Here is a 48,522-nt window from a genome sequence, read left to right as displayed (position 1 = left end):
GCGCTCATGCGAAAGCTGATTGAACTCGCCAACGCCCTCATCAAAGCAAACCGAAATTGGGTGATTAAAGAGGCTTGATCAAGACGGATACTTTGGTTGCTCGCCAGGTGGAACGGCATTTCACGTCCGTCCTTCGGGAGCTGACGATAGCCGGCATCATGCCCGCCGTGGATGCCTCATGCCTCGGCGCACGCATCTATCGCCGGTCCGATATGGCGTCGTTTCTCGCCTCGCAGGGGACGCCGCCATTTATGCTGTTTAATAAAGGAAAGGATGCACCTATGGACGCTCTTTTTGGCAATAAAAGCGTGATATCTGACAATAATGGCGTTTTTTGTGAATCCGATGATGTCATTTTGTGAATCCGATGCGTCACCCATCTGGTTCGGCAGAACGCGGCGTCAACGAAATCAGTTACTTAAGGTCCAAAATTGTGCTTTTTATGGGTGAATCTACATGTGGATGGCATGTTTCCCAAACACGCCGCCTGCAAGACCGCCGTTTACGGGAGGATGCGGGTATATTTGGTGCCCGCCAGCGTGGCGCCCGCAATAAGCCCGGATTGGCCAAAGATAAGCGCGACCACAGGATCAATTTCGGTGGTATCCTTGCCAATGCTTGCGCCTTGGTCTGGGGTGGCATAGCGAATATCAGCCCCTGCGGCCCAACCGGACGCGCGGCGGAAATCACCAAGCGCGCTTTCGGTGAGGAAAAACAACGCGTGGGCATATTGCTGCGCGCCGATCTGAAAGCCGATGGTGGCACGGGTGGTGGAATAGTAATCCACCGTCACATCATTGATGCGCAACGCCCCTTGGCCATAAGCGGCACCGATGCCAAAGCCCGCCTCGGTGATCAGGGGCATGAACAGCACCCCTTGGCTTTTCGCGGCCAATTCGCGGGTGCCGGGATAGCGGCCAAACAGGAAATCGCGGGTGGCATCGACGCGGGCATCAAGTCGGGGCGCGCCGCCGCCGCCGATGCCGTTTGCACAGCCCCCCAGCGCCAAGGTCGATGCCGCAGCACCCATGAAAATCCGCCGATTCAAAATTGTCATCTGCCGCCTCATTTTACTTGCGCCGGGGTAGGTCCACGGTCGCTGTTTGTACAATTTATTGGGCCTGACTGGCCTTGATGGCTAAGGATAGCGCGGTTTTGCCCGTCTGTCATCTGTTTGGGTGGGGGTGGGCGTATTCTTGCCCCCCGCCCTTAGCCGCCATTGTGCAAAATTTGTGCCACACGCGGGGCGAAATAGGTCAGCACGCCATCGCATCCGGCACGGCGAAACGCCATCATGCTTTCCAGCATCGCCTTTTCACCATCAATCCAGCCGTTTTGCGCGGCGGCCATGATCATCGCGTATTCCCCCGACACTTGATAAGCATAGGTCGGCGCGCCAAACGCATCTTTGACTCGACGGCAAATATCCAAGTAAGGCATACCGGGTTTGACCATCACCATATCTGCGCCCTCGGTCAGGTCGCGCTGGACGAGGCGCAGCGCCTCATCCGTGTTGGCGGGGTTCATTTGATAGGTTTTCTTGTCGCCCACCAAGCGCGACCCGGCCCCCACCGCATCGCGAAACGGGCCGTAAAAGGCCGACGCATATTTCGCCGCATAAGATAGGATGGCCACGTCGCGGTGGCCCGACATTTCCAACGCCGCGCGCATGGCCCCGATGCGCCCGTCCATCATATCCGATGGGCCAAGGATATCTGCGCCCGCCTCGGCCTGCGCCAATGACATTTTCACCAACGCCTCGATCGTTTCATCGTTCAGGATGATACCGTTGCGCACCAAACCGTCATGGCCGTTGATGTTATAGGGGTCCAGCGCCACATCGGTCATTACGGCGATGTGGGGCACCGCAGCTTTGATCGCGCGAATGGCGGTGTTTGCAAGGTTGCTTGGGTTCCACGCCTCGGCGCAATCCTCGGTCCGTTTGTCTGGGTCCGTGTAGGGAAACAAGCAAATCGCGGGGATGCCAAGGGTGGCCGCCGTTTCGGCCTGTTTGACAATCAGATCAACCGACAGGCGCGAGACGCCGGGCATCGACGCGATTGGGTCCGTGATATTCACGCCGTCGCGCACAAACATGGGCCAGATCAGATCATTCACCGACAGCGCATTTTCCTGTGCCAATCGCCGCAACGCATCGGATTTGCGCAGGCGGCGAAAGCGGGCGGCGGGATATTGACCGATGGTGGGCGTCATGATGTCTCCTGCGGCTGTGGTGCATCTGCAAGGGATGCGAGGTATTTGTTCTGGGTGGCATGGAAAAGCCCGCGCCTCAAGAGTAGGAATGTGACAAGTGCATGCGGCAGTTGTGCCGTGGGTCGATGAAATTGACGAAAAGGGCCGTGCAGTGAGTTGGTATCAAACGATTTTCGATCTAATCGACATGCGATCCTTTTCGAATCTGTGGTTTTGGATTGCATTGGCGGTTTTGTGGTCCACGGCCAGCCATTGGGTGCTGGGTGTGCCGTTTGATATGGTGGTGCGCGCGCGCAGAAAAGGCGGGCAGGCGGCGCAGGATTTGCATGATATGATTGGCATCAATACGCGGCGGATGCTGTTTATCGCCCAAGTGTCGGGGTTGTGGTTGATTGGATTGACCACGTTTACCATGACGATTTTGATCGTTTTGGGCTTCTTTTATGACATTGAATTTGCGCAGGCGGTGTTTTTGTTGGCGGCCCCGATGATGTTGGTCTGGGCGCTAAGCCTGTCGACCGCGCGGCAAATTGTTGCCGATGCGCTGGAGGAGGAGGCGTTGTACCGCCGCCTTGGCCGCCATAGGATGACCGTACAAGGCATTGGAATGGTGTCGATTTTCATCACATCAATGTGGGGCATGTGGCAAAATATGCAGGTTTTTAATCTGTGGATGCGGTGACCTGTGGCTGATCGTATTTTTCTTGGCGGTGCGCCCGAAGGGTTTGATGCGGCCCTGCTGGCGCGCGAATTGGGGCGTGGTGCGCCCGTAATCCACATCGCGCGCGACGACAAGCGGTTGGAGGCGATGCGCGAGGCGCTGGCGGTCATGGCGCCCGATGTTGTGGTGCTGGAACTGCCTGCGTGGGATTGCTTGCCCTATGATCGCGTGTCGCCCAACCCCGACATCATTTCGCGGCGCATGGCCACCTTAGCCGCGCTGGCGCAAGGGGTGCCGGGGCCGTTCGTTTTGCTGACCACGCTGAACGCTGCCACCCAGCGGTTGCCTGCCCGGGCGGTGCTGCGCGAGGCATCGTTTTCCGCGACCGTTGGCCACCGTTTGGATGAAAGCGTTTTGCGCAATTTCCTAACGCGGATGGGGTTTACCCCCAGCCCAACGGTTGCAGAACCGGGTGATTATGCCATTCGCGGCGGGATTATTGATATTTACCCGCCGGGGCCATTGGGGCCTGTGCGCCTTGATCTGTTTGGCGATGTGCTGGACGGTGCGCGGCGGTTTGATGCGCAGACCCAGCGCACCACCGAAAAGCTGACAGCGGTGGATTTTGCCCCCGTGTCTGAGGTGATCTTGGACGAGGCGGCGATTTCGCGGTTTCGCCAGAATTACCGGGTGGAATTTGGCGTAGGCGGGGCCGACGACCCGCTGTATGAGGCAGTAAGTGCGGGGCGCAAGAACCAAGGGATGGAACATTGGCTGCCGTTTTTCCACGCCACGCTGGAAACCGTGTTTGATTATGTGCCCGGCGCGTCCGTCATGCTGGACGATCAGGTGACGCCCGCGCGGCTGGCCCGTTGGGACAGTATTGATGACCAATATGACGCGCGGCAGGAAGCGATGCGAGCCAAAGGTCGGGTCGACAGCGTCTATAAACCTGCGGCCCCGGGGTTGTTGTATTTGGATGATGCGGCTTGGGCAGCTGTCGTGGCGGGTTTGCGTGTGGTGCAATTGTCACCGCTGGCGCAATCGCCGGGGCCGGGTGTTTTGGATGCAGGTGGGCGCATGGGGCGCAGTTTTGCGCCAGAACGACAGCAAGAAAACATAAGCCTGTTCAATGTATTGGCAGATCATGTTCATGTATTGCGCAAAGAGGCGAATGTGGTGATTGCCAGTTGGTCGGACGGGGCGCGCGAACGGTTGCGCGGCCTGTTGTCGGACCAAGGTGTGTTGGGGGCGGTGGATATCGCCGATCTGCGCGATGTGACGGGCAAGGGCGGGTTGTACCTGATGATCTGGCCGTTGGAGGCGGGGTTTACCGCCCCCGGACTGGCCGTGATATCGGAACAGGATGTGCTGGGCGACCGCTTGGTTGGCAAACCCAAACGCAAACGCAAGGCCGATAATTTTCTGCGCGATGTGGAGACGTTGAGCCCCGGCGATTTGGTGGTGCATGTCGAACATGGGGTTGGCCGTTATCACGGGCTGGAGATGATAACGGCGCTTGGCGCGCCGCATGAATGTATCAGCATTGAATATGCGGAAAACGCTAAGCTGTATCTACCTGTTGAAAACATTGAACTTTTAAGCCGCTATGGCCATGAAGAAGGGTTGTTGGACCGTTTGGGCGGCGGCGCGTGGCAGGCGAAAAAGGCCAAGTTGAAAGCGCGGATCCGCGAGATTGCGGAACGCCTGATGCGGATTGCGGCGGAACGGCATTTGCGCAAAGCGCCTGTGCTGGAGGCCCCGCATGGCATGTGGGAGGCGTTTGCCGCGCGGTTCCCCTATACCGAAACCGAAGATCAGCTGACCGCGATTGCCGATGTGGTCGCGGATTTGGAGGCGGGCAGCCCGATGGACCGTTTGGTGGTCGGCGATGTGGGCTTTGGCAAAACCGAAGTGGCGATGCGGGGCGCGTTTGTGGCGGCGCTGTCGGGGATGCAGGTGGCGATTATTGCGCCCACGACCTTGCTGGCGCGCCAACATTACCGCAGCTTTGCCGAACGGTTTCGCGGATTTCCCATCAATGTCAGGCCCTTGTCGCGGTTTGTTAGCGCAAAGGATGCAGCAGGCACGCGCGCAGGGATTAGTGATGGTACGGTGGATATTGTGGTGGGGACCCATGCCGTGTTGGCAAAAGCGATCAAGTTCAAGAACCTTGGGTTGTTGGTGATTGACGAGGAGCAGCATTTTGGCGTGGGCCACAAAGAACGGTTGAAGGAAATGCGGTCTGATGTGCATGTGCTGACGTTGACCGCGACGCCGATACCGCGCACGTTGCAACTGTCGCTGACGGGGGTGCGCGATTTGTCGATCATCGCGACGCCGCCTGTGGACCGGCTTGCCATTCGAACCTATGTGTCTGAATTTGATACAGTAACCGTGCGCGAGGCGTTGTTGCGCGAACGGTATCGCGGGGGGCAATCGTTCTTTGTGGTGCCGCGCATTTCGGATTTGCCTTTCGTAGAGGATTTTTTGAAAACCCATGTGCCGGAGGTGAATTATCTGGTGGCGCATGGGCAGTTGGCGGCGGGTGATTTGGACCAGCGCATGAATGATTTTTACGATGGAAAACATGATGTTCTGGTTGCAACCTCTATCGTTGAATCAGGTTTGGATATTCCAACCGCCAACACGATGATCGTGCATCGGGCCGATATGTTTGGCCTGTCGCAACTCTATCAAATTCGTGGCCGGGTTGGGCGGGCCAAAACGCGGGCCTATTGTTACCTGACCACCAAACCGCGCGCGCCGTTGACGCCGCAAGCGATGAAACGGTTGCGATTGTTGGGCAGTCTTGACAGCCTTGGCGCTGGTTTCAATTTGGCCAGCCATGACTTGGACCTGCGCGGTGCAGGTAACCTGCTGGGTGAGGAACAATCGGGCCATATCAAAGAGGTTGGGTATGAGCTGTATCAATCCATGCTGGAGGATACGATTGCCAAGCTGCGGTCTGGCGAAATTTCGGGGCTGGCCGAGATGGACGATCAATGGGCGCCGAACATCAATTTGGGCGTTCCTGTATTGATACCAGAGGTTTATGTGCCCGACCTTGACCTGCGGTTGGGCCTGTACCGCCGTTTGTCGGGCCTTGCCACCAAGGTGGAATTGGAAGGGTTTGCGGCCGAATTGATTGACCGTTTTGGGCCGTTGCCCAAAGAGGTGAACACCCTGATGCTGGTCGTGCGGATCAAGGCGATGTGCAAACGGGCGGGTATTGCCAAGTTGGACGCGGGGCCAAAAGGGGCCACGGTGCAGTTTCACAACGATAAATTTGCCAATCCGGCGGGGTTGGTGGATTTCATCAAAGCCCAAGCGGGTGCGCGGGTGAATGGCAACAAGATCGTGCTGGTGCAGGATTGGAAAACCGAAGGCGAGCGGATCAAAGGGGCGTTTGGAATTGCCAAAGCGTTGGCCGAGAAGCTGTTGGAATTAAAGAAATAACGCGCCCCGTGTGGGGCGCGCCAAAATCTTAGACGGCGCCTGTGTATTCGCCGCGGGCAGGATAACCCTTATCAATCGCAAAATCCAATGCGCCCAAGAGTTCTGAGAAATGCGGCCGCACGAAGGGCATGGTTTGCACGCTCATGTAATAAAGCGTTTGATCGGCGTTCACCATGAACAGACCGGGTTCGGAAAACAGCGCTGGTTCTTCAATCCCGATGGATGTTTTTCCGCGTGAGGTGGAGATATAAAGCCCCCAATCGCGCGCCAAGGTCAGCGGCAGGGAGTGGGCGAAGCGCAGGTGGCTTGCCTCAATCTTGTCGGCCATGGCTTTGGTCCGTTCCTCAGCATCGGAGGAAATTGCGATGGTGCCAACGCCGCGTTTGGCAAATTCTGGGGTTAGACGCTCCAGCTCCTTCAGATAAGTGGCGCAGAGTGGGCAGTGCAGGCCACGGTAAAAGGCGATGACGGTGCCGCGCGGCGTGCCCGGTTGCGACAGATCGAACTGGCCGCCGCCCAGCATTGGCAAGGAAAGATCGGGCGTTTTTTGGCGTGGAATAAGCATCATTTTTCTTTCTTGTGATCAGATGCCGGACCCTAGCCCGCGCGCGGGGGGATGTATGCGGCAATTTGCCCCAAACAAGTCACGATTGTATCAGGATTTATCCTTTGGCATCGACAGCATCAACGCCAGCGCGATTGCGGCCATCACGGCCACCCCTGTGATCAAAGGCAAAATTGTGCCGTCAAACGCCAAGCCCAAAGGGACGGCGAGTGCGACGGCCAGAATGGTGGCAATCGCCCCGGTGACGGACGCGGCCATACCCGCGATATGGCCCACGGGTTCAAGCGCGAGCGCGTTCAGGTTGCCCAGCGTTAGCCCCGCCATTGCGAACACGCCGATCATCCACATCACGAAAGCGGGGAACACCAGTGGGGTGGGCAACGCGCCTGTTAGGGTTAGGGCGACAAGGCTGCCAGACAGCACGATTTGGCCAATCAGCGTGCGGGTGATCAGATAGCGCATCCCGAGGCGGCCAACCAAAACCGCATTCAAGGGGCTGGCGAACCCGGCACAAACCGCGATCAAGGCAAACCACAGGGGAAATTCGGGACCGCGCCCAAAAGGCACCTCAAATATCGGTTGCGCGGAGGAGAGCGTGCCAAAAAGTGCCCCAAAAATAAGGGTTTGCACGCCGATGCTGATAGCGATGGTGCGATGCGACAACACCTCTCGCAAGGCGGCCCATAGGGGGGCGGCGCGGAAGGGGCGGCGGTTTTCGGGTGTCAGGGTTTCGGGTTGGCGCAGCATCAGCCAAGTGAGGGAGATAACCGAGAAGATCACAAACGCCAAAAAGATGGAGCGCCAGCCAAAGGCCGCGATAATACCCGTGGCCGCCAAGGGGGCAATGGCGGGGACAAGCGTGAAGATCATCATCGCAAAGCTGACCACGCGGGCCATATCGCGGCCTTTGTACAGGTCGCGCACCAGTGCCAATGACACCACGCGCGGGGCGGCGGCCCCCAGCCCTTGGACCACGCGGGCCAGCAGCATGGTTTCCAATGTGGGGGCGATATAGGCCGCAAAGGCCGCCGCACAATAAAGAACCGCGCCAAACACGATCACTGGCCTGCGTCCGAAGCTGTCGGACAATGGGCCTGCGAAAAATGTGCCAAGGCCCATGCCCAAAACGAAGCTGGTCAAGATGAGTTGTGCATTGTTGGGGGCGAGTGGCGACAGTTCGGCCGCAATGGTGGGCAAGGCTGGCAGCATGCTGTCGATGGAAAAGGCGATGGTGGCGAACAGCATCGCGATCATGGCGATAAATTCGGGTTGCCCCATGCGTTTGGCGGTTTGGGTCATGCTGGCTGGCCTTTGGTCTGATCGCCGGATCTGCGCGCGCGCCCATTTTGGGCCGCAGGCAAGCGCAAGTGCGCCCGGGCGTATTGGTGCGGATATCGCCTGTCGGTGCCACAAGGGCAAGACGCAAAAGACCGCCCCAAGGTCACAGGGGCGGCATTTGGGGTTACATAACCGGCCCGCTACCGTCTGGCGTGGGTGCGGCCAATTCATCTATCACCTGTTGCCATGTGGCGACGGGCTGCGCGCCGGACATGACATATTGCTGGGCCACAAGGAACGCGGGCACACCCGACAGGCCTTTTTGACGGGAATCGGTGTCGCGCGCGATTAGGTCTGCGCGGTCGGCGTCAGTGGCCAGCAAGCGTTCGGTGGCGGCAGGGTCCATCCCTGCGGATTGGGCCAGCGTGATCAGGGTGTCGGTGTTACCAATATCCTGACCATCGCGAAAATAGGCGCGAAACAAGGTGGATACCAGCGCGGCTTGCCGCCCCTCCAGCCCGGCCCAATGGATAAGGCGTTGGGCGTTCATCGTGTTGGGGGTGCGCTGGATTGCGGCAAAATCAATCTCGACGCCCGCATCCTGTGCGGCGCGTTCGATGCGGCCATACACCTCCACTGCTTGTTGTTTGCCGCCGAATTTGCGTTCCAGATAGGTGCGGCGGTCCATGCCTGTTGCGGGCATGTCGGGGTTCAATTGGAACGGGTGCCAAGCGATGGCGAAGGGGTGGTTGGGGCGGCTTTCAAGCGCGCGGTCAAGGAACGCTTTGCCGATGTAGCACCAAGGGCAGATCGGGTCGGAAAAGATGTCTAGGCGGATCATAGGGCGGGTCCGTTTTGGTTTTGGGGTGTCAGTTCGGGGTGAAAGCGGCGCGCAGGGCCTTGCGGTTCAGTTTGCCATTGGCCGTGCGGGGCAGGGTTGTTTGGTGGTGAAAGGCGCGGGGGTGTTTGTAGCGCGCAAGCGTGGTTTCGGCGTGGGCGGCAAGTGTGGCCGGGTCTAGGGGCAGCGCGCTGGCATAAACGCAAGCGATGATGGTGGTGCCGGGGGCGACCGTCACCTCTATCGCGGCGCAATCGGTGATTGAGGGGTGTTGGGCCATTGCTGCTTCCACCTCGCTGGGGGCGACGCGAAACCCGCCGGCGTTCATCATATCATCATTGCGGCCCAGATAGGTGATCGCGCCATCTGGGGCCATTTGACCGATATCGCCGGTCAGATACCAATCGCCCGCGAAACGGCTGATGGTTGCATCCGGGTCGCGGAAATAGCCAAGGAAAAGGCCGGGGTCATTTCGGTGAACGGCAAGGATGCCGGGGGTGTTGATGGGCACTGGGGTGCCATCTGGGGCAAGCAGTGCCACATGGCGGCCCGGTTGCGCGTATCCAGTGCTGCCTGTGGGCGCGGGGCGGTCCGGGCTGCCCGAGATGAAGGTGGAGATTTCGGACATGCCAAACGCCTCAAACACCGGGGTTTTGGTTGCTTGGGTCCAGGCGGTGCGGGTGGCAGGGGCCAATGCCTCGCCCGCGGACAAGCCGTGGCGCAGGTGTGGTAGGGGGGGGATATCAGCGCGCAAAAGCTGGCGGTAAACGCCGGGGGCTGCCGCGAAAATGGTGGCCTGTGAGGTTGCAAGCAGGGCGGGCAGGGCGCTGGCGGGTGTGCCGGCTGCGGGGATAAGGGCGGTGGCGCCGACGGTCCATGGATCCATCAATCCGGTACCAAGGGTATAGGTCCAGTTGAACGCCCCCGCGTGCAGCAAACGGTCGCTGGCGCGCAGGCCGTACCAGCCATGCAGCATCATGGCGCGGCCCAGAATGGCGCGATGTGCATGGGCGACCGCTTGGGGGTGGCCCGAGGTGCCGGAGGTGAAGATGATATAAGCCAGACGGTTGGCATCGCCCAGATCAAAGGGGCAGGGCGTCAGGGCGTGCATCGCCGCCAACTGATGTGCGGGCAGGATGGGGCAGGTTAGCGCATCGGGCAGTGGCACGCCGGGGGCGGCCACGATCAAGGCAGGTTCCACCAGATCGCACAGCTTTGCCACCTCTGGCCCAGTCAATTGTGCCGACGTGGGCACAGGCACAAGCCCCGCACAGATCGCGGCAAGAAACACCACGGGAAATTCCACGCTGTTGCCCAGCCGCATCAGCACGCGGTCGCCCGGCGTCAGCCCTTGGGCCAACAGCCCAGATGCCACCCCTTGGACCGCGCGCAACACCGCGCCATAGGTCAGGGTTTCGGTGCTGTTTTCGCCCAGCACCTGCAGCGCCACCGCATCCGGGCGGGACTGCGTTTGGGCCAACACATGCGCCGCGAGGTTGAAACGGGCGGGCAGGGGTGGATAAGGGGGGGCATGGGTGATGGACTGCATGGAGGCCGTGCTAACCTTGTGGGGCGCGCGTTGCAAGATAGTGGCGGGGGTTAGGCCGCCACCACGCCCCAAACCACCCCGCCCACAAACCCTGCATTGGCAATGATAAGCGCCATGACCGCCAGCGACCCCAAATCCTTGGCATCGCGCGCTGCCACCGACCAATCGGGGGAAACGTGGTCGACAATCGCCTCAACCGCGGTATTCAACGCCTCCACCGCGATGAGGAGGAGCCAGAGGAGGGCGAATCCGCCAAAGGCCCAAAGCGGCGCGCTGATGGTCCAAAAGAGCAGCATGACCACGGGCAGGCCAAGGATTTCATGGCGAAAGGCGGTTTCGGCCCAAAGGCGGCGGATGCCCGCAATAGAATATCCGGTGGCCGCAAACAGATGGGCGATGCCTGTAACGCGGGCGGGGCGGGGTTTGGTCACTTTATCAGCTTTCATCAGGGTGGCAGCTTGAAATTAGATCCAGCGCGGGATCAATTACCTTTGTATGCACATCGGCCAGCCGCAAAACGGTGCTGAAGATGTTGTCATGGCTGGTGATATCGTTTGCTTTTTGCCCGACACAGTCGGTGTCAATTTCAAAGGTGTGCCCATAGTCCTTGCCAAACCACAACAGCATCGGCACGCGGGTCTGGTATTCGGGCGCCATAAAATAGGGCGCGCCGTGCAAGTACAGCCCATTTTCGCCCAAGGATTCGCCGTGGTCAGAGGCGTAGAACAAGGTCGTCATCACGCGGTCTTGGTTGTCCAAAATGTCGATCATGCTGGCAAGGATATGATCGGTATAAAGGATTGTGTTGTCATAGGCGTTGACGATGTCGGCGGCTTCACAATTCTTCAGCTCTGCGGTTTTGCAGGCGGGGGTGAAGCGTTCGAATTCGGCTGGATAGCGCAGATAATAGGACGGGCCGTGGCTGCCGATCATGTGCAAAACCAGCACAGTGTTTTGCGTCATGGTGGCGGCATAATCGGTCAATGCGTCCAAAAATATGCCATCGGTACATTCCCCATCGGCGCAATAACGCGGGTCGGTGGAGGTGATGAAGGATTTGACGGGAAAGCGGTCGGCGATATTCTTGTCGCCGGTGTTGTTGTCCCACCATTCAACCTTATAGCCAGCACGGCCAAGCAGATCGAGCAGGTTTTCTGACCCCAAACCGCCTTCATAGCTGTAATCGGTGCGGCCAAGATGGGAAAACATGCAGGGCAGCGACACGGCCGTGGCGGTGCCACAGCTGCTGGTGTTGGAGAAATAGGTAATGTCGCGTTTGGCCAGTTCTGGGTTGGTGTCACGCCCGTAGCCACCCAAGGACCAGTTTTGCGCCCGTGCGGTTTCGCCTGCAACCAGCACGATCAGGATGGGTTTGGTGGCGCGCGCCACCTCACCATCGGTTTTGGCATCGGTGCCGTAAGGCTGCAACGGCAAGCGCGCCGATTTTTGCAGCATCCGCGCATAGCGCAGCGTGGCCGACAAAGGCGCACCCGGCTGATAAGCCGCCATCAGGGATTTATCAGCGCGCAAGGTCACCGAAAACGTCGAGAAGTTGAGGAGGAGGAGACCGACACACAGCGCGGCAGAGCCCAGAACACTGGCACCCCAAATCAGCCCCGCGCGCAATGGCTGAGACCGTTTGACCGTGACAAACGCCACGACCAATGCGGGCAAAATACCCGCCCAGATTACATGGAACATGAAATTCGGGGTGATCAGATGTTTGGATTCCGTGACCGTGGTGGTGATCGCGTTTTGGATCATTTCACGGTCAATCGTGGCCCCCAGAGTATCTTGGTAATAAGAGGTGACAGCGCCGAGGATAAGCAAAAATGCCAAAACCGGCTTTTGGAACCAGCGCACGGCGAACAGGGTGATCACAAGCAAGGTCAGCGCGAACACCGCCGCCCCAAACAGCGCCGTGGTGCTGTAACTTGCGCCATAGGCGGCAAAGCTGCGCGTCCAGAATGTGTTGTTGTGCAGGGCCATTATGAAGGCCGCGACAAGAATGTTCAGCATCAACGGCGACAGGCCGGGCGAAAAGCGGCACAGGTTATGCAGGCTTGGCAAGATGGGGCATCCCTTGATCGGGTCTTAATTGCAGTCACGCCGCAGGCCGATGGGGCCGGAGGCGCTGCAAAACAACGCCGCTATAGCAGGCCTGCGCGTGCGGTTAAAGCATATTTGAGACGCGGTTGGAGGCGCCTGACAGGTCGCGCCCGATGCCATCAACCGTCCCGCAAGCGGAGAGTGCCGCAAGGAGGGCGAGGAGGGCAAGTGGACGCAGGAAAAGGGTTTTGTGTTTCATCATCTTCTCATTTTTGCGGGCCAAGGGGGGCCGGGTTTTGGGGCGTAAGGTTAGGGGTGGTCTTAATCTGGCTGATACCACCAAACATCGGGTTGGAACCCCGGCCAATCGCCGTAAATTGGCAATGTGGTGGGGAATTGCAATTGCTTGGCATGGGCCAGGCGCGAATATTTCGAGTACCAGAAAGGCACGACATAGCGCCCAGCGGTTAACACGCGGTCAAGCGCCTTGGTGGCGGCGACAAAATCACCTTCGGTTTGGGCGTTCAGCATCGCATCTATCATGGCCTGTGCGGCGGGGACATTCATGCCCATCCAGTTGCGGCTGCCGGGGTCTGTGACACCCGCCGCCCCCCAATAGAGGTTTTGTTCATTGCCCGGCGACAGGGACATCGACCGGATCATATGTGTCATGTCAAAGTCATAAGCGTTGGTGCGTTCGGTCATCTGCGCGCTGTCGATGCTGGTCAGGGTGGCCGTGATGCCAAGCGGTTTGAGCGCCTCAATATACATATTGGCGATGGTGGTTACTTCGGCATTGCCATTGGTCAGCAAGATGTCAAAGGCAAATGGCGTGCCTGCCGCATCGCGCAACACGCCCGCCGCATCGGGGGCCCAGCCTGCCTGTTCCAGCAAGCCTTTGGCGGCGCGAATGTTTTTGCGGTTGGTGGCATTGTCGGCGATGGGCAGGGCATATCCGTCGATCACGCCCGGCAACAGACCGTCCGCAAAGGGTTGCAACAGCGCCAGTTCCGCGCCCGTGGCAGGGGTGCCGGAGGCCATCGCCAAAACCGAATTGTGGAAATAGGACTGGATGCGCGGGGCGGCGCCGCCTGTGATCGTGGTGTTGATCTGTTCAAAGTTGAAGGCCGAAATCAACGCCTCGCGCACCCGCCAATCGATGAACTGCGCGCGGCGGGTGTTCATCACAAACCCGTCCATCCCTGAGGGGCGGGAATGGGGGATTTCGGATTTGACAACATCGCCCGCGGTCATGGCGGGAAAGCTGTATTGCTGATCCCATTTGGCGGCGTTGGTTTCGCGGTAGCTGGTCAATTCGCCCGCTTTAAACGCCTCAAACATCACGCCACTGTCACCGAAATAATCATAGCGCACCTCGCCCAAGTTATGGCGGCCCTTGTTAAAGGGCAAATCACGCCCCCACCAATCGGGGTTCTTCACAAAGGAAATAAAGCGCCCGGTTTCCGATTTTCCAATAATATAGGGGCCAGAACCGATTGGCGCCTCTAACGTGGAGGCGGTGAAATCCTTGCCCTGCCATTGCGCCTTTTGCAAGATCGGGCGCAGACCCATGATAAGGGGCAATTCGCGGTCGGTGGTGTTGAAAGTGATTTTGACAGACTGGGGGCCAGTGATTTCGGCCTTTGCCACCTTTGTCCAACTGTTCAGATAGCGCGGGTGGCCGATGGTGCCCAATGTTTCAAACGACCACAGCACATCGTCGACCGTCACCGGGCTGCCATCGCTGAACCGTGCGGTGTCGCGCAGCGTAAATTCCACGAAACTGCGCGCGGCGTCGGTTTCCACGGTTTCGGCCAGCAAGCCGTACAGTGTGAAAGGTTCATCAAACGACCGCCCCAACAGAGTTTCGGTGGTCAGGGCCGTTTGCCCCCAAGGCGCACGGCCTTTCAAAATGAAGGGGTTAAGCGAATCGAAGCTGCCCGATTCGCCAAAAATGATGCGGCCGCCTTGGGGCGCGTTGGCGTTCGCGTATGGCAGGGACACAAAATCAGGTGGTAACGCTGGGTCACCATACATAGCAATGGCGTGTTGTGGCTGCGCCTGCGCGGGAATCGCCACGAGACAGAGGAAAAACAGGGCTGTTGCATTGCGCAACTTCGCGAAAAATTGATATTTCATTCCGTCAACAATCCCATTTCACCAAGGTTTCATGGCGCAGACACTAGGGCTGGTTTCGCGGATGTTCAAACTTTTTACTTGGCCCCTGGCAAGTTAACGCGTATAAAGTAAGGACTGCTCGATAGGTTTCTTGCCTGTATGAAACCTGCCTCAATAACTTAACGCCAGCTTCGTGCTGGCGTTTTTTTTTGGCCCGGTGGGCGGGGCAAACGCAATTGTGTGGGGTGGGGCGTTCCCTTTCGTCCGGTCGCGTGACAGGATGCTGCAAGCGCAGCAATCAAGGGGCATGCCATGACACTTGCAGGAAAAACCGCCGTTATCACTGGGTCCAACTCTGGCATCGGCCTTGGGATTGCGCATGAATTGGCGCGGGCGGGGGCGGATGTTGTCATCAACTCGTTCACCAACCGGGATGAAGATCACGCGCTGGCCGCAGACATTGCGGCGCAGCATGGCGTCACCGTGCGCTATGTTCAGGCGGATATGTCGGCTGGGGATGCGTGCCGCAAGTTGATCGCGCAGGCCGGGGCCTGTGACATCTTAGTGAACAACGCGGGTATTCAGCATGTTGCCGCGATTGAAGAGTTTGCGGTCGACAAGTGGAACGCGATTATTGCGATCAATTTGTCGTCGGCGTTTCACACCACGGCTGCCGCCTTGCCGATGATGCGGGCGAAAGGCTGGGGGCGCGTGGTCAATATCGCCTCCGCGCATGGGTTGACGGCCAGCCCCTATAAATCAGCCTATGTGGCGGCAAAGCATGGCGTGGTTGGGCTGTCCAAGGTGACTGCTTTGGAAACGGCGGGGGCGGGTATCACCTGCAACGCGGTCTGTCCCGGCTATGTTTTGACGCCGTTGGTAGAGGCGCAGATCCCCGATCAGATGAAAAAGCACAGTATGGACCGCGAAACGGTCATCCGCGAGGTGATGCTGGACCGCCAGCCCAGCCGCCAGTTTGCGACGACCACACAGCTTGGCGGCACGGTCGTGTTCCTGTGTTCGCCGTCCGCAGACCAGATCACCGGCACCACGATTTCCGTTGATGGTGGTTGGACCGCCTTGTGAGCGTGGTTCGTGTCAATCTTGCCCTGCAAGGGGGCGGCGCGCATGGCGCGTTCACTTGGGGCGTGCTGGACCGTTTGTTGGATGAAACCGGGGTAGAGGTTGCTGCGATTTCGGGCACATCCGCAGGGGCGCTGAACGGGGCGGCGTTCAAATCGGGGATGGTGACGGGCGGGCGTGACGGGGCGCGGGCCGCATTGGACGCGCTGTGGGCCACGGTGGGGCAGGTGGGCGACATGCGCCTGTCCGCGTGGATGCAGCCCGTTTTGCCCTTTGCCGCCGCGATGACGGATGCGTGGGAAAACACGTTCAAAACATCGCCGCAAGGGATCGCATCGCAGATGTTTTCGCCCTATGCGATGGGGGCCGCGTGGAAAAACCCATTGGCCCCGGTGGTGGCGAGTTTTGATTTTTCCCAAGTCTGCGCCGATGCGGGGCCGCGTTTGTTTGTAAATGCAACCAATGTGCGGTCGGGTAAAATCGGGGTGTTTACCGGGCAAAACATCACGCCAGAGGCGCTTATGGCCTCGGCCTGCTTGCCCACCGCGTTTCAAGCGGTGGAGGCGCCCGACCCTGTGACGGGGCAAATGGAGGCATGGTGGGATGGTGGATATTCTGGCAACCCAGCGCTGTTTCCGTTGTATGAAAAGGGTTTGCCAGACGATCTTATCATTGTTGCAATCAACCCATTGCTGCGCGGGGCCATTCCGCAAAGCCCGTTGGAAATTCAAAACCGGATTAATGAGATCAGCTTTAACGCACCTTTGTTGCGGGATTTGCGCGCGATTGCTTTTGTCAAACGGTTGCTGGCATCCGGGCAGTTGGAAAAGGGCAGCATGAAGGATGTGGCGCTGCATTTGATCGCGGATGATCCGTTGATGAACGGCTTGTCGGCCAGCAGCAAACTGTTGCCGACGCCCGCGCTGTTGGCGCAGCTAAAGGCCGCGGGGCGCGCGGCAACGGATTTGTTTTTGGTCACGCATGGCGCGGCTTTGGGCAAACACGGCACGGTGGACCCGATGGCGTTACTTGACTGATGCAGGGGGCTGCGTAATCGCCACGCCGTCTTTGTCCTTGCCATTTGGATAGACCAGCCCGGCGGAAATGATCAACTTGGCGGCATCTTCAATCTTCATATCCAGCATCCGCACATCGGTTGACGGCACGAACAGCAAAAACCCCGAGGTCGGATTGGGCGTGGTCGGCAAAAACACCGACAGCATTTCATCATGTTCTGGGAACCGCGCTTTAATCTCACCCTTGGCTGCGGTGGAGATGAAGCCGATGGCCCAAATCCCCTCCTTCGGGTATTCGACCAAGCAAGCCTTTTCGAAATTTTGATCGGTTTGGGCGAACACAGTTTCGGCGATTTGCTTGATGCCGCTGTAAATGCTGCGCACCACGGGCGTGCGGTCAACCAGCCGTTCGGCCCAGTTCAAAAACGACCGTCCGATCAAACCGCGCGCGATCCACCCCATGAAGATGGTGAACAGCAAAAAGATGATAACGCCAGTGCCACGCAGGTTGATGCCGTTTTCCTTGCAGAAAAACGGTGGCGATGCGGGGTCTGACATCCAAAACTGCGACAGGCCCGTGGCAGGGCCGGAATGGGGTGGGCAGAACCAATAGCCAAACCATTCCGACGGCTGGAACCGTTCGGGGATGAAGGGCAGCACAAACCCGTCAATCCAACCCGTGACTGTCCAAATCAGGTACAGCGTCAACCCAATAGGCAATACCACCACAAGCCCGGTCAAAAAGCTGGCGCGCAGGCCCACGATCAGGCCACGCTTTTTGGGCGGAATGATTGGTTGGTTGGTCATATAGCACCCTTTTTACGCGGCTAATTTATGGGCCGCGCGGAACAACTGCAATGGCAAATGGCCTTGTTACCGGGTCAATGCCCGCGCGGTAGCAATTTCTTGGGCAATTTCGGCCCCAAGGCGCGCGTTGTTGCGCACAAGGGCGATGTTTGCGGTCAACGAACGCCCCGCAGTCAGCGCGAATATCCGATCCAGCAAAAAGGGTGTCACGGATTTGGCGGCCATATTTTGCGCCGCAGCCTCGGCCAAGGCTTGTTCGATCATCGGGGTGATCTGGGGCAGGGGGATTTCATCCTGCAATGGGATGGGGTTTGCCACCAACTGGCCACCCGCCAATCCAAGGCGGGCGCGCATCAAATGCGCCTGCGCGATATCTGCCGCCGTATCAAAGCGTAATGGTGCCGGCAGGCCAGAATTGCGCGCCCAAAATCCCGGAAATTCGGATTGGCCATAGGCGATGACGGTCACGCCATACGTCTCTAACACTTCAAGCGTTTTGGGAATATCGAGGATCGCCTTGGCCCCGGCACAAACTACGGTTACGGCGGTGCGTGCGAGTTCGGTCAGATCGGCCGAGATGTCAAAACTGGTTTCCGCCCCGCGATGCACACCGCCGATGCCGCCTGTCGCAAACACATCAATTCCCGCAAGCTGGGCTGCGATCATCGTGGCCGCCACTGTTGTGGCCCCAGTATCACCGCTGACCAAACAGGCCGCCATATCGGCGCGCGACAGTTTGCGTGCATGTGGGGTTTGCGCCAATGCTGCAAGCGCTGCCTGCGAAAGCCCGATGTGGATCTGCCCGCCCATCACCGCGATCGTGGCTGGCACGGCGCCTGCATCACGGATGTCTTGTTCCACCTGCTGCGCCATATCCATGTTTTGCGGATAGGGCATGCCGTGGGTGATGATGGTGCTTTCCAGCGCCACAACAGCGCGGCCAGTGGCCAAAGCATCGGCCACTTCGGGCAAAATCGAAAGGGGGGCGCGCAGTGAAAGGGAAGGGTTTATCATGTTCCAATATCTCCGGAAACGTAATCGGCGGCGGCGGTGATGGCGCGGTTCAGCGCCTCTTGGCGGGAAACCGCTTTGCGGGTCGCGACAATATGGGCGGCCATGAAGGTGTCGCCTGCGCCCGTCACGCGGGTCACCAACACTTGTGGCGGGGTGGCGGTGATCACGCCCGCGCATGCCATCCCTTCGGCGCAAGAGTTGCCGCCATCAGTGACCAACACACGCGCAGCGCCACGGGCGATCAACCCCGCAGCGGCGCTTGCGGCATCTGGGTAAGGCTCTTTGGTCAAAATAACCGCTTCCTCAAGGTTCACATACAGCGTGGCGCGGGGATGGGTGAGCAGGGGCAACAGCCGTTCCGCCTTGCCGGGACTGGCAGGGGCCACGCGCAAATCGGCGGCGGCAAACAATGGCGATATGGCGATTTGTGACAGCAAGCTTTCGGTTAGATTGCCGTCCAAGGCGATGATGCCGCTGTATGGTGCGTCTATGCTGCCCAACCGCCCATCCGAAAGCGCACGCAGCACCTTATCGCCTGCTGCCTCCAGCGAATGGGCGTCGGCAATCGCTGCGATAAGGCCGTTTGCCCCTTCAATCGCCATATAAACGTCGGTCGGCAAATCGTCTGACCGATAGATGTGTTGTGTGATCAATCCCATTTGGTCGCAGCGCGCCACCAATTCCTCGCCTTCGGCATCCACCCCCACCGCAGAAAGCAGTGCAGGCACCAGCCCAAACCGGCGCAACGTCATCGCAATGTTCAGCGCAACGCCCCCGGGCAACCGCGTGATACGCCCCGGAACATCCGCCCCAAGCCGCATCGCATTGGGTGCGCGGCCAATCACATCCCAAAGAACGGAACCGATGCAAAGGATTTCTGATGTTTTCATGGCATCGTATGTCGCCCAAACCGCTTGCCTGCGCAAGTCCGAACCGCCCGAGCCTGCGGCGCAGGTATTTGAGGCCAAGACGAATACTCCCCATTCATCTTGGTCTTAAATACCTAAAAAATGCTGGTCTGGGTGCAAAGCTGGGGGCAGGGGCTTGCAATCGGGTTTGGGCCGGGGTAAGGCCTGCGCACTTCACAGGTGGGGCTTGGGCTGTGCGGGGAGAAATCCTGTACTGTCCGCCGGTTGGAACATATGTTCTAAAGACGGCCCTGCCGAGGATCAAACCGGAAAAGGATAAGGCATGGCTCTTCCTGAGTTCACCATGCGTCAGTTGTTGGAAGCTGGCGTACACTACGGTCACCAGACCGCGCGTTGGAACCCAAAGATGGGTGAATACATCTATGGCGACCGCAACGGCATTCACATTCTCGACTTGACGCAGACGGTTCCAATGCTGGACCAGGCGTTGAAAGTTGTGCGCGACACGGTTGCCAAGGGCGGCCGCATTTTGTTCGTGGGCACCAAGCGCCAAGCCCAAAAGGCCGTGGCAGAGGCTGCTGAAAAATCCGCGCAGTTTTACATGAATCACCGTTGGTTGGGTGGCACGTTGACCAACTGGAAAACCGTTTCCCAGTCGATCCAGCGTTTGAAGCAATTTGATGAGCTGTTGGCCAATGGCGCAGAGGGCTTGACGAAAAAAGAGCGTCTGAACATGGAACGCGAGCAGGGCAAACTGCAAGCATCCTTGGGCGGTATCCGCGAAATGGGCGGCACCCCAGACCTGATCTTTATCATCGATGTGGGCAAAGAAGACCTCGCCATTTTGGAAGCCAAGAAATTGGGCATCCCGGTTGTTGCGATTGTGGACACCAACTGCTCGCCCAAGGGCGTGGATTATGTGATCCCCGGCAATGATGACGCGGCACGCGCGATTGCGCTGTATTGCGACTTGATTTCGCGCGCAGCGCTGGACGGTATGTCCGCGCAAATGGGCGCTGCTGGTATCGATTTGGGCGCGTTGGAAGATGCCCCGATTGAAGAAGTTGTTGCAGTAGCCGAAGCCTGAGACGCGGTGACGTAAATTTATCCGGTGGGGGCAAGCCCTGCCGGATTTTCGCATGATATGAGGAGAGCCAAGATGGCAATCACCGCACAAATGGTGAAAGAACTGCGCGAAATGTCGGGTGCCGGCATGATGGACGCGAAAAAAGCGCTGGTCGAAGTTGACGGCGATATGGAAGCCGCGATCGACTGGTTGCGCACCAAGGGCCTTGCGAAAGCGGCCAAGAAAGCTGACCGTATTGCGGCTGAGGGCCTTGTGGGCGTGGCTGTTTCGGGTGGCAAAGGTGTTGCTGTCGAAGTGAACTCCGAAACCGATTTCGTTGCCAAGAACGCAGATTTCCAAAAGCTGGTGTCGGGTGTGACGCAAGCCGCTTTGGCGGTGTCGTCGGTTGAAGAGCTGGCATTGGCGCATGTGAACGGCAAAACGGTTGATGAAACCATCACCGGTGCCACGGCAGTGATCGGCGAAAAAATCTCGCTGCGCCGCATGGCGTTGGTTGAGGGCGACAGCGTTGCGGCCTACGTGCACAACGCCGCTGCCGATGGCATGGGAAAAATTGGCGTTTTGGTGGCTGTTAAAGGTACCGACAACGGGATTGCCAAGCAGATCGCGATGCATATCGCGGCGACCAACCCACTGGCACTGGCCGAAGCAGACCTCGACCCGGTAGTGGTTGAGCGTGAGCGCAGCGTCCAGACCCAAAAGGCGCTGGAAGAAAACGCATCCTCCGCCAAGCCAAAGCCGGATTCGGTGATTGAAAACAACATCATCCCAGGCCGGATGAAGAAGTTTTTGGAAGAAAATACCCTGATGGGCCAGAAGTTCGTGATGAACCCTGACATCACCGTGGAACAGGCTGCCAAAGATGCAGGCGTTGTCGTGACCGCATTCGTGCGGATTGCTGTCGGCGAAGGCATTGAAAAGGAAAAAGAAGATTTCGCTGCTGAAGTTGCAAAAACTTTGGCTAGCTGATTGTCTTTGTTGAAATGAAAGCGGCCCGGGAACCTTTCCGGGCCGCTTTTTTATGCGCTGCTGCGCACCGTGTCGCGGCGGCAGGCGGCCAAGGTTTTCGCCGTCAATTCGGGTGCCAAAAAGACCATCGCGTCATATTGTGTTAGAAAAACTTCCCCGGTCAGATCGGTGATAAACGGACTGCGGCGCAGACGGTCCATCACCGGGCCTTTCACCTCGGACAGGTGCAGCGTGACGCCGGAAGCGTGCAGCATTTCGTTAATCGCCTCTAGGCTTTCCAGCGCGGAACTGTCGACTTCGTTCACCGCAGGAAACATCAGGACCAAGTGGCGGATATCGGGGTTTGCGGCGACACGGGTTTGGATAAAATCCTCTAAAAACCGAGCGTTGGGGAAATACAGGCTTTCGTCTACGCGCACTGTCAGCACATCTGCGGCGGTGATCACGGCGTGGCGATCAATGTTGCGAAAATGCTCCGTCCCTGGCACTTGGCCTACAATGGCCACATGCGGGCGCGAGGTGCGGTACAGATGCAAAAACAGCGACAGCGCGACGCCTGCCAAAATACCGGATTCCACACCGAACGCCAATGTCACCAAAATGGTCGCAATCATCGCGGTTCCATCCGTGCGGCTATAGGCCAGCGTGCGGCGAATGGCACCAAAATCCACCAGCGTCAGCACAGCCAAAATGATCGTGGCGGCCAAGGTTGCCTTTGGCAGGAAAAACAACAGCGGCGTCAGGAACACGGTGGCCAGCGCCATGCCAACCGCAGTGAACGCACCCGCCGCTGGCGTTTGCGCGCCTGCATCAAAATTCACGACCGAGCGCGAAAACCCGCCCGTCACTGGAAAGCCACCCGACAGCGCCGACCCGATGTTACATGCGCCCAAGGCCACCAATTCTTGATCGGGATCAATGCGTTGGCGGCGTTTGGCGGCCAAGGTTTGAGCCACCGAAATTGTTTCCACATAGCCGACAACCGCGATCAACAGCGCTGGCACCGCGATTTGTGACCACAGGGCAAGGTCCAGCGGGGGCAGGGTGGGCACAGGCAGCCCCCGCGGCACATCGCCCACAATCGCCACACCGTGGCTGTTCAAACCAAACGCCGCCGTGACCAGCGTGGTGACGATCACCGCCGCAACCGGGGCTGCACGCGTTAGAACATTGGCCAAGCGCGGGTCGAAGTGTCGCGCCAACAGCCAATCCTTCAGATACTTGCGCGACCAGAACAAAAAGCCTATCGCGCTTGCCCCAATCAGAACAGTAAAGGCATTGATATTACTTATATTTTCGGAAATCTGACCCAGAAGGTCTAACAGGTTTTTACCCGATGCTTTGATGCCAAGCAGATGTGGAATTTGCCCCGCTGCAATGATCAAACCCGACGCCGTCACAAATCCCGAAATCACCGGGTGGCTTAGGAAATTGGCGACAAACCCCAGCCGCAACAGGCCCATACCCAGCAGCATGACACCGGACAAAAATGCCAGCGCGATTGCAGCGCCATAATATTCTGGCGTGCCCATCGCGGCCAGTTTGCCCACCGCAGCCGCCGTCATCAAGGATGCCACGGCCACAGGACCCACCGCCAGCGTCCGCGAGGTGCCAAAGACCGCATAGATCACCAGAGGCAGGATAGAGGCGTAGAGCCCAACCTCTGCCGGCAACCCCGCAAGCAACGCATAAGCCAGCGATTGCGGGATGAGCATGATCGTGACAATCAGCGCTGCAACCAGATCACTGGTTGCCGTGTCACGGGAATAGGATTTGGACCAGTCTAGGATCGGGAAATAACGGCGCACACTGTTGCTTTCTGTTGCGGGTCTGAACGTGTGTGTTATGCGCTGCATTGGATATACATTGCAAGTATTGAATGTATTGATGATGCTTGTATTACATAATATAGATTATCGGACAAAAAGATAAGGCATGTGGTGTGCGTGGAAAACTCCTACACCGCTTGCCCTGCGGCCCACCCAGACGACCAAGCCCATTGAAAGTTATACCCACCCAACCAACCGGTTACGTCAACAACCTCACCTATAAAGTAAAGTCCGGGCACTGCTTTCGCCTCCATCGTTCGGGCGTCCAACGCGTCGGTATCCACGCCGCCCAGCGTCACTTCAGCGGTGCGGTAACCTTCGGTGCCCACGGGCCGCATTTGCCAGTCTTGGACAAGGCCCGCCACGCGGTCGAGACTGGCGTTGGATTGATCTGCAAGATTGCCGGTGATGCCGCTGATGCCCTCAATATGCCGGGCGAGCCGTTCCGGCAGAATGTGCCCCAAGGCTGTGCGCAGCGCAATTCGGCCAGCCTGCCCGCGCACATCACGCAGATGTGCTGCCGTGTCGACGCCCCCGGCCAAGTTGACCGAAATCGCCTGCCCTTCGCGCCAATAGCTGGAAATTTGCAGCACTGCAGGCCCCGAAAGCCCGCGATGGGTGAACAAAAGCGCCTCGTCAAACTGGGTTTTGCCGCAGCGCACAGCCCCGGTGACGGCAACCCCGGCAAGGGGTTTCAGCGGCTCTAATTCTTGTTCGGCAAAGGTAAGCGGCACAAGGCCAGGCCGGGTTTCCACCAGTGCCAACCCAAATTGTTCCGCGATTTTATAGCCAAAACTGCTGGCACCCATTTTTGGGATCGACTTGCCACCGCAAGCCACAACCAGCTTTTTCGCCCGCACAGCCCCGCGTGAGGTGGCAAGATCAAAGCCGTTGGCACCCTTGGTCACGTCGCTAATTTGTGTTCTAAGCCAAATGGTTGCACCACTATCTTCACAATCTTTCACAAGCATTGCCACGATGTCCTTGGCGGAATCGTCACAAAACAATTGCCCCAAGGTTTTTTCATGCCACGCAATCCCAGCCGCATCGAGGCGCGCAATAAAATCCCATTGGGTAAAGCGCTTAAGGGCAGATAAGGCAAAGCGCGGATTTTGCGACACAAACCGATCCGCCGCAATTCCGAGGTTGGTGAAATTGCACCGCCCCCCGCCCGAGATGCGAATCTTTTCGCCCGGGGCCGCGCCTGCCTCGATGATCAACACCGATTTGCCACGCCGCGCCGCCTCCGCCGCGCAAAACATGCCCGCCGCCCCTGCCCCAATGATCGCGATATCTACCTGCATTTGTCTCTGTTATCCCTTGCCCCTGCGGGCTGCAAGGCGGGCTTGGCGCCCCTTTGAAACACCAAGTGACTTTTTGCGCAAAAGCCCCTTGCAGCCCCACGCGGGCTTCGCTAAATAACTCCCACAGTTGGGGCGTCGCCAAGCGGTAAGGCATCGGTTTTTGGTACCGACATACGGAGGTTCGATCCCTCCCGCCCCAGCCAACAGTTTCAGTCACACCATTCCACTTGCAAACCACCGCGGTCAGCGGTGTAGTTTCGCATGCTTTGGAGGGGTTTGATGATGATATCATCGGCGAAAACATATGATGTTGTGATCATGGGCGGTGCGATGATGGGATCGTCGCTGGCGTCGTTTTTGGCGCAAAGCCCTGATTTCGATGGCTCCGTTTTGGTGGTGGAACGTGACCCCACCTATCAATACGCCGCGACCAGCCTGACCAATTCTTGCATCCGCCAACAGTTTTCAACAGCATTGAATGTCCAAATCACGCAGTTTGGTGCGCAGTTTGTGCAAAACTTGCCGCTGTTGATGTCACCTGCGGCACCCTGGCTGAGCATCCAGAACTTTGGCTATATGTATCTTGCCAACACGCCTGCCTTTGCCGATCATTTGCGCGCGGCCCATGCGGTTCAGGTGGCACTTGGCGCAGGCACACGGCTGTTGACCCCCGATCAGATCAAAGCCGCCTATCCGTTCTACACTGTTGATGACCTGACCTTGGGCAGCATCAACACCCAAGATGAAGGGTATTTTGACGGCATCACCTTGTTTGATTGGTTCCGCCGTGAGGCGTGCAGGCTGGGGGCCACGTTTGTCACGGATGAAGTGGTCAGCATGATCCGCAACGCGCAAGGCAACCGCGTGGACAGCGTGACCCTGCAATCTGGCGCCACGATTACCTGTGGGCAGGTCGTGAACGCATCGGGCACGCGTGGGGCGATCGCGACGCAGATGGCGGGGATTGATATCCCGGTTGCGCCGCGCAAGCGATTTACTTGGGTGTTCACCGCGCAAACCCCGCTGGATCGCCCCCTGCCCCTGACGATCGACCCATCGGGCGTGCATGTGCGCCAAGACACCAAAACCACTTATATGGCGGGTGGGCACGCAGCGGATGATCCCAGCGTCGATCAAAGAGATTTCACGATGGACCCCAATTTGTGGGATGATCACATCTGGCCCACTCTCGCCGCCCCCATCCCGCAGTTTGAGGCGATCCGCGTGATCCGCGAATGGGCGGGCCGTTATGATATGAACACGTTGGACGCCAACGCCATCATTGGCCCGCATGACCAAGTGGAAAATTTCCACTTTATGAACGGGTTTTCGGGGCATGGGTTGCAACAAGCCCCGGCCATTGGGCGCGGCATGGCAGAATTCTTGACCTATGGCGCCTACCGAAGCCTTGATCTGTCCCCGCTTGGCTTTGCGCGCATCCGAGAGGGCGAGCCCTACCGCGAGGCGGCGATCATCTGACGCTTAGGCCTTTTGCGAAAACGGGTCATTCGGGGTGTGCAGCCGCAAATGCCGCATAAAAGCGCGGGCAATGGCAGGCAGGGGGCGGTTGTCATGCGTTACGAAATAGCTGCGATAGGTCAGATCGCAATCAAAGGCGCGAAACACCACATCGTTGCTGCGGTAATGATAGACCGGGAACGGGTTTACCACTGCCAGCCCCAACCCCGCCCGTGCCAAATCCACCGCCGCACATGATGTTGAAACCTCGGCCACCAACCGGGGCTGGCTGCGGGCGGCCAAAAACACTTGGTCCAATTGGGCGCGGCGGGCATGGCGGTGGGTCAACGTGATAAGGGGTTCGCCGTGCAAATCCTGCGGGCGGATGGTGGCTTTGCCTGCCAATGGATGGTCGGTTGGCATTACGCACACGGCACTTGCGCGGCGATACGGTGTCAACCGCACCCCATCGCGCGACAATTCCACCCCCGACACACCCAGATCAAACCGTCCCTCCAAAATACCCCTGATCACCTCATCCGATGGCGACACCTCCATTGAGATAAAATAATGCGGGTTCGCCTTTAGAAAGCTGGTGATATGCGCCACCAAAAAGCGGTGCGCATAGGTGGGCGGGGCGGTCAACCGCAAGGTTTCGCGCGCAGGCGTGGTCGGTCCATCAATTGCAATCAGTGCATCAAACAAAGAATCAAGGCGGCGGTTCAATTGCGCCGCTTCATCCGTGGGCACAAGGCGGCCCCCATCGCGTTCAAACAAAATGCGGCCTGTGCGCGATTCCAAGCTGGTGATTGACCGACTGACCGCCGATTGCGACAGGCCCAGCCGAATGGCTGCCTTGGCCGTGGTGCCGCTTTCCATCACGGCGCGCAGGGCTTGGTATTCGGGCAGGCTGTGCCATATCTTTTGCGTCACGCTTGGGCCTTTGCTGAAACTGCATTGCTCTATGCGATTTAATCATACTCTTTCGACTCGCGCATGAAAAATTATGCGTTAGCGTTAGCGCAACCTTTGGGGGGCTTCCAACTGTGACTGATCCGCGCCAACCGCTTATATTTGACGGCCATAATGATGTTTTGCTGAAACTGTACCGCGAGGGCGGGGTTGGCGGTGCGGCGGCATTTATAACCGGCCTTTCTGGCGCGATGGATGTTCCCAGTGCGCAAGTTGGGGGCTTTTGCGGTGGGTTTTTTGCGGTCTACGTCCCCTCCCCCACCGATCTCGCGGCGAAATATGATGAGATGTCAAAACCGGAATATCAGCTGGCCCTGCCCGACCCCATCGGCTGGGCCGAGGCGGTGCCCGTGGTCATGGCGCAGGCGGCCATCCTGTTTGAACTCGAACGTTTGGGCGCGCTGAAGATTTGTCGCAATGTGGCTGATATTCGCGCGGCCCTTGCCAGCGGTATTATGGCCGCGATTTTTCATATTGAAGGGGCCGAAGGGATTGATGCCGACCTGCACACGCTGGACGTGCTATACGCCGCCGGCCTGCGCTCCATCGGTCCGGTGTGGAGCAGGTCCACGATTTGGGGCGAAGGGGTGCCGTTCCGCTTTCCGTCCTCGCCCGATACGGGTGGCGGTTTGACAGAGGCGGGCATGCGGCTGGTCAAACGCTGCAACACGCTTGGCATCATGCTGGACCTGTCCCATTTGAACGAGGCGGGGTTTTGGGACGTGGTGCGCCATTCCAACGCGCCACTGGTCGCCACCCATTCCAACGCCCACGCCATTTGCACCCACAGCCGCAACCTAACCGATGCGCAATTGGCCGCCATTCGTGACAGCGACGGCATGGTGGGCCTAAATTTTGCCGTGGCGTTTTTGCGCGATGATGGAATGATGCGCGCCGATGTGCCATTGTTGCAAATGCTGCGGCATCTGGATTATCTGATTGACCATGTGGGCGAGGATCGCGTGGGCCTTGGTTCCGACTATGACGGCGCGGTGGTGCCAAAGGATGTGACCCGTATTTCCGATTTGCCAAATTTGCGCCAAGCAATGGAACAGCACGGATACGGCCCCGCGCTGATCGCCAAGATCTGCCATGAAAACTGGCTGCGCGTGCTTGAAAAAACCTGGGGTGGCTGATGCCCACCCCTATAAACTGAACCCAACAAAGAGGTTACTGATATGAACATTTGGACCAAATCCCTTGCGGGGGCGACCATGGCGGTCACGCTCAGCTTTACCTCGGGCATGGCCATTGCCGAAACGCCCGCCAATATGCTGGTGATCGCCAACCGGATTGATGACATCAAATCCATGGACCCGGCGCAAAGCTTTGAATTTGCGGGTTCGGACGTGAACCAAAACGTGTACAGCAAGCTGGTCAACTTTGACCCGCTGGATTATGACAAAGGCTATGTGCCCGATTTGGCCGAAAGCTGGGTCGTGTCCGAGGATGGCATGTCCATCACCTTCACGATGCGCGACGGTGTGATGTTCCAATCGGGCAACCCGGTCACGGCCGACGATGCCGCTTGGTCGCTGCGCCGCGCGGTGATTTTGAACAAAACGCCTGCGTTCATCCTGACCCAATTTGGGTTTACGCCGGAAAATGTCAATGAAACCATCACGGTGGATGGCAACACCCTGACCATCAAAACCGATAAACGTTATGCCACATCTTTTTTGCTGAACTGCCTGACCGCAACCATCGGGTCGGTTGTCGATATGAAAACGGCGATGGCGAATGAAGTTGATGGCGACATGGGCAATGCGTGGCTCAACACCAACACAGCAGGCTCTGGCGCGTATAGCCTCGTGTCGTGGAAACCGAATGATTCCGTGACCTTGCAGGCCTTTCCCGGCTATTACGGCGGCGCGCCTGCGATGGAACGTGTGATTGTGCGCCATGTGGCAGAATCCGCCAGCCAGCGGTTGCTGTTGGAGGCGGGCGATATTGACGTGGCCCGCAACCTGAACCCCGAAGATGTCGCAGGCGCGCGCAACGCATCCGGCATCAAAATACATGAGGAGCTGAAAGGCCGCCTGATGTATATGGGCCTGAACCAGACCCACCCGATCCTGTCCAAACCCGAAGTGCGCCAAGCGTTCAAATATCTGATCGACTATGAAGGCATGCAAAACAGCTTTTTGAACGGTCAATGGGCCACGCATCAAAACTTCTTGCCCAAAACCTATTTGGGCGCGTCGACCGAAAATCCGTTCAGCCTGAACATTGAAAAGGCCAAGGAACTCTTGGCCGCCGCCGGTGTCGAAAACCTTGAGGTGGAAATCGGCGTGCGTGAGGCGCAAGAGCGGATTGAGATGGCGCAATCGTTCCAAAACACCGCCGCCCAAGCGGGGGTGAAAGTCAATATCACCGTCGGCACAGGCTCGCAAATCCTGGACCGTTACCGCGCGCGGGAACTCGATTTGTCGTTGGAATCTTGGGGCCCGGATTATCCCGATCCGCAAACCAACGCAGGCACATTCGCCTATAACCCTGACAATAGCTTTGAGGCGCAAGGCACCGGCTATCTGGCTTGGCGTTTGGCGTGGGACACGTCCGAATTTAACCCAATGGTTGAGGCGGCGGTGCAAGAGGTCGACACCGAAAAGCGGATTGCGATGTACAACGACATCCAAGCCAAATTTCGGGATGAAAGCCCTTTTGTGATGATGTTCCAGCAGTCCGAACAATTGGGTATTCGGGATAATGTGATGAACTTCACCACAGGTCAGGCCATCAGCTCGGCTGACTACAGCAAAGTCACCAAGTAATGGCACTTGCCGACAATAACGGGGGCGCGCAAGGTCGCGCGCCCCTGCCCAAATGGCTGACGGGAACGGTAAAAACCCTCGGCTCCATCGCAGTGACCATGTTGGGGTTGGTGTTTATCACCTTCATCATTGGCCGGGTCATGCCGATTGACCCGGTGCTGGCCATCGTGGGCGAACGCGCGACAAAGGCATCTTATGATGCGGTTTACTTGCAACTTGGCCTTGATAAGCCATTGATCGTCCAGTTTTTCTATTACGTCCGCGATGTGGCGCAGGGTAATTTTGGCATGTCCTTGCTGAACGCCCGCCCCGTGGCCGAAGATATTGCGCGGGTGTTTCCCGCCACGCTGGAACTCGCCTCGCTTGGGGTCATTTTTGGCGTGGTGCTAGGTGTGCCTTTGGGCGTGGTCGCCGCCGTGCGCAAAGGGTCGTGGATTGACCAAGTCGCCCGCGTCCTCGCCCTTGTTGGCTATTCCATGCCGATCTTTTGGCTGGGCCTCATGGGGCTTTTGGTTTTTTACGGCATGCTGGGTTGGGTCGGTGGTCCGGGCCGTGTCGGCATATTTTATGAGGATGTGGTGCCAACCGTCACGGGCATGTTGCTGGTCGACAGCATCATCGACGGCAACTGGACCGTATTCAAAGACGCGTTCAGCCATATCATCCTGCCAGCCAGCCTCCTCGGCTACTATTCCCTCGCCTATATCAGCCGCATGACCCGCAGTTTCATGCTGGAACAACTGAGCGCGGAATACATCACTACCGCGCGGGTCAAGGGCATGTCGGAATGGGACGTGGTGTGGAAACATGCCTTTCGCAACATTCGGGTGCAATTGATCACCGTCATCGCGCTGTCCTATGCAGGGTTGTTGGAAGGGTCGGTGCTGACCGAGATTATTTTCTCATGGCCCGGCATTGGCAGCTATATCACCACCGCCCTGCTGGCCGCCGATATGAACGCGGTGCTGGGCGGCACGGTTGTGGTGGGGTTGATCTTCATTCTGCTGAACATCGCATCTGACCTGCTGTATAAAGTCTTCGATCCGCGTGCGCGCTAAAGGGACCATCATATGACCGAACAAACCCTGCGCCAATGGCTGCTGACCGACACACCCACGTCGCGCAGGCACGCCAAACTGTCCGCGCTTTATCAAGGCTGGCTGTCGTTTAGTGGCAACACCATGGCGATGGCGGGCTTGTGGATTTTGCTGGCGCTGCTGGGCATTGCCCTATTTGCCCCCATCATCGCGCCGCATGATCCGTTTGTCCAAGATCTTGGCAACCGCCTTGCCCCCCTCGGCACGCCGGGCCATATTTTTGGTACCGACAGCCTTGGTCGCGATATCTTGTCGCGGTTGATTTATGGGTCACGCATCACGCTCTATATCGTGGCACTGGTTGCGTTGATCGCGCCGATCGTGGGCCTGTTGGTGGGCACTGTGTCAGGCTATGTCGGCGGTTGGGTTGATGTGGTACTGATGCGCATCACCGATATTTTCCTTGCTTTTCCACGCCTTGTGCTGGCGCTGGCCTTTGTGGCGGCGCTTGGCGCTGGCATTGAAAATGCGGTGCTCGCGATCTCGCTGACCGCGTGGCCGCCCTATGCCCGCATCGCACGCGCGGAAACCCTCACCATCCGCTCCGCCGATTATATCGCTGCGATCCAGTTGCAGGGTGCGGGGGCCATGCGCATCATCACGCGCCACATTTGGCCATTGTGCATATCCAGCCTGATCGTGCGGGTCACGTTGGATATGGCGGGCATTATCCTCGCCGCCGCGGGGCTTGGTTTCCTCGGCCTTGGTGCGCAGCCCCCCAGCCCGGAATGGGGCGCCATGATATCTGGAGGGCGCCGGTTTATCCTTGACCATTGGTGGGTCGCCACCATGCCCGGCCTTGCCATTTTCACTGTATCGCTGGCGTTCAACTTGCTGGGCGATGGGTTGCGCGATGTGCTGGACCCGAAAGGCGAAAAATGATGGACACATTGCTGGATGTTGAGGATCTTTGGGTCCGCTTCCCGTCGCGCCAAGGCGTGTTTGATGCCGTGCGTGGCGTGTCGTTCACCCTTGGCCGCGAACGCCTTGGCATTGTGGGCGAAAGCGGCTCTGGCAAATCCATGACCGGCCGCGCCATCCTGCGCCTAATCCGCCCCCCGGGGATTGTGGAGGCGAAACAGATCGCCCTGAACGGCGACAACCTGATGGAGAAATCCGAAAAGGACATGCGCGCCGTGCGGGGGCAAAAAATCTCAATGGTGATGCAAGACCCCAAGTTTTCGCTGAACCCCGTGATGACCATTGGCGCCCAGATTATTGAGGCGTATCGCCAGCACAACCGCACAAACCACGCCGACGCCTATGCAAAGGCCGTGGAAATGCTGCAAGCTGTGTCCATCCGTGACGCCGACCGCGTGATGCGCGCCTATCCCCACGAGATGTCGGGCGGCATGGGCCAACGCGTGATGATTGCAATGATGCTTATCCCGAACCCGCAAATCCTGATCGCGGATGAACCCACATCTGCGCTGGATGTTTCGGTGCAGCGCCAAGTGCTCGACATCATGGACGGGTTGGTCAAAGAACGCGGCATGGGCCTAATTTTCATCAGCCACGACCTGAATTTGGTCGCCGATTTTTGCGACCGCGTGCTGATCATGTATGCGGGCCGAATTGTAGAAGTGTGTGAGGCGTCAAAGCTGTCGCAGGCCAAACACCCTTATACGCGGGGGTTGCTGAACGCCCTGCCCCGGCTGGATGCGCCGCGTGATCATCTGGAAGTGTTGCAACGCGACCCCGCGTGGTCCACCGCCCCCAGCGTTTCGGGACGGGTGGCATGATGCTTGATATTGATACCCTCAACGTCTGGTTCGGCTCGGGTCGCGACCGCGTCGATGCGGTCAAAGCCGCCACTTTCAGCGTCGCGCGTGGCGAAAGTTTTGGGCTGGTCGGCGAAAGCGGGTCGGGCAAATCCACCATCCTGCGCGCCATTTCCGGCCTTGCCCCACAATGGAGCGGGCGGATGGTGGTGGATGGCACGCCTCTGACCAAAACCCGGCCAAAGGCGTTTTACAAAGCCGTTCAGATGGTGTTCCAAGACCCTTACGCCTCCCTGCATCCGCGTCATTCGGTTGACCAAGTGTTGGGCGAAACCCTGCATTTACATGGGTTTGGCGATATTGACGCGCGTGTGGTCAAATTGCTGGATGATGTGGGCTTGGGCCAAAAATTTCGCTTCCGCTATCCGCATCAACTGTCGGGCGGGCAGCGCCAGCGCGTGGCAATCGCCCGCGCTTTGGCACCCGAACCGCAGCTGTTGCTGTTGGATGAACCCACATCGGCGCTAGATGTGTCCGTGCAGGGCGAAATCCTGAACCTGTTGGTTGATCTGCGCCGCGATCGGGGTCTGACGTTTGTGATGGTGTCGCATGATCTGTCGGTGGTGGGGCATATGTGCGAACGCCTTGCCGTCATGCAAAACGGCCAAATTGTAGAGGTGCTGGGCGTCGATGCCCTGCGCCAAAACGCCGCCACCCACCCCTATGCACAAAGCCTGCTGGCCGCGTCGATCTAGCGCCCCCGCAACGCATCGCGCAGCAGCGCCAACACCGTATCCCCCGGCACATCGCTGGCCACAAAACTGTGGCCGATGCCGCGCGATAAAATGAACCGCAGCTGCCCGTCGACCACTTTTTTGTCTTGCCCCATCAGGTCCAACAACGCCTCAGCCCCCGGCAAATCGCCCGCAATATCGGCAATATCCACCTTCATCCCCATGGCGCGCAAATGGGCACGCACCCGGCTTGGCGCCTCTTGCGCGCACAGGCCCAACCGCATCGACAATTCAAACGCCAGCGCGCAGCCAATCGCCACCCCTTCGCCATGCAGCAACCGGTCGCCAAATCCCGTGGCCTTTTCTAACGCGTGGCAAAAGGTGTGGCCAAGGTTTAACAAAGCGCGGTCGCCTTCTTCCGTCTCATCACGGGCCACAATCTCGGCCTTCATCTGCACGGACCGTTTCACCGCATATTGCCGCAACGCCACATCACCGCGCGCAAGGGCCGGGCCATTCGCCTCCAGCCAGCCAAAAAACGCCTCATCCCCCAGCAGCCCGTATTTGGCCACCTCGCCGTATCCCGACAGAAAATCGCGCGGCGTCAGCGTGCCCAGCAACCCAATATCGGCCAGCACCAAACTCGGCTGATGAAACGCCCCGATCAGGTTCTTGCCTTGTGGCGCGTTGATGCCGGTTTTGCCGCCCACAGAACTATCCACCTGCGCAAGCAGGCTGGTGGGGATTTGCACAAACCCCACGCCGCGCCGCAACACGGCCGCCGCAAACCCGACCAAATCGCCAATCACCCCGCCGCCAAAGGCGATGACCAAATCCTTACGCTCCACCTTTTGGTCCAGCAACCATTCCACGCAGCGGGTAAATTCGGGCCAACCCTTGGTCCCTTCACCCGCGGGCAGCATCAGCGCTGTGCTTGCGATGCCAGACGCCAACAGCGCCGCCTGCAACTGCGCCAAATGCAGCGCGCCAACTGTTTCATCGGTCACAATCGCCACGCGGGGGCGGCGCAACAAAGGCGCAATCTGAACCCCGGCTTGGTCAATCAACCCGTCGCCAATCCGCACGTCATAGCTGCGCGTGCCCAAATCAACGCGAACGATTTCCAATGCCAAACCCTAACCCTCCAAAACATCGGCGCGGGTGGAAAGTGCCCCCACGACACGCCGCGCCATATCGTCAATCGACAAATCCATCTGCGCATCCACCGCCAAATCGGCCAGCGCATAGACGGGGACCCGCGCGTCATAAATTTGCTTCAAGGTGGCGCGGGGGGTGGGGGTGTGCAACAACGGCCGGGTGGATTTATGGCGCACCCGCTGCCACAACAGGTCTAGATCCGCGCGCAACCACACCGAAACACCCCGCGCGGCAATCAGCCGCCGATTGCCCTCGGCCATGAACGCGCCACCGCCCGTGGACAAAACGCACATCGGCCCTTCCAGCAAACGTTCAATCACCTGCGCTTCTTTTTGGCGAAAAAACGCTTCGCCATCACGTTCAAATATCTCAGCGATGCTGCGGTTAGCGGCGGAAACAATGGCATCATCGGAATCAATGAAGGGCACGGATAACAGCCGGGCCAGCTGGGTGCCAACAGCGGTCTTGCCCGACCCCATCATCCCCACCATCACGACCGATTTGACCAACCGCATCCCCACCACAGCCTTTCCCAACGCCAAATCTAACCCTTTCCAATAACGACCCCGCTTGCCCCCTGTCCAGCCCCGCGCAGGCCCATACGGCAGGTTTCTCGGCAAAGCGCCGCTTTATTGGTGCAAAACTTTGCGTGGGGGCGTGATCTCCGCTAAGGATGGCTGTAGACCACGTGGTGAAAAGATCGGAACGGCGCGCGCATGCGGGGGGGATGGGCCCATAACGCGTAGGCCAATCCGGCGGTACATTGGACTTGGGCAAGAAAGCAGTGATATGAAACTGATCGTTAAAGGCTTGGTGGTTTTGGTGTTTTTTGGGTTTTTGGGCCTTGTTGGCTTTGCGTATCTGGGGGATTTATCGCCCAGTCAAAACACCATTACAAAACCGGTGGTGCTGGATGGGCAGTAAAAAGGCCCCACTTTTTGCGCTTATTGCGACCTTTGCGGTGGTTGGCGCGGCCCGGGCCGAGGCACCGCTTTCGGTAATTGATTGGCTGTCCAGTTCCGTCTCTACCCCCGCCGCCCCTGTGCCCCCGCCCGAAGCCAGCGTTACTGGCATCGGGGGCGCTGTTCCCCAAAACGTGATCGTATCTGTTCTTGGTGGCCCCAGCCCCGATGCGGCGGGGGTTTTGTCGCCGTCTGTCACGGGGCTGCCCCTCGATCTATGGGGCTTTGGCGAGGTTGAGAAGATCGCAGCCTTGATATCGGTCAAGCGGGATGATGGTCTGCCCTCCCTCCAGCGTGTGTTGATGACCCTGATGCTGGCGCAGGCCGATGCCCCCGCCGATGCAGGCGGGCGTGGCATTTTGCTGATGGCGCGGACCGACAAACTGCTGGAAATGGGCGCGTTGGAGGAGGCGAACGCCCTGATCGCCGCTGCGGGCAAAATGTCGCCGCAGGTGTTTCGCCGCTATTTTGACATCGCCATGTTGACGGGCACCGAAGATGCCGCCTGCGCCACATTGCGCGAAACCCCCGATTTGGCGCCGACCTATCCCGCCCGCATCTTTTGTTTGGCGCGGTCGGGTGATTGGGGCGGCAGTGCGCTGACATTGCGGATGGCGCAGGCGCTTGGCTATGTCGACGCCGCCGATGATGCCCTGCTGTCGCGCTTTTTGGACCCCGATTTATATGAGGGCGAGCCCGCCCTGCTCCCGCCAACGCCCGTCACCCCCCTTGCTTGGCGGATGCTAGAGGCGATTGGCGAAGGCTTGCCCACAGCGCATCTGCCGCTGGCGTTTTCCCATGCCGAATTGCGCGAAACCGCCGGCTGGAAGGCGCAATTGGAGGCGGCGGAGCGTTTGGGCCGCGCCTCAGTGCTGTCTCCCAACCGTTTGATGGGCATTTACACCGAACGCTTGCCTGCCGCATCGGGCGGCGTCTGGGACCGGGTGGAGGCCTTTCAGCATTTTGAAACTGCGCTAAAAGCCGCCGATCCCGGTGCGGTCGCCATCGCCCTGCCCAAAGCGTGGGAGAAGATGACCGAAGCCGCATTAGAGGTGCCTTTTGCGGAGTTATTCGCAGAACGCCTGCTGCGCTTGCCGCTAAAAGATGCCGCCGCCGCCCTGACCTTTCAAATCTCCCTGCTGTCCACCCAATACGAAATTGCCGCCCAAAACCACACGCCCCTTGATGCACGTGAAGCGTTTTTGATTGGCATCGCGCGGGGCACATTGCAAACCGTCACCCCCCCAGACAGTCTATCGCGCGCCATTGCCCCCGCCTTTACCCGCCCCGTGCCGCCAGCCGACCTTTTGGCGCTGCTGGATGAAAACCGGCTGGGTGAGGCGATTTTGCACGCGGTTGACCGGATCGAACGCGGTCTGCACGGCGACCTGCGCGGTGTTACCGAAGGCCTATCGCTGTTTCGTCATGTCGGCCTAGAGGATTTGGCCCGCCGCACCGCATTGGAATTGCTGTTGTTGGAGCGTCGGGGATGAGCGCGGACCACGACCGCTGGATTTCCACTTTTCTTGATATGCAGGCCGCCGAACTTGGGGCAGCAAGCAACACCCGGCTGGCCTACGGCCGCGACCTGCTTGATTTTGCGGGCTGGTTGGAAAGGCGACACAGCAGTTTTGCCACTGTCGAACGGGCCGATATTGAGGCGTATCTTATCGCTTGCGATGCCCAAGGCTTGTCAAAGGCCACCCGTGCGCGCCGCCTCTCGGCCATTCGTCAACTATACCGTTTCGCGTTTGAGGAAGGCTGGCGCAGCGAAAACCCCGGCCTGCGCATCAAAGGCCCGGGGCGCAGCGTTACCTTGCCCAAAACCTTGGAATGGCATCAGGTAGAGGCGCTGTTGACCGCTGCCAAAACCAGTGGCCGCACCGCATTTGAAACCACCCGCAACATCTGCTTGATGGAATTGATTTATGCCACGGGGATGCGGGTTTCGGAACTGGTGGAATTGCCCGTGGCCGCCGCACGCGGTGGCCCCGCAATGATCTTGGTGCGTGGCAAAGGCGACAAGGAACGCATGGTGCCCTTGTCGCCCCCTGCTAAATCCGCGTTGGCGGATTGGTTGATCGCGCGCGACACGGCAGAGGAGGCGGCGGTGAAAACCGGCCTCAAACCCTCACGTTTTTTGTTCCCCGGTCGCGGGGCCGCAGGTCATGTGACCCGTCAACAAATGTTCGTTTTGCTGAAATCCATTGCGGCGCGCGCAGGGCTGGACCCAGACGCAGTCACGCCCCACACCCTGCGCCACGCCTTTGCGACCCATCTTTTGGCTGGTGGGGCCGACTTGCGCGTGATCCAGACTCTTTTGGGCCATGCAGACCTTTCCACAACAGAAATTTACACCCATGTACTGGATAAGCATCTGAAAGCATTGGTGCTGGACCACCACCCCTTGGCGCGAAAAGCTGCCGGGGAAAAACTGGATAAAAGGGACGCGACGTGAACGATATGATGTTTGACACCGGGTTGTGGCTGACTGCGGGGGCGATTTTGGGCCTTTTGGTGCTTTCGGCGTTCTTTTCGGGGTCCGAAACCGCGCTAACCGCCGCATCGCGTGGCAAATTGCGGGGCCAAGCCGATCGCGGATCCAAAGGGGCGCAGCGCGCGTTTGAGGTGACGGAGGACCGCGAAAAGCTTATCGGGGCTTTGCTTCTGGGCAATAACGTCGTCAACATCCTATCCGCAGCCCTTGCCACCGCATTGATGACGCGCCTGTTTGGCGAAAGCGGCGTGGCCGTGGCGACCCTGGTCATGACCGCCCTTGTGCTGATTTTCGCTGAGGTGCTGCCAAAAACCTATGCGATCACCAATGCGGAAAGCGCCGCCTCGCGCGTGGCCCCCATCATCCGGCTGATTATCCCGGTCTTTTCGCCCATTGTCGCCGTGGTGCGCAGCCTTGTGCGTGGTATGCTGTATTTGATCGGTGTGCGTACCGATCCCGATGGAAAATTCCTTGCCCTGCGCGAAGAAATCGCGGGCGCCATCGCCCTTGGCCATTCCGAAGGGGCTGTAGAAAAAGAAGACCGCGACCGCCTGTTGGGCGCACTGGACCTGTCCGACCGCACGGTCGAAGAAATCATGCGCCACCGCCGCGAGATTGAGATGATCGACGCAGAAAAAGCGCCGGGCGAGATTTTGTCGCAAGTCCTCGCATCGCCCCACACCCGCTTGCCCGTCTACCGCGGGGATGATGAAAACATCCTTGGCGTGGTTCATGCCAAGGATTTGCTGCGTGAGGTGGAAAAACTGCTGCGCTTGGGCTCTGGGCGCATCGCAAAACTGACCGATTTGGATATTCTTAAAGTTGCGATGAAGCCTTATTTCATCCCCGAAACGACCCCGTTGGACGAACAAATGCGGCAATTTTTGAAACGCCGCACCCATTTCGCGCTTGTCGTCGACGAATATGGCGCGCTGCGTGGCTTGATCACGCTGGAAGATATCCTAGAAGAGATCGTTGGCGAAATTCGGGATGAATTTGATGTGGTCGAAAAGGACCAATCCTTGGCCCGCACCGAAAGCGGCGATTATGTGATCGAAGGGGCCATGACCATCCGCGACCTAAATCGCATCACCGATTGGGGCCTGCCCGATGAGGAGGCGAACACCGTGGCTGGTTTGGTTATCCATGAGGCGCAATTGATCCCCAGCGAAGGTCAAGTTTTCAGCTTTCACGGGTTTCGGTTTGAAGTGGTGGCGCGCAAGGAAAACCGCATCACCACGCTGAAAATTCGCCCGTTGTAACCAAGCCCGCGCACCGGTTTTCGCCCTAAAAATAAAACCTTGCGCGGGATTCGCCCTTAAAACCCACAAAAACCATCAGGCGCCCGCACAATCACGCGGGATAGGGCGAAACCATGCCGAAAAGCGCCGCTTTGGGCATTGCAACCGCGCGCCCACAGCCTAGAACGATGGCAAAGCTGACGAGGGGAACGATCATGACCGCAGGAACCGAAAAAGACCCATTGGTGATTTTCACGCCTTCTGGCAAGCGGGGCCGTTTTGCCGTTGGCACCCCTGTTTTGGCTGCCGCGCGCGCTTTGGGTGTCGACCTTGATTCCGTCTGCGGCGGGCGTGGAATTTGTTCCAAATGCCAAATCTCGCCGGGGTATGGCGCATTTTCAAAGCATGGCGTGACGGTTTCGGCCACAGCCCTGACGGAATGGAATTCGGTCGAAGAACGCTATAGATCCAAGCGTGGGCTGATCGACGGTCGGCGTTTGGGCTGTCAGGCCAAGGTGCAAGGTGACGTGGTCATCGACGTACCACCCGAAAGCCAAGTCCACAAACAAGTCATCCGCAAGCGTGCTGAGGCGCGGCAAATCACCCTAGACCCGTCCGTTACCCTGCATTATGTTGAAGTGACGGAACCGGATATGCACGACCCATCGGGCGATTTTGAACGCCTGACAATGGCCCTGCGCGATCAATGGGATGTTGCCCAAGTGCGCGCCGATCTGTCGGTGCTAACCCGCCTGCAGCCCATTCTGCGTAAAGGCGAATGGAAGGTTACTGTCGCCTTGCACCGCGTTGATGACGCTGAAATTCCGCGCATCATGCATGTCTGGCCCGGCCTTTATGAAGGGACGGTTTACGGCATGGCGGTTGATCTCGGCTCCACCACCATCGCGGGCCATTTGTGCGATCTGCGCACGGGCGAAGTGCTGGCATCCAGCGGCCTGATGAACCCCCAAATCCGCTTTGGCGAAGATTTGATGAGCCGGGTCAGTTATTCCATGATGAACCCCACGGGTGCTGCGGAAATGACCGCCGCCGTGCGCGCAGGTATGAACACGCTGTTTTCGCAAGTCGCTGAAGAAGCGCAGATCGACAAAACCCTGATCATGGATGCGGTGTTCGTCTGCAATCCGGTCATGCACCATCTGTTCCTTGGCATTGACCCTTATGAGTTGGGCCAAGCCCCTTTTGCGCTTGCCACCTCTGGCAGCTTGCACCTGACCGCGCGCGATCTCGATCTGCACATTCACCCCTCTGCCCGCGTCTATCTTTTGCCTTGCATCGCGGGCCATGTGGGGGCTGATGCCGCCGCGGTGGCCTTGTCTGAAGCGCCTGAAAAATCGCCCGATTTGGTGTTGATCGTCGATGTTGGCACCAATGCCGAGATTTTGCTGGGCAACACAGAAAAGGTCCTCGCTTGCTCCTCGCCTACTGGTCCCGCGTTCGAAGGGGCGCAAATCAGTTCAGGCCAGCGCGCGGCCCCCGGTGCAATCGAACGGGTGGAAATTGACCCCGTGACCAAGGAACCCCGGTTCCGCGTCATCGGCTCCGACATTTGGTCGGATGAAGATGGGTTTGACGTGGCCATCGCGACCACAGGCATCACGGGCATCTGCGGGTCGGGCATTATCGAAATGGTGGCCGAAATGCGCATGGCGGGCATCGTTGATGGTCCCGGCCTGATCGGCGGCCCCGACCAAACCGGCACGGACCGTTGTTTCAAAGATGGGCGCACCCATTCCTATATGGTCTGGGATGGCAGTGCGACCGGCGGCCCTGTGATCACCGTCACCAACCGCGATATCCGCGAGATTCAAATGGCCAAGGCCGCGCTTTATTCTGGCGCGCGCCTGTTGATGGATAAGTTCGGCGTCGATCATGTGGACCGAATTGTGCTGGCGGGCGCGTTTGGTGCGCATATCAGCCCCAAACACGCGATGGTGCTGGGCATGATCCCCGATGTGCCACTGAACAAGGTCACATCGGCAGGCAACGCCGCAGGCACCGGCGCGCGCATCGCCCTGATCAACCGCAAAACGCGGGCGGAAATTGAACATACTGTTGGCCAAATCCACAAAATCGAAACCGCGATTGAGCCGCGCTTTCAAGAACATTTCGTCAATGCCTCCAACATTCCCAACGCGGTCGATGCGTTTCCGAACTTGTTTTCCATCCTCACCCTGCCCGACATCAACTTCAACACCGGCGGTGGGGATGGTGATGGCGCGCGGCGTCGCAGACGGGGTTAGTCCTTTGCGTAACCTTTACAAACGCCCATGACTGATGATCCCATCGCAGCACTTTTGATCCGCGTCGCCGCCCAAGACCGGGCGGCATTCGCAGATATTTATGCGGCTGCGGGGGCGAAACTAATGGGCGTCCTTCTGCGTATCTTGGGCAACCGGGCAGAGGCGGAGGATGCGTTGCAAGAGGTGTTTACAAGGGCGTGGTTGCGCGCCGGGCGGTTTGACGCGACACGCGGGCGTGGCATGACATGGTTGATTACCATTGCGCGCAACCATGCGATTGACCGCCTGCGCGCCCGCAGCCCCCAATCCATCGCTGATGATGGTGAGGCGGTCGCATCCCTGCCCGACACAGGCCGCGGCCCCTTGTCTGGGCTGGTCGCGCAAGGCGAGGCGCGGCGCGCGGTGGCCTGTTTTGGCGAACTCGACCCCATTCATTCCGCAGCCGTGCAAGGGGCCTATCTGGAAGGGGCCAGTTATGAAATCCTGGCGGCCCGCCACAACGTGCCCGTCAACACCATGCGCACTTGGTTGCGTCGCAGCCTGCTGAAATTACGGGAGTGTTTGGATCGATGACAAATGACATCCCCAAGCAGGATGAAGCGGATATCATGGCCGCCGAATATGTGCTGGGCACCCTGCCCCATGCTGACCGTTTGGCCGCCGAAACCCGCATGCGCCGCGATGCCCATTTTGCCTTGGCGGTCAAACGCTGGCAAGCGCGGCTGGAGCCGTTGAACGACAGCTACGTCGATGCCCCCCTGCCCAACCTGCTGCCGCAGATTGAGGCGCGGCTGTTCGGCACCCTGCCTAAAAAATCACCCTTCTGGAAAAGCTGGTTTGCAGGCGCTGCTGTTGCTGCCACCTTGGGACTTGCCGTTTTGGCCTTTCTGCCGGGCCAAAATGTGCAGCCCCTTACCACGCTTGCGGCGGAAAACACCGACCTGCGCTATGATGTCAGCCAACGGGGCGATGATCTGCGCATCACCCGGACCGCGGGCCCCGCCGCCGCCGCAGGCCAAGTGCATGAGGTGTGGCTGATTGTGGGCAATGCTACGCCCATTTCGCTGGGCCTGATTGACGGGGCCGCCCTGACATTGGCCACAACCGGCCTTGCGCCCGGCATGGTCATCGCGATCAGCCTTGAACCCACGGGTGGGTCGCCCACCGGTACGCCCACAGGCCCGGTCCTTGTCACCGGCGTTATCAGCTAATTCAGATTATTTTGAAAAATAATCGCACGGCTTTGAAACTTCCTACCATCCGCCTCGTAACTCCAAGCATACCAAAGGGAATGGCCCTTGGATAACCTCGGAGATTACACATGATGCGTATCGCAACACTCACCGCCGCCTTTGCTTTGACCACAGGCATGGCATTTGCCGAAAATCCAATGGTTGGCGGCGCGGCAATGTTTGAGACGAAAAACATCGTCGAAAACGCTGTCAATTCTGCCGATCACACGACTTTGGTCGCTGCGGTCACTGCCGCAGGTTTGGTTGAAACGCTGCAAGGTGCTGGCCCCTTCACCGTGTTCGCCCCTACCAATGATGCATTCGCAAAACTGCCAGCAGGCACCGTTGAAACTCTGCTTTTGCCCGAAAACAAGGACCAGTTGACCAAAATCCTGACCTGCCATGTTGTGGGCAAGGCCGTGATGCTGGACGCGCTGAACAAAATGATCGCCGATGATGGCGGCAAGCACCCTGTTCCAACTTTGGGCGGTTGCACCCTGCAAGCCAGCTATGACGGCGATATGGTAATGCTAACAGACGAAGGCGGCAATGTTGCCACCGTCACCGTCGCCGATGTGGTGCAATCCAATGGCGTGATCCATGTGATTGACACGGTCATGCTGCCCGCCATGTAAACCGATTTGGGGTGGGTTTTGTCCCCTACCCGCCCCAATGGGCCGCACGCAATGCCTGTCCCTTTGGCGCATGCGGCCCGCAAAACGCTCCCGAATGTGTTTTCGGGGGCGTTTTGGTTTGCACCAATCGCCCCAAGCCTGAAATCACCCACGCAACCCGCTTGACGCCGTCCCGCCGCTGGCCTATCCAACCCAAATGCGGGTGTAGCTCAATGGTAGAGCTTTTGCTTCCCAAGCAAGTGACGAGGGTTCGATTCCCTTCACCCGCTCCATTTGACCCCTTAGTTGGTCATATTTCTCAGTAAATTATGGTACTTGCGTTCTCTTCTGGTGCACATTAGGGCACACATGGGACTAATCTTGAAGCACGTAGAACGCACAAAATCGGGCAGTTGGCGGTATCGTCGCAGGGTTCCCAAAGGTATTTCCGAAATCATTACCAAGCGTGATTTCAAGAAGAAGCTCGGTGATTCTGAGCGTGAAGCCTTGGCGGCTTATCCCCGATTTCACGCACAGGTCGAGCGAGAGATTGAAGCGGCCAAGCGGGGCAGAGCGCGGTCGGTTGCCCCCAGTAAGGCTGCGTTGTCAGAGCGTGAAGCCTATGCGGAGGCGTTACGGCGGCGGGCTGATTTGATAGATGCAGGGGCCACAGAAGAGGACTTGGAAATAACTGCTGAGATGCTGTCAGACCAATACCCTCAGGATGAAGATGGGCCTCTCAGGTGCCCTCAGTTGACCGTTACGCTATCAACTTGATGAGGCTTGGACCTGATCGCTACAGGCCCCCGGAACCTACGCTGAATGATGCCCGTGCGCTTTACCTGAAGGAACATCTGAGGGCTGAAGACCCAGAGACGGATAGCCGGGTAGTCGGGCTTGCCAACCGGGTTATTGACGCGGCCATTGCTGCAATGGGGCGAGACCCAGCTTTGTCTACAATAACAAGAGAAGAGGCTCGGCAGGTTCGGGATGAAATGTTGGACCGGGTGAAGGTGACCGGAAAGGGAGTTGGGGGTAAGGTCAGCGCCGCAACGGTTTCTCGTGAATTGTCGATCATCTCTGCCGTGATCAACTTTACCAAGATGGAGTTTGGACTACCAGACGCGCTGAGAAATCCTTTCAACCGCCTTCCGGTGGTAAATACAGCTAAAGGTAAGGGTCGGAAAGCCTCCGAAAAACGTGACTCTTTGCCCTCTGAGGTGCTGACTGAGACACGCGCAAGGATACTTGCCAATGCCTCCCCCGAGTTAGCCCTCATCTGGCGCTTGGTGGAGGGCACGGGGTGCCGTATTGCAGAGGTCACAGGGCTAAGGGTTGCAGATGTGAATGCCGGGGGTGATCTGCCAAACATCTGCATTGAAGCCCACGACCTCAGAAGCCTAAAAACGGTGTCATCACGGCGCGAGGTTCCGCTTGTCGGAGACGCCTTGGGGGCCGCTAAGGAAGCCCTCGGGATGGCCTCTGAGGGGCTGCCTATGCTGTCCCGTCTTACGGTCGAACCCGTGGGGGAGACGCTGCCTCAGCCTCTCTCATGAAGCATCTGCAAAAGGTTTCTCAAAATGAAAAACATGTAATCCACTCCCTTCGACACAATATGAAAGATCGGTTTATTTTGGCTGAAGTGGTATCCCTTGACCAAAATCTAATCCTTGGGCACACGGTTGGGGGAGTTGGAGATAGGGTATATGGAAGTGCTGGGGCCAAGTTGCGCGCCATTACAAAATCTATGAAGCGGGCCTTTGGGATTGCGGATTCCACTTGAAGGCCGCGCACGGTGCGAACCCGAGGGTGGGCGCGGCGCGTGTTGGAGAAGTTGTGGGGTTCACAGGCTGCCCACATGGCGGCAAGTCGATCATGTGGTTCAGGTGCTATGGCAACTTGCCAATGCACATTCTCTTCAACCCACCGCCCGAACTCTCGGTCCCCCGCGCAGAGTGACCGCCCCTTGTTCAAGGCAGCCCCATATTTCAACCACCCCTCAATCACCTTGTCCTCCCCCTCAGCCACCATGCGGAGACCTTCGAGGGCCATGAGGGAAAGCTGGGGGTGGATTGATACTGCCACCCCCGCGCCCTTTGTTACCTGTTGCGACTCAGCTTGATGATGCCCAACTGGACAGCTTGCCGAAAGGCCATTTGCCCCATGCCTTGTGCTGTGAGGTCAAGGACAACTCCCCCGCCCCGCTGTTGAGTGAAGGGGATACCTGCATCCTCTAAGGCCCCCGCTACACCTTCAGGGTCCACCATATCAGCGGCAAGGGTGAACTCCTCAGCAAGCCCCTCAAAGCCCTTGGTCGAATTGTGCATGACCAAATCACGGACACTTTCCACCATCTTTTGATGAGTCTGAGGGGAACTGTGCAGGAAGTCGGTGAAGGTGTCCTGATCATAGACCCCGAAAGGTGAGAGGTGCTTCATGATAGCATGTTGCATCCCCTCTTGTGCGAACGCCACTGTGGTGGCCATGTCTTCAGGTTCAACCCCGGCCTGAGATGCCATCCGTTCCAAGACCTTTTGATCTAGGTTGCCATCATTGCGCAAGATCGAGTACAAGGCAGCAAGCTGGGTGTCAGGGTTGACGCTGCCCGCCAACTCTTGGAAGGTTGCCTCTGCCTCTGGGGAAGCCGTGAAGGCACCCTCTAAGGCTTCCTCTGCTGCGCCCCCAGATACCAACTCCAAGACCCCTTTAGAGGCGTCCTTGGGGGCTGCCCCTGCCTGTCCTGTGGAGGTGGGCAGGAAGTTGCCCCCTGTGTCCTGTGAGAGAAACCCCATTTGGATGGCCATTGCCACGGTCATACGCTGACCATGGGTCTGGATGGTATCCGAGGGTCGCACCTCACGTCCCACTACAGGGGAACCTGTGGGGGATTTGGCGGTGGTCATGATGTCGCCTTGAACCTCAAACCCCGTGGCAGCGTGAAAGCTGGCTGAGGTCTGTTGAACGGTGGAGGTGGTGCCAGCGGGTGAGAGGGTGACCTCTGCGCCTTGATTGCCAGTATAGCTGTCCGAGCATGATTACGAGATCACCGAAAAAGCGTGGGAACTCACCATCGGTGTTGACCGTGACGATATTGAGACGGACAACCTTGGCACCTACACGCCACTGTTCAGTGAAATGGGCCGCTCGTCGGGCGCGACTTGGGACCAGCTTTGCTTTGGCCTGTTGAAAGACGGCTGGACCACCGAATGCTATGACGGCCAGAACTATTTTGACACCGATCACCCGGTGCTGGACGTAGATGGCAACGTGACACAGGTGGCCAATACCAACGACGGCGCAGGTGCCCCGTGGTTCTTGCTGGACGTGTCGCGGGCGATCAAGCCGGTCCTTTTGAAAAAGCGCAAAGACTTCAAATTCGTGGCCAAGGACAAAGAGACCGACGACAACGTCTTTGACAAGAACGAGTTTGTTTACGGGACAGACGCGCGCGCCAACGTGGGCTTTGGGTTCTGGCAGTTTGCCTACGGCTCCAAGCAGCCCCTCACCGCTGCCACCTACGGCGCAGCCCGCGCGGCTTTGTCGGGCATGAAGGGCGATTATGGCCGCCCCTTGGGCCTGACCCCCAACTTGTTGGTGGTGCCCACCTCAATGGAAAGCACCGCCCTGAAGCTGCTGAACTCTGAAAATGCGGCGGGTGGCGAAACCAACGAATGGAAAGGCACAGCCGAGTTGATGTTGTCGCCGTGGCTTGCCTGACGGTCACGTCGGTTTTTCCAGAAGGGGCGGGCAGCTGCCCCTTTCGACAAAGCGAAACGGGAAGGACAACAAAATGGCAAAGCAGGTTAAACCAGCGCAGGTCAATGAGACGATCACCGCCGAAATGGTCGCACAGGTGCGGGTGCCAGCGAATTGTTCGTCCAGACGGTTGAGGAGTCGGTCAGCGTTTTACTGTCGATGCGCAATGCCGGACGCACAGGCGACAAGGCGCTGGTTGATATCGCGCCACAGATCACGGCGGTGCTGGCTGCTGTTTGCGGCTGGGCACCCGAGGAGGTGTCGGGGGTGTTCAAGTTGGTCCGCGCAGGCCCGGTGTCGCTGGCCGATACCACTTTCACCTATGTCATCGAATTTTCCATCACGGACCAATTTAGGATCACGCCATGAGCAAGGCCGGCCCTAACCAGCCCGCCCACCCGCTGCCCCAGACGGGCGGTTGTTTTGTCATTGAGGCGGGCGAATTGCTGCCTGCCCCTGACCCGATCCCTGACGCGCAGCCGACTGAAATTGCGCCGGCGCAATCCACCCCAAAAAAGGCCGTTAAACCGGCTGTAAAGGAGGCTTAAATGCTTTGGCGCAACCGACTGTTGATGTGCAAAACCGAAACGGTTTATGGCACCGACTCCATTCCCACCGGCATGGCCAACGCCATTCTGGGCGTTGATGTGCAAGTGATGCCGATGGAAGGCAATGATGTCAGCCGCGAGCTGGACCTGCCTTACATGGCCGCCCAAGGCACGATCCCGGCAGAGCTGCACACAAAGCTGCCGTTCAAAATTGAACTGACCCCGTCGGGTACCGCTGGGGTTGCCCCGGCTTGGGGGCCGCTGCTGCACGCTTGCGGTTGCGCCCAGACCATCGTGGCCACGACATCGGTCAGCTTGTTCGCGGGTTCCGGGCGCGGCACGAGGGGGCGTTGATCGGCGTGAACCTGCCCGTCTTTTGTCCAGCGCCGCAGAGTGCGGTCGCTGATTTCCAGTTCGGCACAGGCCGTGGCGTGCCGCGCGCCAGCGGTGACGGCGGTGACGGCGGTGACGGCGGTGACGGCGGTGACGGCGGTGACGGCGGTGACGGCGGTGACGGCGGTGACGGCGTCGTTGATCAGAGTATCCGTCTTGATCAAGCCTCTTTAATCACCCAATTTCGGTTTGCTTTGATGAGGGCGTTGGCGAGTTCAATCAGCTTTCGCATGAGCGCAGTAAGGGCGACTTTTGGTGGCTTTCCAGCTTTAATCATGGCTTGATATTTTGCCTTGCGGTCAGGGTTGAATCTCATCGCGACCAAGGCTGGCATGTAGAGGGCGTCCCTCACTACTTTGCGACCACCCTGAATGAATGATTTCCCTCGCCAT

At 58.6% G+C, this 48,522-nt stretch carries 48 protein-coding genes, 2 tRNA genes and 1 pseudogene; 31 read left to right on the top strand and 20 right to left on the bottom strand.

Annotated elements, in window-relative coordinates:
- The first annotated feature begins 74 nt into the window (after positions 1–74).
- Entirely contained in the window at positions 75–362 is a 288-nt protein-coding gene (locus BMY36_RS12230; protein ID WP_050518965.1) for a hypothetical protein, read from the top strand.
- A gap of 140 nt (positions 363–502) precedes the next feature.
- Here BMY36_RS12230 and BMY36_RS12225 read toward each other — a convergent pair whose 3' ends face one another.
- Both BMY36_RS12225 and hemB read right to left on the bottom strand, forming a co-directional pair.
- A complete protein-coding gene (locus tag BMY36_RS12225) occupies positions 503–1,057 on the bottom strand; it encodes a lipid-binding SYLF domain-containing protein (protein WP_050518964.1) in 555 nt (184 codons plus the stop codon).
- Between the two features lie 152 nt (positions 1,058–1,209).
- Positions 1,210–2,214 (bottom strand): porphobilinogen synthase, encoded by a 1,005-nt coding sequence (gene hemB, locus BMY36_RS12220; protein ID WP_050518963.1) that lies wholly within the window; start codon positions 2,212–2,214, stop codon positions 1,210–1,212.
- 151 nt (positions 2,215–2,365) lie between these two features.
- On the opposite strand from hemB, the gene BMY36_RS12215 reads away from it, so the two are divergent.
- Together BMY36_RS12215 and mfd are read left to right on the top strand one after the other, a co-directional pair.
- The gene (locus tag BMY36_RS12215; protein ID WP_050518974.1) at positions 2,366–2,896 is read left to right on the top strand and encodes a hypothetical protein; all 531 of its coding nucleotides are present in this window, start codon (positions 2,366–2,368) and stop codon (positions 2,894–2,896) included.
- Positions 2,897–2,899: 3 nt separating this feature from the next.
- Complete coding sequence (mfd, locus tag BMY36_RS12210) at positions 2,900–6,334, top strand: transcription-repair coupling factor (protein WP_050518962.1); 3,435 nt, start codon at positions 2,900–2,902, stop codon at positions 6,332–6,334.
- 28 nt (positions 6,335–6,362) lie between these two features.
- Here mfd and BMY36_RS12205 read toward each other — a convergent pair whose 3' ends face one another.
- The 8 genes from BMY36_RS12205 to BMY36_RS12175 all read right to left on the bottom strand — a co-directional run bounded on the left by BMY36_RS12205 (position 6,363) and on the right by BMY36_RS12175 (position 14,752).
- On the bottom strand, positions 6,363–6,899 hold the full coding sequence (locus tag BMY36_RS12205) for a peroxiredoxin-like family protein (RefSeq protein ID WP_050518961.1): 537 nt from the start codon (positions 6,897–6,899) through the stop codon (positions 6,363–6,365).
- Between the two features lie 90 nt (positions 6,900–6,989).
- Positions 6,990–8,198, bottom strand: a complete 1,209-nt coding sequence (locus BMY36_RS12200) for a multidrug effflux MFS transporter (protein WP_050518960.1) — start codon at positions 8,196–8,198, stop codon at positions 6,990–6,992.
- Positions 8,199–8,361: 163 nt separating this feature from the next.
- A complete protein-coding gene (locus BMY36_RS12195) occupies positions 8,362–9,018 on the bottom strand; it encodes a DsbA family oxidoreductase (RefSeq protein ID WP_050518959.1) in 657 nt (218 codons plus the stop codon).
- A 28-nt stretch (positions 9,019–9,046) separates the two neighbouring features.
- Positions 9,047–10,564: a class I adenylate-forming enzyme family protein gene (locus BMY36_RS12190; protein WP_050518958.1), complete on the bottom strand. Its 1,518-nt coding sequence runs from the start codon at positions 10,562–10,564 to the stop codon at positions 9,047–9,049.
- A gap of 50 nt (positions 10,565–10,614) precedes the next feature.
- Positions 10,615–11,010 (bottom strand): diacylglycerol kinase, encoded by a 396-nt coding sequence (locus tag BMY36_RS12185; RefSeq protein ID WP_050518957.1) that lies wholly within the window; start codon positions 11,008–11,010, stop codon positions 10,615–10,617.
- Positions 11,000–12,634 (bottom strand): phosphoethanolamine transferase, encoded by a 1,635-nt coding sequence (locus BMY36_RS12180; RefSeq protein WP_231579672.1) that lies wholly within the window; start codon positions 12,632–12,634, stop codon positions 11,000–11,002. The genes BMY36_RS12185 and BMY36_RS12180 overlap by 11 nt, the downstream gene beginning before the upstream one ends.
- A gap of 103 nt (positions 12,635–12,737) precedes the next feature.
- Complete coding sequence (locus tag BMY36_RS19525) at positions 12,738–12,872, bottom strand: entericidin EcnA/B family protein (RefSeq protein WP_139194036.1); 135 nt, start codon at positions 12,870–12,872, stop codon at positions 12,738–12,740.
- 62 nt (positions 12,873–12,934) lie between these two features.
- Positions 12,935–14,752, bottom strand: a complete 1,818-nt coding sequence (locus BMY36_RS12175) for an extracellular solute-binding protein (RefSeq protein WP_050518956.1) — start codon at positions 14,750–14,752, stop codon at positions 12,935–12,937.
- Positions 14,753–15,043: 291 nt separating this feature from the next.
- Between BMY36_RS12175 and BMY36_RS12170 the strand changes: the two genes are divergently transcribed.
- Together BMY36_RS12170 and BMY36_RS12165 are read left to right on the top strand one after the other, a co-directional pair.
- Positions 15,044–15,817 (top strand): 3-hydroxybutyrate dehydrogenase, encoded by a 774-nt coding sequence (locus tag BMY36_RS12170; RefSeq protein ID WP_050518955.1) that lies wholly within the window; start codon positions 15,044–15,046, stop codon positions 15,815–15,817.
- Between the two features lie 2 nt (positions 15,818–15,819).
- Entirely contained in the window at positions 15,820–16,851 is a 1,032-nt protein-coding gene (locus tag BMY36_RS12165; protein ID WP_050518972.1) for a patatin-like phospholipase family protein, read from the top strand.
- Here BMY36_RS12165 and BMY36_RS12160 read toward each other — a convergent pair.
- From BMY36_RS12160 to BMY36_RS12150, 3 genes are all read right to left on the bottom strand, one after another.
- On the bottom strand, positions 16,840–17,637 hold the full coding sequence (locus BMY36_RS12160) for a DUF502 domain-containing protein (RefSeq protein WP_050518954.1): 798 nt from the start codon (positions 17,635–17,637) through the stop codon (positions 16,840–16,842). The two genes, BMY36_RS12165 and BMY36_RS12160, sit on opposite strands and share 12 nt — an antisense overlap.
- A gap of 66 nt (positions 17,638–17,703) precedes the next feature.
- Positions 17,704–18,630, bottom strand: coding sequence for a pseudouridine-5'-phosphate glycosidase (locus BMY36_RS12155; RefSeq protein WP_050518971.1), 927 nt, complete (start codon positions 18,628–18,630; stop codon positions 17,704–17,706).
- Positions 18,631–18,647: 17 nt separating this feature from the next.
- The gene (locus BMY36_RS12150; protein WP_050518953.1) at positions 18,648–19,541 is read right to left on the bottom strand and encodes a PfkB family carbohydrate kinase; all 894 of its coding nucleotides are present in this window, start codon (positions 19,539–19,541) and stop codon (positions 18,648–18,650) included.
- A 301-nt stretch (positions 19,542–19,842) separates the two neighbouring features.
- Here BMY36_RS12150 and rpsB point away from each other — a divergent pair, with 301 nt between their 5' ends.
- Together rpsB and tsf are read left to right on the top strand one after the other, a co-directional pair.
- Positions 19,843–20,607, top strand: a complete 765-nt coding sequence (gene rpsB, locus BMY36_RS12145; protein WP_050518952.1) for a 30S ribosomal protein S2 — start codon at positions 19,843–19,845, stop codon at positions 20,605–20,607.
- 72 nt (positions 20,608–20,679) lie between these two features.
- Entirely contained in the window at positions 20,680–21,576 is an 897-nt protein-coding gene (tsf, locus tag BMY36_RS12140) for a translation elongation factor Ts (RefSeq protein WP_050518951.1), read from the top strand.
- A gap of 50 nt (positions 21,577–21,626) precedes the next feature.
- Here tsf and BMY36_RS12135 read toward each other — a convergent pair whose 3' ends face one another.
- Both BMY36_RS12135 and BMY36_RS12130 read right to left on the bottom strand, forming a co-directional pair.
- Positions 21,627–23,432, bottom strand: a complete 1,806-nt coding sequence (locus BMY36_RS12135; RefSeq protein ID WP_050518950.1) for a SulP family inorganic anion transporter — start codon at positions 23,430–23,432, stop codon at positions 21,627–21,629.
- A gap of 101 nt (positions 23,433–23,533) precedes the next feature.
- The gene (locus tag BMY36_RS12130; RefSeq protein ID WP_050518949.1) at positions 23,534–24,709 is read right to left on the bottom strand and encodes a BaiN/RdsA family NAD(P)/FAD-dependent oxidoreductase; all 1,176 of its coding nucleotides are present in this window, start codon (positions 24,707–24,709) and stop codon (positions 23,534–23,536) included.
- 128 nt (positions 24,710–24,837) lie between these two features.
- Between BMY36_RS12130 and BMY36_RS12125 the strand changes: the two genes are divergently transcribed.
- Both BMY36_RS12125 and BMY36_RS12120 read left to right on the top strand, forming a co-directional pair.
- Positions 24,838–24,912 (top strand) — tRNA-Gln (locus BMY36_RS12125).
- Positions 24,913–24,988: 76 nt separating this feature from the next.
- A complete protein-coding gene (locus BMY36_RS12120; RefSeq protein ID WP_139194034.1) occupies positions 24,989–26,188 on the top strand; it encodes an NAD(P)/FAD-dependent oxidoreductase in 1,200 nt (399 codons plus the stop codon).
- A gap of 3 nt (positions 26,189–26,191) precedes the next feature.
- Here the strand turns inward: BMY36_RS12120 and BMY36_RS12115 are convergent, their stop codons facing one another.
- Complete coding sequence (locus BMY36_RS12115; RefSeq protein WP_074818761.1) at positions 26,192–27,100, bottom strand: LysR family transcriptional regulator; 909 nt, start codon at positions 27,098–27,100, stop codon at positions 26,192–26,194.
- A 113-nt stretch (positions 27,101–27,213) separates the two neighbouring features.
- On the opposite strand from BMY36_RS12115, the gene BMY36_RS12110 reads away from it, so the two are divergent.
- The 6 genes from BMY36_RS12110 to BMY36_RS12085 are packed head-to-tail and all read left to right on the top strand — an operon-like array spanning position 27,214 to position 33,486.
- Positions 27,214–28,275, top strand: a complete 1,062-nt coding sequence (locus tag BMY36_RS12110; protein ID WP_050518947.1) for a dipeptidase — start codon at positions 27,214–27,216, stop codon at positions 28,273–28,275.
- Positions 28,276–28,317: 42 nt separating this feature from the next.
- Positions 28,318–29,913 (top strand): ABC transporter substrate-binding protein, encoded by a 1,596-nt coding sequence (locus tag BMY36_RS12105; RefSeq protein WP_050518946.1) that lies wholly within the window; start codon positions 28,318–28,320, stop codon positions 29,911–29,913.
- Positions 29,913–30,971, top strand: a complete 1,059-nt coding sequence (locus tag BMY36_RS12100) for an ABC transporter permease (RefSeq protein WP_050518945.1) — start codon at positions 29,913–29,915, stop codon at positions 30,969–30,971. Before BMY36_RS12105 ends, BMY36_RS12100 begins: the two co-directional genes overlap by 1 nt.
- 12 nt (positions 30,972–30,983) lie before the next feature.
- Positions 30,984–31,892: an ABC transporter permease gene (locus BMY36_RS12095; RefSeq protein WP_050518944.1), complete on the top strand. Its 909-nt coding sequence runs from the start codon at positions 30,984–30,986 to the stop codon at positions 31,890–31,892.
- The gene (locus BMY36_RS12090) at positions 31,892–32,752 is read left to right on the top strand and encodes an ABC transporter ATP-binding protein (protein ID WP_050518943.1); all 861 of its coding nucleotides are present in this window, start codon (positions 31,892–31,894) and stop codon (positions 32,750–32,752) included. The genes BMY36_RS12095 and BMY36_RS12090 overlap by 1 nt, the downstream gene beginning before the upstream one ends.
- A complete protein-coding gene (locus tag BMY36_RS12085) occupies positions 32,752–33,486 on the top strand; it encodes an ABC transporter ATP-binding protein (RefSeq protein WP_074818765.1) in 735 nt (244 codons plus the stop codon). The genes BMY36_RS12090 and BMY36_RS12085 overlap by 1 nt, the downstream gene beginning before the upstream one ends.
- Here the strand turns inward: BMY36_RS12085 and aroB are convergent.
- Entirely contained in the window at positions 33,483–34,592 is a 1,110-nt protein-coding gene (gene aroB / locus BMY36_RS12080) for a 3-dehydroquinate synthase (protein ID WP_414811674.1), read from the bottom strand. The two genes, BMY36_RS12085 and aroB, sit on opposite strands and share 4 nt — an antisense overlap.
- Before the next feature lie 9 nt (positions 34,593–34,601).
- The gene (locus BMY36_RS12075) at positions 34,602–35,144 is read right to left on the bottom strand and encodes a shikimate kinase (RefSeq protein WP_175469296.1); all 543 of its coding nucleotides are present in this window, start codon (positions 35,142–35,144) and stop codon (positions 34,602–34,604) included.
- Positions 35,145–35,412: 268 nt separating this feature from the next.
- Between BMY36_RS12075 and BMY36_RS20775 the strand changes: the two genes are divergently transcribed.
- The 11 genes from BMY36_RS20775 to BMY36_RS12025 all read left to right on the top strand — a co-directional run bounded on the left by BMY36_RS20775 (position 35,413) and on the right by BMY36_RS12025 (position 44,989).
- On the top strand, positions 35,413–35,547 hold the full coding sequence (locus BMY36_RS20775; RefSeq protein WP_269430821.1) for a hypothetical protein: 135 nt from the start codon (positions 35,413–35,415) through the stop codon (positions 35,545–35,547).
- Complete coding sequence (locus BMY36_RS12070) at positions 35,537–37,078, top strand: hypothetical protein (RefSeq protein WP_050518941.1); 1,542 nt, start codon at positions 35,537–35,539, stop codon at positions 37,076–37,078. The genes BMY36_RS20775 and BMY36_RS12070 overlap by 11 nt, the downstream gene beginning before the upstream one ends.
- A complete protein-coding gene (locus tag BMY36_RS12065) occupies positions 37,075–38,043 on the top strand; it encodes a tyrosine recombinase (RefSeq protein ID WP_050518940.1) in 969 nt (322 codons plus the stop codon). Before BMY36_RS12070 ends, BMY36_RS12065 begins: the two co-directional genes overlap by 4 nt.
- A 5-nt stretch (positions 38,044–38,048) precedes the next feature.
- Positions 38,049–39,344, top strand: a complete 1,296-nt coding sequence (locus BMY36_RS12060) for an HlyC/CorC family transporter (RefSeq protein ID WP_050518967.1) — start codon at positions 38,049–38,051, stop codon at positions 39,342–39,344.
- A gap of 194 nt (positions 39,345–39,538) precedes the next feature.
- Positions 39,539–41,587: an ASKHA domain-containing protein gene (locus BMY36_RS12055; RefSeq protein ID WP_139194033.1), complete on the top strand. Its 2,049-nt coding sequence runs from the start codon at positions 39,539–39,541 to the stop codon at positions 41,585–41,587.
- Positions 41,588–41,614: 27 nt separating this feature from the next.
- Entirely contained in the window at positions 41,615–42,160 is a 546-nt protein-coding gene (locus BMY36_RS12050; protein WP_050518938.1) for a sigma-70 family RNA polymerase sigma factor, read from the top strand.
- Entirely contained in the window at positions 42,157–42,798 is a 642-nt protein-coding gene (locus BMY36_RS12045) for an anti-sigma factor (RefSeq protein ID WP_050518937.1), read from the top strand. The genes BMY36_RS12050 and BMY36_RS12045 overlap by 4 nt, the downstream gene beginning before the upstream one ends.
- Positions 42,799–42,908: 110 nt before the next feature.
- The gene (locus BMY36_RS12040) at positions 42,909–43,454 is read left to right on the top strand and encodes a fasciclin domain-containing protein (protein ID WP_050518936.1); all 546 of its coding nucleotides are present in this window, start codon (positions 42,909–42,911) and stop codon (positions 43,452–43,454) included.
- Between the two features lie 198 nt (positions 43,455–43,652).
- Positions 43,653–43,726 (top strand) — tRNA-Gly (locus tag BMY36_RS12035).
- A gap of 88 nt (positions 43,727–43,814) precedes the next feature.
- On the top strand, positions 43,815–44,210 hold the full coding sequence (locus BMY36_RS19950) for a hypothetical protein (protein WP_156215116.1): 396 nt from the start codon (positions 43,815–43,817) through the stop codon (positions 44,208–44,210).
- Positions 44,210–44,989 carry a site-specific integrase gene (locus BMY36_RS12025; RefSeq protein WP_050518934.1) on the top strand — a complete coding sequence of 260 codons (780 nt, stop codon included), beginning with the start codon at positions 44,210–44,212 and terminating at the stop codon, positions 44,987–44,989. The genes BMY36_RS19950 and BMY36_RS12025 overlap by 1 nt, the downstream gene beginning before the upstream one ends.
- A 543-nt stretch (positions 44,990–45,532) precedes the next feature.
- Here the strand turns inward: BMY36_RS12025 and BMY36_RS12020 are convergent.
- On the bottom strand, positions 45,533–46,336 hold the full coding sequence (locus BMY36_RS12020; RefSeq protein ID WP_139194031.1) for a hypothetical protein: 804 nt from the start codon (positions 46,334–46,336) through the stop codon (positions 45,533–45,535).
- 118 nt (positions 46,337–46,454) lie between these two features.
- On the opposite strand from BMY36_RS12020, the gene BMY36_RS12015 reads away from it, so the two are divergent.
- From BMY36_RS12015 to BMY36_RS19945, 5 genes and pseudogenes are all read left to right on the top strand, one after another.
- Positions 46,455–47,150 carry a Mu-like prophage major head subunit gpT family protein gene (locus tag BMY36_RS12015; RefSeq protein ID WP_082224780.1) on the top strand — a complete coding sequence of 232 codons (696 nt, stop codon included), beginning with the start codon at positions 46,455–46,457 and terminating at the stop codon, positions 47,148–47,150.
- Positions 47,151–47,285: 135 nt separating this feature from the next.
- Positions 47,286–47,558: pseudogene (locus BMY36_RS12010) on the top strand (phage tail terminator protein); the annotation flags it as partial.
- Positions 47,555–47,737: a hypothetical protein gene (locus tag BMY36_RS12005; RefSeq protein WP_050518931.1), complete on the top strand. Its 183-nt coding sequence runs from the start codon at positions 47,555–47,557 to the stop codon at positions 47,735–47,737. The pseudogene BMY36_RS12010 and the gene BMY36_RS12005, both read left to right, overlap by 4 nt.
- Complete coding sequence (locus BMY36_RS12000; RefSeq protein WP_050518930.1) at positions 47,738–48,091, top strand: hypothetical protein; 354 nt, start codon at positions 47,738–47,740, stop codon at positions 48,089–48,091. It begins immediately after the preceding gene.
- Positions 48,092–48,130: 39 nt separating this feature from the next.
- Positions 48,131–48,304: a hypothetical protein gene (locus tag BMY36_RS19945; protein ID WP_156215112.1), complete on the top strand. Its 174-nt coding sequence runs from the start codon at positions 48,131–48,133 to the stop codon at positions 48,302–48,304.
- Here BMY36_RS19945 and BMY36_RS11995 read toward each other — a convergent pair.
- Positions 48,291–48,522 (bottom strand): transposase (locus tag BMY36_RS11995; RefSeq protein ID WP_139194030.1); only part of this gene is annotated, 232 nt, incomplete at its 5' end. The genes BMY36_RS19945 and BMY36_RS11995 overlap by 14 nt on opposite strands.

The sequence above is a fragment of the Pseudorhodobacter antarcticus genome, assembly GCF_900110135.1.
Classification (GTDB): Bacteria; Pseudomonadota; Alphaproteobacteria; order Rhodobacterales; family Rhodobacteraceae; genus Pseudorhodobacter; species Pseudorhodobacter antarcticus.
The sequence above is the reverse complement of the archived record's forward strand: the minus strand, read 5'-3'. Positions and strand labels throughout refer to the sequence as shown.

Bases quoted from the DNA above. Each gene is read 5' to 3' on its own strand.
- BMY36_RS12100 (WP_050518945.1), top strand. From the start codon at position 29,913: ATGGCACTTGCCGACAATAACGGGGGCGCGCAAGGTCGCGCGCCCCTG.
- BMY36_RS12040 (WP_050518936.1), top strand. From the start codon at position 42,909: ATGATGCGTATCGCAACACTCACCGCCGCCTTTGCTTTGACCACAGGC.
- BMY36_RS12050 (WP_050518938.1), top strand. From the start codon at position 41,615: ATGACTGATGATCCCATCGCAGCACTTTTGATCCGCGTCGCCGCCCAA.
- BMY36_RS12000 (WP_050518930.1), top strand. From the start codon at position 47,738: ATGCTTTGGCGCAACCGACTGTTGATGTGCAAAACCGAAACGGTTTAT.
- BMY36_RS12205 (WP_050518961.1), bottom strand. From the start codon at position 6,899: ATGCTTATTCCACGCCAAAAAACGCCCGATCTTTCCTTGCCAATGCTG.
- BMY36_RS12065 (WP_050518940.1), top strand. From the start codon at position 37,075: ATGAGCGCGGACCACGACCGCTGGATTTCCACTTTTCTTGATATGCAG.
- BMY36_RS12200 (WP_050518960.1), bottom strand. From the start codon at position 8,198: ATGACCCAAACCGCCAAACGCATGGGGCAACCCGAATTTATCGCCATG.
- BMY36_RS12190 (WP_050518958.1), bottom strand. From the start codon at position 10,564: ATGCAGTCCATCACCCATGCCCCCCCTTATCCACCCCTGCCCGCCCGT.
- BMY36_RS12160 (WP_050518954.1), bottom strand. From the start codon at position 17,637: ATGACCAACCAACCAATCATTCCGCCCAAAAAGCGTGGCCTGATCGTG.
- BMY36_RS12005 (WP_050518931.1), top strand. From the start codon at position 47,555: ATGAGCAAGGCCGGCCCTAACCAGCCCGCCCACCCGCTGCCCCAGACG.
- rpsB (WP_050518952.1), top strand. From the start codon at position 19,843: ATGGCTCTTCCTGAGTTCACCATGCGTCAGTTGTTGGAAGCTGGCGTA.
- tsf (WP_050518951.1), top strand. From the start codon at position 20,680: ATGGCAATCACCGCACAAATGGTGAAAGAACTGCGCGAAATGTCGGGT.
- BMY36_RS12150 (WP_050518953.1), bottom strand. From the start codon at position 19,541: ATGAAAACATCAGAAATCCTTTGCATCGGTTCCGTTCTTTGGGATGTG.
- BMY36_RS12170 (WP_050518955.1), top strand. From the start codon at position 15,044: ATGACACTTGCAGGAAAAACCGCCGTTATCACTGGGTCCAACTCTGGC.
- BMY36_RS20775 (WP_269430821.1), top strand. From the start codon at position 35,413: ATGAAACTGATCGTTAAAGGCTTGGTGGTTTTGGTGTTTTTTGGGTTT.
- BMY36_RS12095 (WP_050518944.1), top strand. From the start codon at position 30,984: ATGACCGAACAAACCCTGCGCCAATGGCTGCTGACCGACACACCCACG.
- BMY36_RS12185 (WP_050518957.1), bottom strand. From the start codon at position 11,010: ATGAAAGCTGATAAAGTGACCAAACCCCGCCCCGCCCGCGTTACAGGC.
- BMY36_RS12090 (WP_050518943.1), top strand. From the start codon at position 31,892: ATGGACACATTGCTGGATGTTGAGGATCTTTGGGTCCGCTTCCCGTCG.
- BMY36_RS12130 (WP_050518949.1), bottom strand. From the start codon at position 24,709: ATGCAGGTAGATATCGCGATCATTGGGGCAGGGGCGGCGGGCATGTTT.
- BMY36_RS12020 (WP_139194031.1), bottom strand. From the start codon at position 46,336: ATGACCACCGCCAAATCCCCCACAGGTTCCCCTGTAGTGGGACGTGAG.
- BMY36_RS12055 (WP_139194033.1), top strand. From the start codon at position 39,539: ATGACCGCAGGAACCGAAAAAGACCCATTGGTGATTTTCACGCCTTCT.
- BMY36_RS12105 (WP_050518946.1), top strand. From the start codon at position 28,318: ATGAACATTTGGACCAAATCCCTTGCGGGGGCGACCATGGCGGTCACG.
- BMY36_RS12060 (WP_050518967.1), top strand. From the start codon at position 38,049: ATGATGTTTGACACCGGGTTGTGGCTGACTGCGGGGGCGATTTTGGGC.
- BMY36_RS12225 (WP_050518964.1), bottom strand. From the start codon at position 1,057: ATGACAATTTTGAATCGGCGGATTTTCATGGGTGCTGCGGCATCGACC.
- BMY36_RS12135 (WP_050518950.1), bottom strand. From the start codon at position 23,432: ATGCAGCGCATAACACACACGTTCAGACCCGCAACAGAAAGCAACAGT.
- BMY36_RS12045 (WP_050518937.1), top strand. From the start codon at position 42,157: ATGACAAATGACATCCCCAAGCAGGATGAAGCGGATATCATGGCCGCC.
- BMY36_RS12085 (WP_074818765.1), top strand. From the start codon at position 32,752: ATGCTTGATATTGATACCCTCAACGTCTGGTTCGGCTCGGGTCGCGAC.
- hemB (WP_050518963.1), bottom strand. From the start codon at position 2,214: ATGACGCCCACCATCGGTCAATATCCCGCCGCCCGCTTTCGCCGCCTG.
- BMY36_RS12070 (WP_050518941.1), top strand. From the start codon at position 35,537: ATGGGCAGTAAAAAGGCCCCACTTTTTGCGCTTATTGCGACCTTTGCG.
- BMY36_RS12120 (WP_139194034.1), top strand. From the start codon at position 24,989: ATGATGATATCATCGGCGAAAACATATGATGTTGTGATCATGGGCGGT.
- BMY36_RS12025 (WP_050518934.1), top strand. From the start codon at position 44,210: ATGAGGCTTGGACCTGATCGCTACAGGCCCCCGGAACCTACGCTGAAT.
- BMY36_RS19525 (WP_139194036.1), bottom strand. From the start codon at position 12,872: ATGAAACACAAAACCCTTTTCCTGCGTCCACTTGCCCTCCTCGCCCTC.
- BMY36_RS12195 (WP_050518959.1), bottom strand. From the start codon at position 9,018: ATGATCCGCCTAGACATCTTTTCCGACCCGATCTGCCCTTGGTGCTAC.
- BMY36_RS12175 (WP_050518956.1), bottom strand. From the start codon at position 14,752: ATGAAATATCAATTTTTCGCGAAGTTGCGCAATGCAACAGCCCTGTTT.